The 57,671-nt window shown below is 31.5% G+C and carries 56 protein-coding genes, 2 tRNA genes, 1 other RNA gene and 2 pseudogenes (2 of these 61 cut by a window edge); 26 read left to right on the forward strand and 35 right to left on the reverse strand.

All coding sequences use genetic code 11. The features are described from left to right. The 4 genes in view from mazG to ruvX are tightly spaced (at most 54 nt apart) and all read right to left on the reverse strand, a layout consistent with a single transcriptional unit that may run on beyond the window. On the reverse strand, nt 1-603 hold the 5' portion of the coding sequence (gene mazG, locus Q0663_RS09455; RefSeq protein ID WP_073183936.1) for a nucleoside triphosphate pyrophosphohydrolase. Its footprint begins 177 nt before the window's first position; the window shows 603 of its 780 coding nt (coding positions 1-603); the start codon lies at nt 601-603; the stop codon falls past the left edge of the window. A 3-nt stretch (nt 604-606) separates the two neighbouring features. Continuing rightward, nucleotides 607-1,029, reverse strand: a complete 423-nt coding sequence (locus Q0663_RS09460; protein ID WP_299010029.1) for a DUF5606 domain-containing protein — start codon at nt 1,027-1,029, stop codon at nt 607-609. A gap of 26 nt (nt 1,030-1,055) precedes the next feature. Beyond that, the gene (gene def / locus Q0663_RS09465) at nt 1,056-1,640 is read right to left on the reverse strand and encodes a peptide deformylase (RefSeq protein WP_299010032.1); all 585 of its coding nucleotides are present in this window, start codon (nt 1,638-1,640) and stop codon (nt 1,056-1,058) included. Nucleotides 1,641-1,694: 54 nt separating this feature from the next. Beyond that, nucleotides 1,695-2,105, reverse strand: coding sequence for a Holliday junction resolvase RuvX (gene ruvX, locus Q0663_RS09470; protein WP_299010037.1), 411 nt, complete (start codon nt 2,103-2,105; stop codon nt 1,695-1,697). Between the two features lie 119 nt (nt 2,106-2,224). Between ruvX and Q0663_RS09475 the strand changes: the two genes are divergently transcribed. The 5 genes from Q0663_RS09475 to Q0663_RS09495 are packed head-to-tail and all read left to right on the forward strand — an operon-like array spanning nt 2,225 to nt 6,892. After that, nucleotides 2,225-3,040 (forward strand): 2,3,4,5-tetrahydropyridine-2,6-dicarboxylate N-succinyltransferase, encoded by an 816-nt coding sequence (locus tag Q0663_RS09475; RefSeq protein ID WP_159614998.1) that lies wholly within the window; start codon nt 2,225-2,227, stop codon nt 3,038-3,040. An 11-nt stretch (nt 3,041-3,051) separates the two neighbouring features. Next, nucleotides 3,052-3,939, forward strand: coding sequence for an ATP-grasp fold amidoligase family protein (locus Q0663_RS09480; protein ID WP_299010048.1), 888 nt, complete (start codon nt 3,052-3,054; stop codon nt 3,937-3,939). A 17-nt stretch (nt 3,940-3,956) separates the two neighbouring features. Then, the gene (locus Q0663_RS09485; protein ID WP_299010051.1) at nt 3,957-4,910 is read left to right on the forward strand and encodes a Stealth CR1 domain-containing protein; all 954 of its coding nucleotides are present in this window, start codon (nt 3,957-3,959) and stop codon (nt 4,908-4,910) included. A gap of 4 nt (nt 4,911-4,914) precedes the next feature. Beyond that, entirely contained in the window at nt 4,915-5,460 is a 546-nt protein-coding gene (locus Q0663_RS09490) for an L-threonylcarbamoyladenylate synthase (RefSeq protein WP_299010054.1), read from the forward strand. A gap of 4 nt (nt 5,461-5,464) precedes the next feature. Then, on the forward strand, nt 5,465-6,892 hold the full coding sequence (locus tag Q0663_RS09495) for an HD domain-containing protein (protein WP_299010057.1): 1,428 nt from the start codon (nt 5,465-5,467) through the stop codon (nt 6,890-6,892). 40 nt (nt 6,893-6,932) lie between these two features. On the opposite strand, the gene Q0663_RS09500 is transcribed toward Q0663_RS09495, so the two are convergent. The 4 genes from Q0663_RS09500 to Q0663_RS09515 all read right to left on the reverse strand — a co-directional run bounded on the left by Q0663_RS09500 (nt 6,933) and on the right by Q0663_RS09515 (nt 12,058). Beyond that, entirely contained in the window at nt 6,933-8,759 is a 1,827-nt protein-coding gene (locus Q0663_RS09500; RefSeq protein WP_299010059.1) for an ABC transporter ATP-binding protein, read from the reverse strand. After that, nucleotides 8,759-10,468: a phospho-sugar mutase gene (locus Q0663_RS09505; RefSeq protein ID WP_299010062.1), complete on the reverse strand. Its 1,710-nt coding sequence runs from the start codon at nt 10,466-10,468 to the stop codon at nt 8,759-8,761. Before Q0663_RS09505 ends, Q0663_RS09500 begins: the two co-directional genes overlap by 1 nt. A gap of 33 nt (nt 10,469-10,501) precedes the next feature. Continuing rightward, nucleotides 10,502-11,458 (reverse strand): glycosyltransferase, encoded by a 957-nt coding sequence (locus Q0663_RS09510; RefSeq protein WP_299010065.1) that lies wholly within the window; start codon nt 11,456-11,458, stop codon nt 10,502-10,504. A gap of 78 nt (nt 11,459-11,536) precedes the next feature. Further along, nucleotides 11,537-12,058, reverse strand: coding sequence for a DUF4199 domain-containing protein (locus tag Q0663_RS09515; protein ID WP_299010068.1), 522 nt, complete (start codon nt 12,056-12,058; stop codon nt 11,537-11,539). Between the two features lie 176 nt (nt 12,059-12,234). Between Q0663_RS09515 and ffs the strand changes: the two genes are divergently transcribed. Next, nucleotides 12,235-12,333, forward strand: an RNA gene (ffs, locus tag Q0663_RS09520) — signal recognition particle sRNA small type. 20 nt (nt 12,334-12,353) lie between these two features. Here the strand turns inward: ffs and Q0663_RS09525 are convergent. Continuing rightward, nucleotides 12,354-13,277, reverse strand: coding sequence for a site-specific tyrosine recombinase (locus Q0663_RS09525; protein ID WP_299010071.1), 924 nt, complete (start codon nt 13,275-13,277; stop codon nt 12,354-12,356). A 96-nt stretch (nt 13,278-13,373) separates the two neighbouring features. On the opposite strand from Q0663_RS09525, the gene Q0663_RS09530 reads away from it, so the two are divergent. Beyond that, entirely contained in the window at nt 13,374-13,865 is a 492-nt protein-coding gene (locus tag Q0663_RS09530) for a hypothetical protein (RefSeq protein ID WP_299010074.1), read from the forward strand. Nucleotides 13,866-13,964: 99 nt separating this feature from the next. Continuing rightward, the gene (gene aroQ / locus Q0663_RS09535) at nt 13,965-14,381 is read left to right on the forward strand and encodes a type II 3-dehydroquinate dehydratase (RefSeq protein WP_299010077.1); all 417 of its coding nucleotides are present in this window, start codon (nt 13,965-13,967) and stop codon (nt 14,379-14,381) included. On the opposite strand, the gene Q0663_RS09540 is transcribed toward aroQ, so the two are convergent. Together Q0663_RS09540 and Q0663_RS09545 are read right to left on the reverse strand one after the other, a co-directional pair. Beyond that, complete coding sequence (locus Q0663_RS09540; protein WP_299010080.1) at nt 14,358-15,545, reverse strand: DUF4105 domain-containing protein; 1,188 nt, start codon at nt 15,543-15,545, stop codon at nt 14,358-14,360. The two genes, aroQ and Q0663_RS09540, sit on opposite strands and share 24 nt — an antisense overlap. Nucleotides 15,546-15,614: 69 nt before the next feature. Beyond that, nucleotides 15,615-16,511 (reverse strand): alpha/beta fold hydrolase, encoded by an 897-nt coding sequence (locus Q0663_RS09545; protein ID WP_299010081.1) that lies wholly within the window; start codon nt 16,509-16,511, stop codon nt 15,615-15,617. Between the two features lie 187 nt (nt 16,512-16,698). On the opposite strand from Q0663_RS09545, the gene Q0663_RS09550 reads away from it, so the two are divergent. Next, nucleotides 16,699-17,445, forward strand: coding sequence for a CDP-alcohol phosphatidyltransferase family protein (locus Q0663_RS09550; protein WP_274634197.1), 747 nt, complete (start codon nt 16,699-16,701; stop codon nt 17,443-17,445). A gap of 549 nt (nt 17,446-17,994) precedes the next feature. Here Q0663_RS09550 and lptB read toward each other — a convergent pair. From lptB to tatC, 3 genes and pseudogenes are all read right to left on the reverse strand, one after another. After that, a pseudogene (lptB, locus tag Q0663_RS09555) lies at nt 17,995-18,720 on the reverse strand (LPS export ABC transporter ATP-binding protein); the annotation flags it as partial. 87 nt (nt 18,721-18,807) lie between these two features. Further along, nucleotides 18,808-19,155, reverse strand: a complete 348-nt coding sequence (locus Q0663_RS09560; RefSeq protein WP_299010084.1) for a carboxymuconolactone decarboxylase family protein — start codon at nt 19,153-19,155, stop codon at nt 18,808-18,810. After that, nucleotides 19,130-19,951 carry a twin-arginine translocase subunit TatC gene (gene tatC, locus Q0663_RS09565; RefSeq protein ID WP_299010088.1) on the reverse strand — a complete coding sequence of 274 codons (822 nt, stop codon included), beginning with the start codon at nt 19,949-19,951 and terminating at the stop codon, nt 19,130-19,132. The genes Q0663_RS09560 and tatC overlap by 26 nt, the downstream gene beginning before the upstream one ends. A 338-nt stretch (nt 19,952-20,289) precedes the next feature. Between tatC and Q0663_RS09570 the strand changes: the two genes are divergently transcribed. The 3 genes from Q0663_RS09570 to Q0663_RS09580 are packed head-to-tail and all read left to right on the forward strand — an operon-like array spanning nt 20,290 to nt 23,520. Continuing rightward, the gene (locus tag Q0663_RS09570; protein WP_299010091.1) at nt 20,290-22,485 is read left to right on the forward strand and encodes an ATP-dependent DNA helicase RecQ; all 2,196 of its coding nucleotides are present in this window, start codon (nt 20,290-20,292) and stop codon (nt 22,483-22,485) included. 13 nt (nt 22,486-22,498) lie between these two features. Beyond that, on the forward strand, nt 22,499-22,927 hold the full coding sequence (locus Q0663_RS09575) for a VOC family protein (RefSeq protein WP_299010093.1): 429 nt from the start codon (nt 22,499-22,501) through the stop codon (nt 22,925-22,927). Next, nucleotides 22,927-23,520: a DUF1801 domain-containing protein gene (locus Q0663_RS09580; protein WP_299010096.1), complete on the forward strand. Its 594-nt coding sequence runs from the start codon at nt 22,927-22,929 to the stop codon at nt 23,518-23,520. Before Q0663_RS09575 ends, Q0663_RS09580 begins: the two co-directional genes overlap by 1 nt. Here the strand turns inward: Q0663_RS09580 and Q0663_RS09585 are convergent. From Q0663_RS09585 to Q0663_RS09600, 4 genes are read right to left on the reverse strand one after another with little or no spacing between them, the layout of a single operon-like run. Further along, a complete protein-coding gene (locus Q0663_RS09585; protein WP_047788752.1) occupies nt 23,517-23,888 on the reverse strand; it encodes a DUF4258 domain-containing protein in 372 nt (123 codons plus the stop codon). The two genes, Q0663_RS09580 and Q0663_RS09585, sit on opposite strands and share 4 nt — an antisense overlap. 38 nt (nt 23,889-23,926) lie before the next feature. Next, a complete protein-coding gene (locus tag Q0663_RS09590; RefSeq protein ID WP_047788753.1) occupies nt 23,927-25,123 on the reverse strand; it encodes an alanine dehydrogenase in 1,197 nt (398 codons plus the stop codon). A 6-nt stretch (nt 25,124-25,129) separates the two neighbouring features. Then, complete coding sequence (tsaE, locus tag Q0663_RS09595; RefSeq protein ID WP_299010120.1) at nt 25,130-25,543, reverse strand: tRNA (adenosine(37)-N6)-threonylcarbamoyltransferase complex ATPase subunit type 1 TsaE; 414 nt, start codon at nt 25,541-25,543, stop codon at nt 25,130-25,132. 50 nt (nt 25,544-25,593) lie between these two features. After that, nucleotides 25,594-27,141 carry a bifunctional response regulator/alkaline phosphatase family protein gene (locus Q0663_RS09600; protein ID WP_299010732.1) on the reverse strand — a complete coding sequence of 516 codons (1,548 nt, stop codon included), beginning with the start codon at nt 27,139-27,141 and terminating at the stop codon, nt 25,594-25,596. A 152-nt stretch (nt 27,142-27,293) separates the two neighbouring features. Between Q0663_RS09600 and Q0663_RS09605 the strand changes: the two genes are divergently transcribed. From Q0663_RS09605 to fabG, 8 genes are all read left to right on the forward strand, one after another. Further along, nucleotides 27,294-28,526 (forward strand): HD domain-containing protein, encoded by a 1,233-nt coding sequence (locus tag Q0663_RS09605; RefSeq protein ID WP_299010123.1) that lies wholly within the window; start codon nt 27,294-27,296, stop codon nt 28,524-28,526. Nucleotides 28,527-28,591: 65 nt separating this feature from the next. After that, entirely contained in the window at nt 28,592-29,632 is a 1,041-nt protein-coding gene (gene lpxD, locus Q0663_RS09610) for a UDP-3-O-(3-hydroxymyristoyl)glucosamine N-acyltransferase (RefSeq protein WP_299010126.1), read from the forward strand. Next, nucleotides 29,625-31,016 carry a bifunctional UDP-3-O-[3-hydroxymyristoyl] N-acetylglucosamine deacetylase/3-hydroxyacyl-ACP dehydratase gene (locus tag Q0663_RS09615; RefSeq protein WP_299010129.1) on the forward strand — a complete coding sequence of 464 codons (1,392 nt, stop codon included), beginning with the start codon at nt 29,625-29,627 and terminating at the stop codon, nt 31,014-31,016. The genes lpxD and Q0663_RS09615 overlap by 8 nt, the downstream gene beginning before the upstream one ends. A 1-nt stretch (nt 31,017) precedes the next feature. Then, nucleotides 31,018-31,803 (forward strand): acyl-ACP--UDP-N-acetylglucosamine O-acyltransferase, encoded by a 786-nt coding sequence (gene lpxA, locus Q0663_RS09620; RefSeq protein WP_299010132.1) that lies wholly within the window; start codon nt 31,018-31,020, stop codon nt 31,801-31,803. A 46-nt stretch (nt 31,804-31,849) separates the two neighbouring features. Further along, complete coding sequence (gene efp, locus Q0663_RS09625) at nt 31,850-32,416, forward strand: elongation factor P (protein ID WP_299010135.1); 567 nt, start codon at nt 31,850-31,852, stop codon at nt 32,414-32,416. A gap of 41 nt (nt 32,417-32,457) precedes the next feature. Continuing rightward, entirely contained in the window at nt 32,458-33,384 is a 927-nt protein-coding gene (locus Q0663_RS09630) for a UDP-3-O-(3-hydroxymyristoyl)glucosamine N-acyltransferase (RefSeq protein ID WP_299010137.1), read from the forward strand. 63 nt (nt 33,385-33,447) lie between these two features. After that, a complete protein-coding gene (gene sucD, locus Q0663_RS09635; RefSeq protein WP_028891930.1) occupies nt 33,448-34,320 on the forward strand; it encodes a succinate--CoA ligase subunit alpha in 873 nt (290 codons plus the stop codon). 181 nt (nt 34,321-34,501) lie between these two features. Next, complete coding sequence (gene fabG / locus Q0663_RS09640; RefSeq protein ID WP_299010139.1) at nt 34,502-35,248, forward strand: 3-oxoacyl-[acyl-carrier-protein] reductase; 747 nt, start codon at nt 34,502-34,504, stop codon at nt 35,246-35,248. A 248-nt stretch (nt 35,249-35,496) separates the two neighbouring features. Here the strand turns inward: fabG and Q0663_RS09645 are convergent, their stop codons facing one another. The 6 genes from Q0663_RS09645 to Q0663_RS09670 form a co-directional block, all read right to left on the reverse strand. Further along, nucleotides 35,497-35,922 carry a helix-turn-helix transcriptional regulator gene (locus tag Q0663_RS09645; protein ID WP_299010142.1) on the reverse strand — a complete coding sequence of 142 codons (426 nt, stop codon included), beginning with the start codon at nt 35,920-35,922 and terminating at the stop codon, nt 35,497-35,499. Between the two features lie 642 nt (nt 35,923-36,564). Then, complete coding sequence (purL, locus tag Q0663_RS09650; RefSeq protein ID WP_299010145.1) at nt 36,565-40,233, reverse strand: phosphoribosylformylglycinamidine synthase; 3,669 nt, start codon at nt 40,231-40,233, stop codon at nt 36,565-36,567. A 108-nt stretch (nt 40,234-40,341) separates the two neighbouring features. Beyond that, a complete protein-coding gene (locus tag Q0663_RS09655; protein ID WP_299010148.1) occupies nt 40,342-41,805 on the reverse strand; it encodes a S41 family peptidase in 1,464 nt (487 codons plus the stop codon). A 78-nt stretch (nt 41,806-41,883) separates the two neighbouring features. Beyond that, nucleotides 41,884-42,681: a carboxypeptidase-like regulatory domain-containing protein gene (locus Q0663_RS09660; protein WP_299010151.1), complete on the reverse strand. Its 798-nt coding sequence runs from the start codon at nt 42,679-42,681 to the stop codon at nt 41,884-41,886. Nucleotides 42,682-42,942: 261 nt separating this feature from the next. Continuing rightward, nucleotides 42,943-43,025, reverse strand: a tRNA-Leu gene (locus Q0663_RS09665). 41 nt (nt 43,026-43,066) lie between these two features. After that, nucleotides 43,067-43,139, reverse strand: a tRNA-Lys gene (locus tag Q0663_RS09670). A gap of 131 nt (nt 43,140-43,270) precedes the next feature. On the opposite strand from Q0663_RS09670, the gene Q0663_RS09675 reads away from it, so the two are divergent. Further along, nucleotides 43,271-43,765 carry a shikimate kinase gene (locus Q0663_RS09675; protein WP_299010735.1) on the forward strand — a complete coding sequence of 165 codons (495 nt, stop codon included), beginning with the start codon at nt 43,271-43,273 and terminating at the stop codon, nt 43,763-43,765. Here Q0663_RS09675 and Q0663_RS09680 read toward each other — a convergent pair. After that, entirely contained in the window at nt 43,757-44,260 is a 504-nt protein-coding gene (locus Q0663_RS09680; protein ID WP_299010154.1) for a phosphoribosyltransferase family protein, read from the reverse strand. The genes Q0663_RS09675 and Q0663_RS09680 overlap by 9 nt on opposite strands. A gap of 26 nt (nt 44,261-44,286) precedes the next feature. Further along, complete coding sequence (locus tag Q0663_RS09685; RefSeq protein ID WP_299010157.1) at nt 44,287-44,676, reverse strand: RNA-binding S4 domain-containing protein; 390 nt, start codon at nt 44,674-44,676, stop codon at nt 44,287-44,289. A gap of 79 nt (nt 44,677-44,755) precedes the next feature. On the opposite strand from Q0663_RS09685, the gene Q0663_RS09690 reads away from it, so the two are divergent. After that, nucleotides 44,756-45,661 carry a peptidylprolyl isomerase gene (locus tag Q0663_RS09690; RefSeq protein ID WP_299010160.1) on the forward strand — a complete coding sequence of 302 codons (906 nt, stop codon included), beginning with the start codon at nt 44,756-44,758 and terminating at the stop codon, nt 45,659-45,661. 53 nt (nt 45,662-45,714) lie between these two features. Here Q0663_RS09690 and Q0663_RS09695 read toward each other — a convergent pair whose 3' ends face one another. The 5 genes from Q0663_RS09695 to smpB form a co-directional block, all read right to left on the reverse strand. After that, complete coding sequence (locus tag Q0663_RS09695; protein ID WP_299010162.1) at nt 45,715-46,332, reverse strand: porin family protein; 618 nt, start codon at nt 46,330-46,332, stop codon at nt 45,715-45,717. Nucleotides 46,333-46,439: 107 nt separating this feature from the next. After that, nucleotides 46,440-47,390: a transketolase family protein gene (locus Q0663_RS09700; RefSeq protein WP_299010165.1), complete on the reverse strand. Its 951-nt coding sequence runs from the start codon at nt 47,388-47,390 to the stop codon at nt 46,440-46,442. 54 nt (nt 47,391-47,444) lie between these two features. After that, nucleotides 47,445-48,026 carry a Maf-like protein gene (locus tag Q0663_RS09705; protein WP_299010168.1) on the reverse strand — a complete coding sequence of 194 codons (582 nt, stop codon included), beginning with the start codon at nt 48,024-48,026 and terminating at the stop codon, nt 47,445-47,447. Continuing rightward, on the reverse strand, nt 48,013-48,909 hold the full coding sequence (locus Q0663_RS09710) for a hypothetical protein (protein ID WP_299010171.1): 897 nt from the start codon (nt 48,907-48,909) through the stop codon (nt 48,013-48,015). The genes Q0663_RS09705 and Q0663_RS09710 overlap by 14 nt, the downstream gene beginning before the upstream one ends. Nucleotides 48,910-48,912: 3 nt before the next feature. Next, nucleotides 48,913-49,368, reverse strand: coding sequence for an SsrA-binding protein SmpB (smpB, locus tag Q0663_RS09715; protein WP_299010174.1), 456 nt, complete (start codon nt 49,366-49,368; stop codon nt 48,913-48,915). Nucleotides 49,369-49,489: 121 nt separating this feature from the next. Here smpB and Q0663_RS09720 point away from each other — a divergent pair, with 121 nt between their 5' ends. Continuing rightward, entirely contained in the window at nt 49,490-50,125 is a 636-nt protein-coding gene (locus tag Q0663_RS09720) for an OmpW family outer membrane protein (RefSeq protein WP_299010177.1), read from the forward strand. A gap of 136 nt (nt 50,126-50,261) precedes the next feature. Continuing rightward, nucleotides 50,262-50,990, forward strand: a complete 729-nt coding sequence (locus tag Q0663_RS09725; protein WP_299010180.1) for a DUF6503 family protein — start codon at nt 50,262-50,264, stop codon at nt 50,988-50,990. A 91-nt stretch (nt 50,991-51,081) separates the two neighbouring features. Here Q0663_RS09725 and Q0663_RS09730 read toward each other — a convergent pair. The 3 genes and pseudogenes from Q0663_RS09730 to clpB form a co-directional block, all read right to left on the reverse strand. Next, a pseudogene (locus Q0663_RS09730) lies at nt 51,082-51,315 on the reverse strand (Hsp20/alpha crystallin family protein); the annotation flags it as partial. A gap of 12 nt (nt 51,316-51,327) precedes the next feature. After that, the gene (locus Q0663_RS09735; RefSeq protein WP_299010183.1) at nt 51,328-51,510 is read right to left on the reverse strand and encodes a hypothetical protein; all 183 of its coding nucleotides are present in this window, start codon (nt 51,508-51,510) and stop codon (nt 51,328-51,330) included. 141 nt (nt 51,511-51,651) lie between these two features. Further along, nucleotides 51,652-54,255, reverse strand: a complete 2,604-nt coding sequence (gene clpB, locus Q0663_RS09740; RefSeq protein WP_299010186.1) for an ATP-dependent chaperone ClpB — start codon at nt 54,253-54,255, stop codon at nt 51,652-51,654. Between the two features lie 156 nt (nt 54,256-54,411). On the opposite strand from clpB, the gene ytxJ reads away from it, so the two are divergent. Continuing rightward, nucleotides 54,412-54,804 carry a bacillithiol system redox-active protein YtxJ gene (ytxJ, locus tag Q0663_RS09745; RefSeq protein ID WP_299010189.1) on the forward strand — a complete coding sequence of 131 codons (393 nt, stop codon included), beginning with the start codon at nt 54,412-54,414 and terminating at the stop codon, nt 54,802-54,804. Nucleotides 54,805-54,874: 70 nt separating this feature from the next. Further along, nucleotides 54,875-56,431: a DEAD/DEAH box helicase family protein gene (locus Q0663_RS09750; RefSeq protein WP_299010192.1), complete on the forward strand. Its 1,557-nt coding sequence runs from the start codon at nt 54,875-54,877 to the stop codon at nt 56,429-56,431. 71 nt (nt 56,432-56,502) lie between these two features. On the opposite strand, the gene fahA is transcribed toward Q0663_RS09750, so the two are convergent. Continuing rightward, a protein-coding gene (gene fahA, locus Q0663_RS09755; RefSeq protein WP_299010195.1) for a fumarylacetoacetase crosses the window boundary here: on the reverse strand, nt 56,503-57,671 show its 3' portion. The gene runs 109 nt beyond the window's last position; only the last 1,169 of its 1,278 coding nucleotides appear in the window; its start codon lies beyond the right edge, outside the window; the stop codon is at nt 56,503-56,505.

Consider the following 57,671-nt stretch of genomic DNA (forward strand, 5'->3'; position numbering starts at 1 on the left):
GTTAATCATGGAGAATAGTACATCTCCAAACTCTTTTTCTATTTTCTCTTGATTGTTGTTTTTAATTTCGTCGTTCAATTCAGAAAGCTCTTCTTGAACCTTTTCCCACACTTGATGTGGTTCTTCCCAATCAAATCCAACACCTGCAACCTTATCTTGAATACGATTGGCTTTTACCACTGCAGGTAAACTTTTAGGAACGCCTTCTAAAACGGATTTATTCCCTTCTTTTAGTTTGAGTTTTTCCCAGTTTTTCTTAACATCTTCTTCGTTTTCAACAACCACATCACCATAAATATGTGGATGACGGTCGATAAGTTTGTCTGAGATGGCGTTGGCAACGTCAGCAATGTCAAAAGCTTGTTTTTCGCTACCTATTTTAGCATAAAAGACGATGTGCAAAAGCACATCGCCTAATTCTTTTTTTATTTCTTGTAAATCGTTGTCTAAAATAGCATCTGCTAACTCGTAGGTTTCTTCAATAGTTAAATGACGCAGACTTTGTAAGGTTTGTTTTTTATCCCACGGACACTTCTCACGAAGGTCGTCCATGATGTCTAACAAACGATTAAAGGCGGCTAACTGTTGCTTACGAGTATTCACGATTTAAGCTTCTTTTGTAGTTGTTTCTTCAGCTTCAGTTAACGTACTAAAATCAAATTCAGCTTTTGCTAAAATGTTGTACCACTGAATTACTTTTTTAATGTTTGAAGTGTATACACGTTCTTCATCAAACCCCGGTAAAACTTCTCCGAAGTACTCCGTTAATTTATTAGCACTTTCTTTGTGAGAAATTGCATCTTTACCATCTTCTTTATCAGCAATATTTTTAAATACTTGCGCTAAAGGTACTTCTTCTTCGTACGTATAAATAGCAATGTTTTCTAATAAGCTTACGTTATGAGTTGCAGTAATAGGAAAACGTTTACCGTCAACAATAGATTTTACGATAACTCCTGTTTTAGTTTGTGATAAAATCTCATACAAACCTGGCTTACCTGTTACAGCTATAATTTTGTTAAATTCCATGTCTTAATGTTTTTAGTGTATAACTATTATCTCTTAGCATTAGGAAAACGCATGCGATATCCAGCGTTTACTTTCCCCTTAGAAATATTGTCTAATTTCTTTTTAATTAATCGTTTCTTTAGTGAAGAAAGTTTGTCGGTAAACAAAACTCCTTCAATATGATCGTACTCATGTTGAAAAACGCGTGCAGGTAATCCGCTTAACGTTTCCGTGTGTTTTTCAAAATTTTCATCTAGGTATTCAATAGTAACTTTTTCTTGGCGAAAAACATCTTCATTAACAGTAGGTATACTTAAACACCCTTCGTTAAAAGCCCATTCTTCACCTTCTTCTTTAATGATTTTAGCATTGATAAATACGCGATTAAAGTTTTTGAAAACTTCTTTTTCCTCTTCACTTAAATCGTCATCTTCTGCAAAAGGAGAGGCATCAATAACAAACAAACGGATGTCTTTTCCTATTTGAGGAGCTGCTAAACCAAGTCCGTTAGCATTGTACATAGTTTCTCTCATATCGGCAATTAGTTTTTCTAACTGCGGATAGTCTTTATCGATTTCTTTTCCTACTTTACGTAAAACGGGATCACCGTATGCTACAATGGGTAAAATCATTTACTTTTTAATTTTTAGGAACGCAAAAATACAAAGAATGCTTTGGGTAGAAAATTATTTGTTGTATAAATACGACTGCAAGATGATTGTAGCACTTATTTCGTCTACCAAAGCTTTGTTTTGACGTTGTTTTTTCTTCAAACCGCTATCAATCATTGTTTGAAAAGCCATTTTAGAGGTAAAGCGCTCGTCTACACGTTTTAAGGGGATAGAAGGAATCGCTTTTTCAAGCTTTTCGAGAAAAGGAAGAATAAGAACTTCACTTTCACTATCAGAATTATCCATCTGCTTTGGTTTACCTACTAAAAAAAGTTCTACATTTTCTTTTTGTGTGTAATCTTTTAAAAACGGAATAAGTTTAGAGGTATCCACAGTTGTTAAACCCGAAGCAATAATTTGAAGCTCATCGGTTACCGCAATTCCTGTTCTTTTTTTTCCAAAATCTATGGCTACTATTCTGCCCATTCTATAAGTTTTTGCAAAGGTAGCTAAATTAAACAAGGAATAAATATCTGTTTAAAAAATGTATCTTCGCGGTATATTATGGAAAGCAATTTTATTTTTGCTGAAAATATTTTAGAAAAATGACAGAATTACAATCAATTATAGAAAAAGCGTGGGATAACCGCGAGTTATTACAAGAAGAAACTACGATTAATGCTATTAGAAAAGTAGTAGATTTATTAGATGCAGGAGATTTACGTGTTGCTGAACCAACTGACAATGGATGGCAAGTAAATGAGTGGGTAAAGAAAGCAGTAGTATTATACTTCCCAATTCAAAAAATGGAAACGTTAGAAGCTGGTATTTTTGAATATCATGATAAAATTCCATTAAAAAGAGGTTATGAAGCAAAAGGAATTCGTGTAGTACCTAATGCAGTAGCTCGTCACGGGGCCTATATTTCAGCAGGAACTATTTTAATGCCTAGTTATGTGAATATAGGAGCGTATGTTGATGAAGGAACCATGGTAGATACTTGGGCGACTGTAGGTTCTTGTGCACAAATTGGTAAAAACGTACACTTATCTGGTGGAGTAGGAATTGGAGGGGTTTTAGAGCCTTTACAAGCAGCACCAGTAATTATTGAAGACGGAGCTTTTATCGGTTCTCGTTGTATTGTTGTTGAAGGAGTTAGAGTAGAGAAGGAAGCTGTTTTAGGGGCAAATGTAGTATTAACGATGAGTACAAAAATCATTGATGTAACAGGTGATGAACCAGTTGAAATGAAAGGAGTAGTACCAGCACGTTCTGTAGTAATTCCTGGAAGTTACACCAAGAAGTTTGCTGCAGGTGAATATCAAGTTCCTTGTGCTTTAATTATTGGTAAACGTAAAGAGAGTACAAATAAAAAGACTTCGTTAAATGATGCTCTTAGAGAGTATGATGTGGCTGTATAAATTTTTTAAGAATGAGAAGAAAGATTTTATGGCTTTTAAAAAAAATGACTTTTTTGCCTCAAAAAATATATTTACCATTTGCGTATGAATATTTTACTGGCAAGAAATTAGATTTAAATAACCCAGTTGAATTTAACCAAAAGCTTCAATGGCTAAAGGCTTATTATCATCCGAAAATATTAAATAAGTTAGTTGATAAATATGCTGTAAGAGAGTATGTTACTGAAAAAATTGGAAGTGAATATTTAAATGAGCTTTATGGAGTTTATAATTCTTTTTCTGAAATAGATTTTGATAAACTTCCTAATAAGTTTGTTTTAAAAGCTACGCATTCAAGTGCGAGTAATATTATTTGCGAAGATAAAAGTAGCTTAGATTTAAAAGTAGTAAAAAAAAGAACCAACAGATGGTTAAAATCTAATAAATACTATAGAACAGGTCAAGAATGGGCATATAAAGATGTGAAACCTGGACTTATTATAGAAAAATATTTGCAAGATGAAAAAACTAAAGATTTAATAGATTATAAGTTTTACTGTTTTAATGGAGAACCAAAGTTTTTAGTTGCTCAATCAGGTAAATTAGGAAGGTATTTTTATGATTTAGAATGGAATGAATGTCCATTTAGATGGAGAATTAAATATCCTAATTCAGTGGAAAAACCTTCAAATTTTGAGGAGTTAAAAGTTTTAGCTAAAAAATTAGCGAAAGGTTTTCCCTTTGTAAGAGTTGATTTTTACTCTGTAAATGATAAATCTTATTTCGGAGAAATGACTTTTTACCCAACAGATGCACGCGATGATTTTTATCCAAAAGAATATAACAAAATTATAGGAGATATGATTAAATTACCAGAATTAAATGGAAAAAAAGAAATAACATCTTTTGAGGTAAATTAAAACATTATTAAAATAATATGAGTTTTCCTATTGATGCTGTGATAACTTGGGTTGATGGTAAAGATGAACAACATCAACAAAAAATACTTCCTTATCTAAAAAATAAGGGAGTAATTACAAATAAAGAGTTTAGAACTCGTTTAGATCAAGTAGAAGAAATAAAATATTCGGTTAATTCAATTCTAAAGTATGCTAAATTTATACGCAATATTTATATTGTAACTGATAATCAAGTGCCTAGTTTTATAAAAAATAAAAAAGAAGGGACTTATGAGAATGTTTTTATAGTAGATCATAAAGATATTTTTAAAGAAGATACTCACTACCTTCCTGTTTTTTCTAACCGACCTATTGAAACTAAATTATACAATATACCAGGTTTAGCAGAACATTTTCTTTACTTTAATGATGATATGTTTTTGTTAAAAGAGACAAAGATTACCGATTTTTTTATTGATGGAGAACCTTTAATACGAGGTAAATGGTTAAAGTTTGAAGAAGAAAAACTTCATAAAAAAATATTTCGTTATTCAGAAGAGAGTAAAGCAAAACCTAAACATAAAAGAGCGCAACAAAAAGCAGCAGAAGTAGTAGGGTTTGAAAAACGCTTTTTTAGATTTCAACATATACCATCCCCACTAAGAAAATCGACATTTCAGGAATTTTTTAAAGAAAATAGAGAAGCGGAAATAGAAAATGTAAAATATAAGTTTAGAAGTGTAGCACAATTTACTCCGCAAGGTTTGGCAAATCACATTGAAATCAAAAATAAAACATGTGTTTTAAAAGACGATTATCAACTGATTTATATCCATAAAGATAAATATTTTGCTTGGTCCAAGTATAAACTTAGTGTAATGGTTAATAATCCAAATAAATTGTTTTTAAATTTACAGAGTTTAGATCAATGCCCAAAAGACAAATTAATATTCTTTTTAAATTGGTTAGAAGATAAATACAGGTTAGATTAGTGATATGAACGAAGTTATAAACAGCCTTAAATCAGGTAAAACTATTCTTTATCCTACAGATACAGTATGGGGATTAGGTTGTGATGCTACGAATGAAGAAGCGGTAAAAAAAATCTATCAATTAAAAAATAGAGAAGAATCGAAGAGTCTAATTATTTTGGTAGATTCTATTGAAATGTTGCAAAACCATGTAGGTAATATTCCTGAAAAAGCGTTAGAAATTTTAAAAGAATCTAAAAAACCAACCACTATTATTTATAATAATCCGAAAGGATTAGCACCCAATACCATTGCATCAGACAATACAATTGCTATTCGAATTCCAAAGGATGAGTTTTGTATTCAGCTTATTAAAGAGTTTGGAAAGCCTATTGTGTCTACTTCAGCCAACGTTAGTGGAGAGTCTACACCTAAGTCTTTTTCAGAAATAAGCGAAGCAATTTTAAAGAATGTAGATTATGTAGTAAATTTGCATCAAGAGAAAGTAGCAGAAAAGTCTTCAACAATTTTAAAAATTGAAGGTGATGATGTTATTGTGATTAGAGAATAATTGTATGCAAAAACAATATTTTAAGGAAGCAATTTCCGCAGAAATATTTCAATATATATCCCAAGCAGCTAAAGAATTACAACTAGAAAGCTACGTAATTGGTGGTTTCGTACGTGATTTTATTTTACAACGAGGCACAGCCAAAGATGTAGATGTGGTTGCTGTTGGAAGTGGGATAGAACTAGCCCAAAAAGTAGCCGAATTACTACCAAACAAACCAAAAGTTCAAGTGTTTAAAACTTACGGAACAGCCATGTTGCGCTTTCAAGATATTGAAGTGGAGTTTGTAGGCGCTCGTAAAGAATCATATTCAGAAGAGAGTAGAAATCCTGAGGTTTCTGAAGGAACCTTACAAGACGATCAAAACAGACGAGATTTTACGATTAATGCCTTAGCATTGAGTTTGAATGAAGATGATTTCGGATTGTTGCTGGATCCTTTTGGAGGAATAGCGGATTTGGAAGCTAAAATAATTAGAACACCATTAGACCCTGATATTACATATTCTGACGATCCGTTACGTATGATGCGTGCTATTCGTTTTGCTACCCAATTGAATTTTACAATTGAAGAAAAATCATTAAATGCAATTACAAAAAATGCTTCGAGAATTGATATTATTACTCGTGAGCGTATCGTAGTTGAACTGAATAAGGTTTTAGAGTCTGAAGTACCTTCTATAGGTTTTTTATTATTAGAAAAAACAGGATTGTTAGAAAGAATTTTACCAGAATTAATTGCTTTAAAAGGAGTAGAAGAGGTAGAAGGACAAAAGCATAAAGATAATTTTTATCATACCTTAGAAGTAGTAGATAATATTGCTAAAAATACTGATGATGTTTGGCTTCGTTGGGCTGCGTTGTTACACGACATAGGTAAGGCGCCAACAAAACGTTACCACAAAAAAATAGGTTGGACGTTCCATTCTCATGAATTTGTGGGGTCGAAGATGGTATATAAGTTATTCAAACGTTTAAAAATGCCATTAAACAATAAGATGAAATTTGTTCAAAAAATGGTGATGTTAAGCTCTCGTCCAATTGTTTTAGCAAGTGAGGTAACAGATTCTGCTGTACGTCGTTTAATTTTTGATGCAGGAGATGATGTAGAGTCTTTAATGACATTATGTGAAGCAGATATTACGACTAAAAATCCGAAAAAATTTAAACGCTATCATAAGAATTTTGAAATAGTTCGCAAAAAAATAAAAGAGGTAGAAGAACGTGATAGAGTTCGTAATTTCCAGCCACCAATTACTGGAGAGGAAATTATGAAAACTTTTAATTTACAACCTTGTAGGGAAATTGGTCAGATAAAAGAAGCGATAAAAGAAGCTATTTTGGATGGTAAAATTCCGAATGAACACGATGCTTCCTTTCAATTCATGCTAGAAAAAGGAGAGCAGTTAGGATTAAAAATAAATCAAGAATAAGGATAAAAAAAAAAGAGAAGCATTTGCTTCTCTTTTTTTTTTATCCTATTGACTGCATATCAACAAGTTTCTTATACATTCCACTTTTAGAAATCAATTCTTCATGTGTTCCTTGCTCTACAATTTTTCCTTTTTGCATAACTACAATCAAATCAGCTTTTTGAATGGTAGACAAACGGTGTGCAATTACTACAGAAGTTCTGTTTTGCATCATTTTTTCTAATGCATCTTGTACCAATTTTTCTGATTCAGTGTCTAAAGCTGAAGTTGCTTCATCTAAAATCATTATTGGTGGATTTTTAAGAACCGCACGAGCAATGCTTAAACGTTGCTTTTGTCCGCCTGAAAGTTTATTTCCGCTATCACCAATATTAGTATCATAACCATTCGGTAAGTCTTTAATGAACTCATGTGCGTTGGCAATTTTTGCAGCTTGAATAATTTCCTCTTCACTTTTACCTTCAATACCTAAAGTAATATTACTTTTTACGGTGTCGTTAAACAAAATAGAATCTTGAGTAACTAAGCCTTCTAATTGACGTAGTGAATGTTTTTTGATGTTTTTGATATCTGTTCCATCAATTAGGATTGCTCCTTCATTTACATCATAAAAACGAGTTAATAGGTTTGCTATGGTTGATTTTCCACTTCCTGATTGTCCAACTAAAGCTACCATTTTTCCTTTAGGAATGGATAAAGAAAAATCTTTTAAAACGTAATTGTCTTCGTATTTAAAAGAGATATTATTTATTGTGATTTCGGTATCGAAAGTTTTCTTATCAACTGCATTTTCAACATCTTCAAGAGGGTTTTTAGTTTCTAAAATTTCTAAAATACGTTCTGCAGCTGCATTTCCTCTTTTTACATTGTAACTTGCTTTAGATATAGCTTTAGCAGGAGTTAAAATATTGTAGGCTAATCCCATATAAGCAATAAAATCTTCACCATCTAAAGAACCATCTGTAATAACTAACTGACCTCCATACCAAAGTAGCACCGCAATAACTCCAATTCCTAAAAATTCACTTGCAGGACTTGCTAAGTTCGTTCTGTTTAATAGTGTGTTAGAGTAGTGATAGAATCGATTGGTTGAGTCTTCAAACTTTTGCTGAAATTCTTTTTCAGCAGTAAACCCTTTAATAACTTTCAGTCCGCCTAAAGTTTCTTCTAACAGTGATAAAAAATACCCTTGCTCTTTTTGTACATTATCTGATTTTCGCTTTAAACTTTTACCTATTAAAGAGATGATATACCCAGAAAGAGGGATGAAAATAAAAACAAAAAGCGTTAGTTTAAAGCTAATAGCAACCATAGCTACAATGGTAAAAACAATAGTTAGAGGTTCTCTTACCATCATTTCTAAAATAGATAAGAACGAATGTTGAATTTCTAGTACATCTGTTCCTATTCTAGCCATAGTATCACCTTTTCTTTTTTCAGAAAAGTAAGCAAGAGGTAGTTCAACTGTTTTCTTATATAAATCGTTTCGAATGTCTTTTAAAACTCCATTTCTTAAAAATGTAATAAAATACATAGCTAAGTAATTAAAAATATTTTTAAAAAAGAAAGTAATAATAACTAAACCAACAACAAGCATTAATGCCTTAGCTTTATCATCACCAGCAACTTGGTATATATAAAAAGATATAGTTTCTTTAAAATACTCGATTATTTTTGAAACACCTTCAAAAACTGGTTTTACAGTAACTTTAGGGGAATCAGGTTTAAAAATAACATCTAGCATTGGTATTAATGCTAAAAAAGAAAGAGTAGAAAAAAAAGCATACAAGATATTAAATAGTACATTTAATAAACCATACTTTTTGTAGGGAATGGCATATTTAATAATCTTTTTAAAGTAATTCATTATAAGTTTAATTCTTTAATAATACGTTGGATTTTAGCGTCTAAATCATTTTCTACTTGAACAAATTCATTAATAGTATTTAATTTAGTTTTTACACTAAAATAGAATTTGATTTTTGGCTCGGTACCACTTGGGCGAGCTGCAATTTTAGTTCCGTCTTCTGTGTGATAAATTAATACATTCGATTTAGGAATATCGATTGTTGTTTCTTCACCAGTGATTAAATTTTTTCTTGTTGAAGATTGGTAATCATATAAGAATTCAACTTTAGAACCGTCGATTTCAGTAAAAGGATTGTTACGTAAATCAACCATCATTTGTTTGATTTGTTGCGCTCCATCCATTCCTTTTTTTACTAAAGAAATTAGATGTTCTTTATATAAATGATGACGTGTATATAAGTTTAATAATTCTTTATAGAAAGAACTGTTATTAGCTTTTGCATCTGCAGCGATTTCACAAGCTAGTAGGGCAGAGGTAACCGCATCTTTATCGCGGACAAAATCACCTACCATATAACCAAAACTTTCTTCACCACCACCAATAAAATCAAGTTCAGGATGGTCTTTAATCATTTTAGCAATCCATTTAAAACCAGTCAATCCAACTTTAGTTTCAACTCCATATGAATCGGCTATTTCATTCACTAAATTGGTAGAAACAATTGTAGAGCCTACAAATTGTTTTCCATTTAATTTTCCTTGTTTTTTCCAATCGTTGATTAAGAAATCGGTCATCATACTCATGGTTTGATTTCCGTTTAACAAAGTCATGTTCCCTTCTATATCTCTAACAGCAATTCCAATTCTGTCTGAATCAGGATCGGTTCCCAATACGATATCAGCGTCAATTTTATTGGCTAAATCTACTGCCATTTTAAGAGCAGCTGGTTCTTCAGGATTTGGAGATTCTACCGTAAAGAAATCACCATCAGGAATAGCTTGTTCTTCAACAATATGAACTTGAGTATAGCCAGCACGTTTTAAAACTTCAGGAATTAACTTGATAGAGGTTCCGTGTAACGAAGTAAAAACAATTTTTAAGTCTTTACGACCTTTGATATCAAAAGTTCCGTTAGCTAAAGAAGCTTTCCAAAAGGCTTCGTCAATTTTGCTTCCGATAGAAGTTATCAATTCTTCTTTTGCATTGAAATTAATTTCAGAAAAGTCTAAAGAGTTTACTTCGTCGATAATTTCAGTATCTTGTGGAGGCACAATTTGCCCACCATCATTCCAATATACTTTATATCCGTTATATTCTGGTGGATTGTGTGAAGCAGTTAATACGATTCCAGCATCACATCCTAAGTAATTTACCGCAAAAGATAACTCTGGAGTAGGGCGCATATCTTCAAACAAAAACACTTGAATGTTGTTTGCTGATAAAACATTCGCAACCACTTTAGCCAACCACTCACTGTCGTGACGACAATCGTAACCGATAGCTACTTTTAATGCTTTATTAGGGTAAGTTTTGTGTAAGTAATTACTTAGTCCTTGAGTTGCTTTACCTAAGGTATATTTGTTAATTCGGTTGGTACCTGCGCCTACAATTCCGCGCATTCCTCCAGTTCCAAATTCTAAATTTTTATAAAAACGATCAGCTAAATCCTCAGCATTAGCGTTTATTAATTGCTGAATTTCTTGTTGTGTTTCCGAATCGAAAGCGTCAGAAAGCCACTGTTTAGCGTTGTTTAAAATCTCTTTCATGTGTCAAATTAAAAAACGTACAAAGGTACGAGTTTAAAAATTCAGTTGGTCTTTAATTTTGTAATGTTTTTGTTGTGGATTACTCTTAATTATTAGCTCACCTAAGAAGCCTGCTAAAAACATAAGAGTTCCTAAAATCATTGAAGTTAAGGCTATGTAAAACCAAGGGTTATTTGTAACTAGTATTGCTTTTACTCCCACAGTTAGGTGGTAAATTTTCATCACTCCAATAAAAAAAGCAGACAAGAATCCGAAAATAAACATTAAGGTTCCCCATAAACCAAAAAAGTGCATAGGGCGTTTTCCAAACTTAGATAAAAAGGAAATAGTAATTAAGTCTAGAAAACCGTTTACAAAACGATCCATACCAAACTTGGTAACTCCATATTTACGAGCTTGATGTTGTACTACTTTTTCATCAATACGATTAAAGCCTTCATTTTTAGCTAAAACAGGAATGTAACGGTGCATTTCTCCGCTTACTTTTACCGCTTTTACCACTTCATTTTTATAAGCTTTTAATCCACAATTAAAATCGTGTAATTTTAATCCTGATGTTTTACGAGCCGCCCAATTGAATAACTTTGATGGAATATTTTTCGTTACAACATTATCGTAGCGCTTTTTCTTCCACCCAGAAATTAAATCGAAGTTATCTTCTGTAATGAGTTTATATAATTCAGGAATTTCATCTGGACTGTCTTGTAAGTCTGCATCCATGGTGATAACCACTCGTCCTTTTGCTAAGCCAAAACCAGCATCTAACGCTTGTGATTTTCCGTAGTTTTTTTGAAAACGAATTCCTTTAACTGATTTGTTTTTAGCTGATAACTCTTCAATAACACTCCAAGAAGTATCTGTGCTACCATCATCTATAAAAATGAGTTCGTATAAAAACTGATTGGATTGCATGACATTTGCAATCCAATCGTGTAATTCGTGTAAAGACTCTTCTTCATTAAGAAGAGGTATTACTACCGATATATCCATATAATTAGTTCAAAATTTATCAGGTAAAGTTACGAAGTATTACTTTTATGTAAAACTTTAACCTGTTTAAACTATGTTTTAATATTGTTCTTCTTCTGTTTTTTTCATGATAGCGCCTCCAATTGCAGAAATGATAAATCCGAAGAAAGCTGAAACAACTAAAGACACCGGAATAGTTATTATAGGGCTACTAAATTTTTCAGCCATAGCTTCTGAAGCTTCAATTTGTTCATCGTTCATACCTGCATCTAACCATGCTTGTTTTTGTACTTCCATCATTTGAGCTTGAAAATCTGGCTCAATAACATTTGTAAATAATAATGTGTAAACGGTAGTAATTACAGCACTAATAACAGCAATACCAACTCCTACTTTTAAAGCTTGCCCAAAGGTTAAAAACCCGCCATTATAGGTTTTAAACTTTTTGATTCCTAGAATGATGATAGCAACCATTGCTACAAAGCTAATGATTCCACTTAACCAGCCAAATTTGATTAAGGTACCTGTTGCATAAAATGCTAAGTGAATAAAAACTCCAATAATACCTAGATATAATCCGTAGTTTAAAATTGTGCTTTTGCTGTTTGCTTGATTTTCCATTGTGTAATTTTAGTTAGTGATACAAATATATTCTTTTTTAATGTTACGTTTATTTAATACTGCTAAAAGCAAAAAATAAGAGCAACAACCTATTAGTATTCAAAAACTTAGAAATGTTACAGATTTTTTATGCAAATTTTGTTGTTTTTTACGGAAAAATCGTTGTAAATTTGCACAGGCAAGTCCTACACAACCAGCTCCCTTTGAATCCCCCAGGGCGGGAACGCAGCAAGGGTATTAGGTCGTAGCGGTGTGATGTAGGTAGCTTGCCTTTTTTTGTACCCAAAAGTTTCGTTTATTTTTCCTCTTCATTTAAATTAAAACCACTTCTAGGGTGATGTAATTCAACCACTTCTTTAAGATAGCTATTGTCTAAATGGACATAAATTTCGGTTGTCGTAATGCTTTCATGCCCCAATAATTGTTGAATAACACGTAAATCTGCTCCGTTTTTTAGTAAATAAGTAGCAAAAGAGTGTCGTAATGTGTGTGGACCAATACTTTTTTTAAGATTGATTTTTTGAGCTAATTCTTTTAAAATAATAAAAATCATTTGACGGGTTAGCTTATTACCTCTTCTATTTAGAAAAACAGTGTCTTCATCTTCCTTTTTAGGAGTGATTTGAGATCTGATTTCATTAATATAGAAGTTCAATCGATGAATAGTGGTAATATGAATAGGTACAAAACGGTATTTATTTCCTTTTCCAAGAACTTGAATATAGCCTTCATCAAAAAACAAATCAGAGAGTTGTAAATTGATTAATTCGCTTACACGGAGTCCGCAACTGTAAATAGTTTCTATAATGGTTTTATTGCGTTCTCCTTGAGGATGACTTAAATCGATAGCAGCAATTAACTTATCTATATCTTCTTTTTCTAACGTATCAGGAAGTTTCCTTGTAATGTTCGGGCTTTCAATTAAATCGGTTGGGTTGTCTTTTCGATAGTCTTCAAAAACTAAATAATCAAAAAAACTACGAAGACCAGAAATTAACCGAGCTTGACTACGAGCATTGATACTTTTACTAGTTTCATAGATGAATTGCTGAATAGTTTCTGTAGTTATATGAATTGGAGAAGGAGCGTTTTCTAGATTTTCTACAAACAAAGAAAGTTTATTTATATCTCTTTTATAACTATCTATAGAGTTTTTTGAAAGGCCTCTTTCAATTTTTAAAAAGTTAGTATAGTCGTATGTAGTTTGTTTCCAGTTCATTAATAAAAAAAGATGTTTTTTTAAAAAAAAAATATTTTAAGAATAAAAATACAGTTATTTTTGCTGCTCAAACTTAAAATTATAAATTTAAAAATTATGAAAAAATTATTATTAGTAATTGCTATGGTAGCTGCAGGTTTTACAGCTAATGCACAAGAGGCTAACGGGCAAACAGCAAAAGGAAAGTGGGTTATTGAAGCTAATACAGGCTCAGCAACTACAGGAAATACATCTTTCTCTTTAGCAACATCAAACGGAAATACAGAATGGAGTATAGGTTTAGATGGTGGTTATTTTGTAGCTGATGATTTAGCTGTTAAAGCAGGTCTTGGTTATAGAGATAATGGTTTTGCTGATGCATTTGCATATAAGATTGGTGCAGAGTATTATATCGGAAGTCAGTTTCCTGTAAGTGTAGATTTTACAGGTGATACTAACTCTGATTTAAAATGGTTAGGATTACAAGCTGGTTATGCTTGGTTCTTAGGAGAAAACGTAAGTTTAAAACCAGCCGTTAGATATAATGTTGGTTTAGATGATCAAGATGGTGTATTCCAAGGGGTTGTAGGATTTGCTTTATATTTCTAAGAAGTACCTTAAAATAAACTATAAAAAGGAAGCAAAATTGCTTCCTTTTTTTATACAAGAAAGTTAAAAAGAGTATTTTTACTTTAGAAAATATTAAGGATGAAAAAAATAATTATAATAAACGGACCTAACTTAAATTTATTAGGAAAACGAGAGCCAACTATTTACGGTTCAAATTCTTTTGAAGACTTTTTTAAAGATTTGAAAAACAAATATACCACTGTAGAATTAGAGTATTTTCAGTCGAATATAGAAGGTGAGTTAATAAATAAATTACACGAAGTTGGTTTTGATTATGATGGAGTCATACTTAATGCTGCCGCTTACACACATACCTCTGTAGGTATTGGAGATGCTGTTAAGGCAATTGAAACTCCAGTGGTTGAAGTGCATATTTCTAACATACATGCAAGAGAGGATTTTCGACATGTAAGTTATATCGCCCCGAATGCAAAAGGAGTTCTTTTCGGATTTGGTTTACAAGGGTATGAATTAGCGCTTCAAAGTTTTTTGTAGATACCAATAACGAACTCCTAATAGTATAAATAAAGGAATCATAGGGTAGGTGTATAGTTGTATTTTAGTAAACCATATTATAGGAATAAGGAGTAAAAAAACTAATAAAACTAAACAGTATTTACGAATCCACATAGGTGGTTCTTTTTTTAACAAGAAAAAAGCTACTATTATATTTGGAGCAAATGCCCATAAAAAATTAAAATTATTTGGTGCTGTTGAATGATTGGTGAAAAACCATAAGAATACAATTAATAACCCTAAAATTCCTGTTGTAAAAAACAACGTAAAGTCAAGCCATTTACTTCTTTTTGAGTTTTTTATGTCTTTATAGGTGATAAAAAGTCCTAATAAAAGGAAAAGTATTATTGCTAAAAACGGACTAAAAACGTCACTTTTTGATTTTTTTTCTTCAAAATCTAGTAAAATGTTTATTTTTTGAACTAAATCTTCTTCTTTATTTCCTTTGATGATTTTTGAAGCCTTTAAAGCTTCAAAAACATAATCAGGGAGGTATAAATATTCTGAAGCAGTGGCTGTTTTGTCTAGTTTACTTCCTAATGCTATATTGATTCCTAAGCTTCCCCACGTATTCGGGTTGATTTCTTTATTCATTAATTGTCTCAGAGATAAATCTTCTGAAACAAAATCATCTTTAAAAAGTAAACTGTCACCTATTACTTTTTGGATGATATCACGAGGTCTGGTAGCGCAATTGTCAAAAAATGGATCGTAGAAGTAGCTTGCGTTTTCAGGAAGCGCATTGTTTTCTAAAAATTTAAAAAACTCATTTTTTTGTAGCTGTGTTAAGTTTAAAACTTGTTCTTTAATCCAACGACCATCTTGTTGTGCGCTTTTTAAGGATAAATAAAATGGATAGCGTGCCAATTTATATTTCATAAATCCTTTTGTAAAATTGATATAAAAGTTAGGGTCTTCAAAATCGAAAATACCGTAGTTATAGATTAAATCAATTTGTAAAACAGGATCTTTTACACGAACCGCTGTGTGCCCAAATTTTTCATATAAAGCTTCTCCTGGTCCTGAAGTAATTACACTTATTTGTGAAAATTTAGATAAAGTTAAAGTATTGGTGTTTTGAGAAATTCCTACGGTAATACTTAATAAAGTAAGTAAAATGAAAGCAAATTTTTTTATCATCATAAAAAGCTAAACTACATGAGTGTTTTACAAATATCATAAAACCGATTCATATAGTTATGAATTTTTAGGTTAATGTTTAATTCCAATAGTTTCCTCTATAAATTGAGCAATGCGTTTTTCTAACCAGTCATTTTCAGTATTGGTAAAAGATGATATAAAACCAACATGTCCTCCATAATTAGGTGTTAACAAGTAAAAGTTCTTCATGTTTTTAGCTTCTTTTGAAGGAAAGCACTCTTTTGATAAAAAACTATCGTTTAAAGCATTTATAAGTAATGTTGGGACTTTTATTTCAGGAATAAAAGGTTTTGAGCTTGCTTTTTGCCAATAGTCTTCAGAACTTTCGAAACCAAAGACAGGAACTGTGTATTGTTTTTCTAAGTGACGAAACTTACTTGCTTTAAATAACAATTCTTTGTTGAGTTTAAAATCAGGAAATTTTTCAGCTTTTTTTAGAAGTTTTAATTTCATTGTTTTTAAAAACTCATTCAGGTATATTTTGTTTTTTAGCTTGTTTAATTCAGCTTGTGAAGAGGTTAAATCGACGGGGACAGAAACAGCTACACCTCCTTTTACTTCTGAAGGAATGTCGCTAAATTCACCCAAATATTTCAACGTTAGGTTTCCTCCTAAACTAAATCCGACAAGAATAATTTCATCATAACTGTAATTTTTATTAAGATATTTGATGATAAAATCAACATCATCAGTTTTACCACTGTGGTATGTTCCTAAAAGTAAATTGTCTTCACCGCTGCAGCCTCTCAGGTTCATGCAGACAGTATCAAACCCTTTTTTATTAAGGTAATTAGAAGTGGTAATCATATAGTTTGATTGTGAACTCCCTTCTAATCCATGAATTAACAATACTAAGCTTTTTGAACCTACCAATGAAAAATCTAAATCTATAAAATCAGCATCCCAAGTTGTTACTCTTGTTCGGTCATACACAATTGTGTTTTTCATGAACAAAGGACGATATATTGTGTTAAAATGTCCGTTCTTAAAAGGTAGGCTGGGTGAAAATATGTCTGAAATAATTGGCATAATACTGCGTTATAGCATTTATAACAAATATGACAAAAAATAGCTAAAATATAAAACTCATCAAATGATTTCTTATTTTAGCTGTAAATTATGAAACACTATGAATATCAAAAAATACATTCCAAATTTATTGACTTTAGGAAACTTGTTATGTGGTACCATTGCTACTGTTTTTGCTATTAAAGGAGACTTTTTTGCAACGGCAATTTTAGTAATGACAGGAATTCTTTTTGATTTTTTTGATGGGTTTGCAGCACGTATGTTAAATGTACAAGGTGAACTAGGAAAACAATTAGATAGTTTAGCAGATATGGTAACGAGTGGTGTAGTACCTGGAATTGTGATGATGCAAATGTTGGTAAATGCTTTTGATGTTGATGCTGTTGGTTACTTTGGCGTTGATACATACGGAGCTACCGGTAGTAACTTGCCATATTTAGGGTTGATATTAACACTAGGAGCTGGGTATCGTTTAGCTAAGTTTAATATCGACGAACGTCAATCGGATAGTTTTATTGGTGTACCAACACCAGCAATGAGTTTATTTGTAATTTCATTGCCATTAATAGCTCAGTTTGATAAAGAATCTTTTTTTATAGGTTTGATAGAAAATCAATATTTTTTATTGACTATAACTGCATTATTTACATATTTGATGAATGCTGAAATTCCGTTATTTTCTTTAAAGTTTAAAAACTTTTATTTTAAAGATAATGTGATAAAATATGTGTTTTTAGTTTTATCTGTAGTGTTAATTATCACCTTAAAGATAGTTGCAGTACCTATGATTATTCTTTCATATATAGTGTTGTCTCTTGTAAATAATTCGGATAAAAAACTTTCGTCAAAATAATATAGAAAAACTACCAAATAAAGGAGTGAAGTCATAAAAAAAACCACGTTGTTCACAACGTGGTTTTTTGTATTAATTACTTTTTTCAGGATCATAAATATCCATTATAAAATGGTAGTTATCTAAGGATAATTTATCTTCTGCAAAAGGTTTACTTATATGTTTGTTTTTTGAATAGTCTCCGCCTTTGAAGATGTCCCAATTTTCATTGTTTCTATTCGTTAATATAACTTTATCAGTGTCTATTTCAAAATTACACCAATCGTTATAGTTAGCTATTTTACTGTAACTGTGATCAGAAACTTTAATGTTTCCTTTCACATCTATATTTTTAATATCAATACAGATATTGCAAAAATCAACAAAGTTTGTCTGATCAGAAGGGATAACAAGGAAAGAACTAGTATTTCCCTTTTTTCTGTATAGTTTGAATCCTTCTTTTAAATTGTGATTATGATAAACTTCTGAAAAAGATGCTAGAATTTCATCTTCTTTAGCACTTTCAATTATAAAATGATTCTGAGTAATGGGTTGATTGTTCTCAAAATTCTTCTTTTTTAACTCAAAATCTTTTCCAAGATATACTTTACGAACTGTTTCATCTTCTGCCAACTCTTCAGGGGTACCTTCTTTTAAAATACCACCATTGTACATTAAATAGGTTCTATCAGTAATAGCTAAGGTAGCTTGTACATCGTGATCGGTAATTAAAATACCGATGTTTTTATTCTTTAATTGAGCAACGATTCCTTGAATATCCTCTACGGCAATAGGATCTACACCTGCAAAAGGCTCATCTAATAAAATAAATTTAGGATCAGAAGCTAAACAACGAGCTATTTCTGTTCTACGACGTTCTCCACCAGATAATAAGTCACCACGGTTTTTACGAACATGACCTAAACTAAATTCATCAATTAATTCTTCTAAGCGTTGTTTTCTTTCAGCTTTGGTTCTGTTTGTAAATTCTAAAACAGACATAATATTATCTTCAACAGATAATTTTCTAAAAACAGAAGCTTCTTGCGCTAAATAACCAATTCCTTTTTGAGCACGTTTGTACATGGCATCGGTAGTTATTTCTTCATCGTCTAAAAATATATGACCGTCATTTGGCTTAATCATACCAACAATCATATAAAAAGAAGTTGTTTTTCCTGCTCCGTTAGGACCTAGTAATCCGATAATTTCACCTTGCTCTACCTCTAAAGAAATACCTTTTACAACTTTTCTGTTACCGTAAACTTTTTGTATGTTATCTGCTCTTAATTTCATTTCTTATAGTTGAAAGTGGAATTATTTAAAAGTGTAAAAGTAACAAAACAGTTTCTTAAAATCCTCTTAAACAATTGCACGATAAAGTTAAGCTTCGTTTTCTAAAGCTTCCCAAAACTCTACAGCTCTTCGTAAATGAGGAATAACAATGGTTCCGCCTACCAAAGTGGCAATACTCATAGTTTCCATCATTTCTTCTTTGGTAACGCCATTTTTATACGCAGTTTCTAAATGATAAGCAATACAATCATCGCAACGTAATACAGCAGAAGCAACCAAACCTAATAATTCTTTGGTTTTTACTGACAAATGACCTTCTGCATAAGCATTAGTGTCTAAATTAAAAATACGTTTGATTACTTTATTATCTGACGCTAGAATTTTATCGTTCATTTTTGAACGATATTCATTAAACTCTTGGACTTTTTGTGACATTCTTTTGTTGTTTTTTTATTACAAACTTTGATATATGAATACTAATTTCATATAAAATCATGATAGGAACCGATACAATTATTTGACTAGCTACATCAGGAGGTGTTATAATTGCTGATAAAATCAACACAACAACTAATGCATGTTTACGGTATTTTCGTAAAAACTCAGGAGTAATCAATCCTATTTTAGAGAGGAAATAAATTACTACAGGCAACTCAAAAAATACAGCAACACCTATTAGAGTATTGGTTATTAAACTTATATAAGCATCTACTTTAAAGTTATTTTGGATAGCATCTGATATTTCAAAATTGTAAAAGAAATAAACAGACATTGGTAAAATAACGTAATAGCTAAATAAAACTCCTAAGAAAAATAAGAAAGAGGAAGTTAAAATAAATCCTTTAGATTTCTTTCTTTCATTTTGATGAAGACCAGGAGCTATAAAACGCCATATTTCCCATAAAACATACGGAAAAGCAACCACAAAACCTAAAATTAGCGAAGACCAAATTCCCGTCATTAATTGCTGAGTAGGGTTTAAAGCTTGTAGTGTTTGGTTAAAACTTATGTTGCAAAAACTACTATCAATTCCTATGGCAGTAAATGTTTTACAGAAGAATTCATAGGTAGCAAAATCAGGTTTTAAATGTGCTAATAATATTTCATTGAATACAAAATTGATATTCGCAAAAATGACGATAGCTACTACAAAAATTGCAGTAAAACTTCTAACTAAATGCCATCTTAACTCTTCAAGATGATCTAAAAAAGACATTTCTTTTTCTGCCATATTAGAAAACTTCGTGTTTAATTAATATTAATATGTGTACTGTTTTTGTATAGCTATAGTTATCTTTAAACTTAACAATAAAGTTACAATACTCGTAAAATAGCTATTTAATAATTTTGCTAAATTAGCAATAGTATTACTTTTTAAAAGTATAGTTTCTTTTGCGATTGAGAGAGTAGCACTTGCGTCTTTCAAGTTAAAAAAGTTTTAAGAAATTTTAAATTGTAAAAATAGGAATATTTAGGAAGAAAATCTTTTTAATAAAAAGAAAGTTTCGGCTGTTTATTGTTAGGATTTTTTGTAAATTAGTTCTCGTTTTTAATTTTTGATATTAGAAGATGAATAAAGAGCAGACGGATTTATATGGATCATTAAAAAAGATCTTCGGGTTTAATAAGTTCAAAGGGCTACAGGAAGCTGTAGTGAATAGTGTGTTAGAAAATCATAACACATTTGTAATCATGCCAACAGGGGGAGGTAAATCGCTGTGTTACCAATTACCAGCACTAATGAAAGAAGGTACAGCTATTGTAATTTCACCTTTAATTGCCTTGATGAAGAATCAGGTAGATGCTATTAGAGGAATTTCTGAAAATCATGGAATAGCTCATGTATTAAACTCATCCTTGAACAAATCGGAGATTGCCCAAGTAAAATCTGATATCGAATCGGGAATTACCAAGTTATTGTACGTAGCTCCTGAATCTTTAATTAAAGAAGAGTACGCGGAGTTTTTAAGAAGACAAAAAATATCATTTGTAGCTATTGATGAAGCGCACTGTATATCTGAATGGGGACATGACTTTAGACCTGAGTATAGAAATCTGAGAAATATTATTAAACAGATTGATAATGTACCAATTATTGGTTTAACTGCAACTGCAACAGAGAAAGTACAAGAAGACATTCTTAAAACTCTTGGAATGTCAGATGCAAATGTGTTTAAAGCATCTTTCAACAGATCAAATTTATTCTACGAAGTTAGACCTAAGACTAAAGATGTAGAAAAAGACATTATTCGCTTTATAAAACAACGACTAGGAAAGTCAGGTATTATTTACTGTTTGAGTCGTAAAAAAGTGGAAGAAATAGCGCAAATTTTACAAGTTAACGGAATTAATGCTGTTCCTTACCATGCAGGTTTAGACGCAAAAACACGTGTAAAGCATCAAGACATGTTCTTAATGGAAGATTGTGATGTTGTAGTAGCTACGATTGCTTTTGGTATGGGAATTGATAAACCAGATGTTCGTTTTGTAATACACCACGACATTCCTAAAAGTTTAGAGAGTTATTATCAAGAAACTGGTAGAGCAGGACGTGATGGAGGAGAAGGTTATTGTTTAACTTTTTATTCGTACAAGGATATCGAAAAGCTTGAGAAGTTTATGGCGAACAAGCCTGTTGCTGAACAAGAAGTTGGACATGCTCTATTACAAGAAGTTGTAGGGTACGCTGAAACATCAATGAACAGGCGTAAGTATTTACTGCATTATTTTGGAGAAGAATTTGATGAAGTAAATGGAGAAGGCGCTGATATGGATGATAATATGCGAAATCCTAAGAAGAAACACGAAGCCAAAGATGAAGTAGTTACCTTATTAACTGTTATTAGAGATACAAGTGAAATGTATAAGCCAAAAGAAATTGTAAATACAATTATTGGTAAAGAAAATGCATTGTTGAAGTCTCACAAAACAAATATTCAACCTTTTTTTGGTATTGGTAAAGATAAAGATAATCATTACTGGATGGCTTTAATTCGTCAAGTATTAGTGGCAGATTTAATTAAGAAAGAAATAGAACAGTATGGAGTTTTAAAATTAACAAAAGAAGGTAAAGAGTTTATAAAAAATCCGTCATCATTTATGATGACAGAAAATCATGTTTATAAAACAGCAGATGATGGTACCATTATTACCAATGAAAAATCAGCAGGAGGAGTAGATGATAAATTGGTAGTAATGCTAAAAGATTTAAGAAAGAAAGTAGGGAAACGTTTAGGAGTTCCTCCTTTTGCGGTTTTTCAAGACCCATCTTTAGATGATATGGCATTAAAATACCCTGTAACATTAGATGAGTTGGCAAAAGTTCATGGTGTTGGTGAGGGTAAAGCCAAAAAATATGGTAAAGATTTCGTTGCGCTTATTTCAAAATATGTGGAAGACAACGATATTATGCGTCCTGATGATTTAATAGTAAAAAGTACTGGAGTTAATTCTGGATTAAAGTTATACATCATTCAAAATACTGATAGAAAATTGCCTTTAGAAGATATTGCTAAGTCTAAAGGTTTAGAAATGTCTGAATTAATAAAGGAGATGGAAGCTATTGTGTTTTCGGGAACTAAACTTAATATTGATTATGCAGTAGATGATTTACTTGATGAGGATCAGCAGGAAGAAATTTATGATTATTTTATGGAAGCTGAGACAGATAAAATTCAAGAAGCCTTGGATGAGTTTGATGGAGATTATGACGATGATGAATTACGATTAATGCGTATTAAATTTACCAGTGAAATAGCCAACTAAAAAATTTAACAATATGCAAGCAAGTACTTACTTACATTTTAACGGAAACTGCAAAGAAGCAATGACTTTTTATGCGGATGTTTTAGGTGGTGAAACGACAATGTTGATGCAATTTAAAGATGCTCCAGAAGAAGTTTGTAAAAACATTCCTGAAGAAGCAATGGAACTAACAATGCATTGTACTGTAGAAGCAGGAGGTTTCTCTATTATGGGGTCTGATTTTTTAAATGAAAAAGAAGCATTTACAAAAGGAAATAACTTTGCAGTAAGTATAAATACTGAAGACGAAGATGAAGCAGTTGCTGTTTTTAATGGACTTTCTTCTGATGGGGCTTTTGTTATGATGCCTTTTGAAAACGCTTTTTGGGGAGGTAAGTTTGGAATGTTAAAAGATAAGTATGGTGTAAATTGGATGGTGTCTTTAGAAGAACAAATAGCGTAATGAACCCTAAAGTAACACAATATATATTAGATAAAAATAATTGGACGCAAGAGCTAAATCTCTTGCGTTCTGTTTTTATGGATCTTCCTGTTGAAGAAACTATTAAATGGGGAGCACCTGTTTATGTCCATAAAGGAAAAAATATTGTAGGATTATCTGCTTTTAAAAACTACTGTGGATTATGGTTTTTTCAGGGGAGTTTTTTAGTTGATAAAGAAAAAGTATTGGTAAATGCTCAAGAAGGAAAAACACAAGCAATGCGTCAATGGCGATTTAATCAATTAGATGAAATTAATATAGATTTGATTAAAGAGTACGTATTAGAAGCTATTAAAAACTCTGAAGAAGGAAAAGAATTAAAACCTAAAAAGAATACGAAATCTTTAATTATTCCTAAGGAGTTACAGTTAGAATTGGATAAAAATAATAGATTAAAAGAAACTTTTAACGAATTTTCTTTGAGTAAGCAAAGAGAGTTTATCAATTATATTTCTGAAGCAAAAAGAGTAGCGACCAAAGAAAAACGGCTTGAAAAAATAATTCCGATGATACTAAACGGTATAGGATTGTATGATAAGTATAAAAATTGTTAGTTAATTGTAATCTTATCAATTGTAGCAGTTGAGTCACAACGTATAACATATAAGTCAATGTGACTTAAGCTATCTTTTCCAGTTATAAAATACTCTGCACAAGGTTTTAAACGAGGTTTACTTTTTCCAAAATCTACATCACCATTATTCAAAATAGTAGAAATGGTAGTAGTATCAATCTTTGAAGTAGCTAATATTTGTTGAGCGTTATCAGAAAACAAACGCTTTTTAATTCTAATAGTCTTTAAAGTACGAGCATCCATTCCATAATCGAAAGAAACATCTTTACCTTTCCAAATAAAAAGAACGACTAAACTACCTAAGGCAATCCCTATTAAATAATAACCAACACGTTTTAACCACTGCATAATTTAAAAATTGAAGTGCAAAAGTAAGTAAAATTGAACTATAAAATCAATAAATTAATATCTCTATAAGGAAGGTCAAACCAGTCAGCTACAGTTTTATTAGTTAAGATTCCATGGTAAAAGTACATGCCATTACGTAAACTTTTATCAAAACGAGCCGCATTTTCAAAACCTCCTTCTTCAGCTATTTCAAGTAGATAAGGAGTAAAGATATTGCTAATAGATACAGAAGCTGTTCTAGAATATCTAGAAGGAATGTTAGGGACACAATAATGTATCACTCCATGGTTAGAAAAAGTAGGTTTACTATGTGTGGTAACTTGAGAAGTTTCAAAACAGCCACCTCTATCAATGCTAACATCAACAATAACAGCACCATCTTTCATTTGTTCAATCATTTCTTCAGTAACAACCACAGGAGAGCGGTCTTTTCCTCTAATAGCTCCTATAGCAACATCACAGCGCATTAAAGCTTTTTGTAGGGTCTTGGGCTGAATTGTTGACGTATAAATAGGTGCTTGTACACATGATTGTAAATTACGAAGTTTTGTTATTGAGTTGTCAAAAACTTTAACTCTTGCACCCAGTCCAATTGCTGTTTTAGCTGCAAATTCTCCAACAGTTCCTGCACCTAAAATAACTACATCAGTTGGAGGAACTCCTCCTATATTTCCTAGTAATAAACCATTTCCTCCATTAGAAGCAGTCATAAGCTCAGCTGCAATGTGCATAGAAGCAATACCCGCAATTTCACTTAATGATTTTACTATAGGAAATACACCATGTTCATCTTTAATATAATCAAAAGCAATTGCTGTTACTCTTTTTTTAGCAAGAGCTTCAAAATATTTTTTGTTTTGAGTTTTTAATTGTAGAGCAGATATTAAAACCGTTTGAGGGTTTAACATCTGAATTTCTTCTAGAGACGGTGGTTCTACTTTTAGTACAATATTACAAGCAAAAGCTTCTTTGATGTCGTAGGATATTTTTGCACCAGCATCAGAATATTCTTGGTCACTATAATTAGCTCCTTCACCAGCACCAGTTTCAATTACAATTCTATGTCCGTGAGCTACTAATGCAGCAACAGCATCAGGAGATAAACTAATTCTTTTTTCTTCAAAATGAGTTTCTTTTGGTAACCCTATAAATAAATCTCCTTTTTGCTTTTTAATTTCAAGCATTTCGGTTTGTGGCATTAACTGCTCTTTGGTAAAAGGTGAAATAGAACCCATCTAAATTTAGTTAGTTTTTAATTGAATGTTTCGTTGCTCGTTTTCTAGCAAGCTAATTGATATTGAAACAGTATCTAAAGGTAGTAAATTTTTAACATTTTCAGGCCATTCAACTAAACACCAGTTATTGCTGTATAAATAGTCTTCAATCCCCATATCATAAGCTTCTTCTTCGTCTTTAATACGGTAAAAATCAAAATGATATACTGTTTCGTTTGAGTTGGTTTTGTACTCGTTAACCAAAGAAAAAGTAGGAGAATGGGCAATGTCTTCTACACCCAAAACTTTACATATTTCTTTAATTAATGTCGTTTTACCAACTCCCATTTCTCCATAAAAAAGTAATACTTTATGTTGGGAAGTAGCAATGATTTCTTTAGCTACAGCTGTCAACTCGCTAAGTGAATAATTTCTGTTCATAAGTAGCAAAAATAATGAAGTAATGTTTGTTAATAAAATTTACTTTTTCACTATTTTGGATTATAAACAGCACAAGGAATAATCATTTCTTCGAGTGAAACTCCTCCATGTTGATAAGTATTTTTATAATACTTTACAAAGTGATTATAATTGTTTGGATAAGCAAAAAACAAATCTTCTTTTGTAAATATAAAAGGGCTATTAATAGCTATTGAGGGTAAGAAAATATCTTTTGGGTTTTTAACCGCATATACATCTTTATCTTCATAGCTCAAACTTCTACCAGTTTTATATCGTAAGTTAGAACTGATGTTTTTATCACCAATAACTTTGGTAGGATGTTTACAATTTATAGTACCATGATCGGTTGTAATTATTAACTTTTGTCCTAATTTTTGTGCTTTTTGAATAATCTCATAAAGAGGCGAGTTTTTAAACCAGCTCACTGTTAAAGAACGATACGCTTTATCATCACCAGCAAGTTCTTTAATAACTTCCATTTCAGTTTTGGCATGCGAAAGCATATCAACAAAGTTATAAACTACAGTAGTAAGATCATTTTGTCGTGTTCCATTGTAGCTGTCAGCTAAGTCCTTCCCACTTTTTAAAGAAACTATTTTGTAATATTCATGTGTAATATTTAGACCTAAACGTTTTATTTGTTCATCTAAAAAATTAGCCTCAAATAAATTTTTTCCCCCTTCATCAATATCGTTTTTCCAATAGTCTGGATGTCTTTTTTCCATTTCAGAAGGCATTAATCCAGAAAATATAGCATTACGTGCATATTGAGTAGCTGTAGGTAATATACTATAATAAGAATGTTCTTCTTCTTTCTTGAAATAATTATTAATAAAAGGTTCTAAAACTCTGTATTGGTCATAACGGAGGTTATCAATCACTACCCATAAAACTCCCTGGCTTTTGGATAAATTAGGAACTATATAATCTTTAAATAAAGTGTGCGAAAATGTGGGTTTATCATCTCCTGTTAACCAATGTTGGTAATGCTTTTTAATGAACTTAAAAAATTGTGAGTTTGCTTCAGATTTCTGAGATTCTAAAATCTCTAACATCCCCGTGTCGTTGATGTTTTCTAGCTCAAGTTCCCAATGAACTAATTTTTTATAAAGTTCGGCCCATTCCTCATAAGAATTAACCATAGCTAAATCCATCGAAATTTTTCTAAACTCTTGTTGGTAATTTGAAGTGGTTTTTTCTGAAACTAAACGAGAATGATCCAAGTTCTTTTTTAAACTTAATAATATTTGATTCGGATTTACAGGTTTAATTAAATAATCAGCAATTTTAGACCCGATGGCTTCTTCCATAAGGTACTCTTCCTCACTTTTGGTAATCATTACTATAGGAAGATTAGGCTTTTTTTGCTTTATCTCAGATAGTGCTTCTAATCCTGTAATACCAGGCATGTTTTCATCTAAAAAAACAATATCAAAATTATTTTCACTAACCAAGTCAATAGCATCTGTACCATTAGTGCAGGTTGTAACTTTATAATCTTTTTTTTCTAAAAATAATATATGTGGTTTTAATAAATCTATTTCATCATCTACCCAAAGAATATGTATGTTTCTCATCATAATTTTCAACTTGTTTTCTACTTAAATAACGGTTAAAAGTAGTTTTGTTGTGTTTTTAAAAGCTAAAAATACGTTAATTAAACGCTGGTTAATTTGGTTTTGTAGATAAATTATGATTTTTTTGTTTAAAATTCAAGGATTTATACATTTTGAAGAAATCAAAAACCAACAAACTAAAGATAATTAACGATCCTATTTATGGGTTTATCTCCATACCAAATTCTCTAATTTTTGATATTATCGAGCACAAATATTTTCAAAGGCTACGTAGAGTTACACAAATGGGCTTGTCAAACTTGGTTTATCCTGGAGCTAACCACACACGTTTTCATCACGCAATAGGCTGCATGCATTTAATGCAAAAAGCAGTGCATGTATTGCGAATGAAGAACGTTGAAATTTCAGAAGAAGAAGCAAATGCTTTATATATAGCTATTTTGTTACATGATATAGGTCATGGAGCATACTCACATGCCTTAGAGCATAGCATTGTGAATGGAATAACTCACGAAGAAATTTCATTAAAATTTATGAAAGTCTTGAATGATGAGTTTGATGGGAAATTAAGTTTAGCTATTCAAGTATTTGAAGGAAAGCATCCACGTAAGTTTTTATACCAATTAATATCAAGTCAATTAGATATTGATCGACTAGACTATTTAAAAAGAGATAGTTTTTTTACAGGAGTTGCAGAAGGAAATATTTCATCAGATCGTTTAATAGCAATGATGAATGTAGTAGATAATGAATTGGTTATTGAACAAAAAGGAATTTATTCGGTAGAGAAATTTGTAATTGCACGACGCCTAATGTATTGGCAAGTTTATTTACACAAAACAGGTTTAGTAGCTGAAAATTTATTGGTAAGTATACTAAAGAGAGCAAAGGAGTTAGCAACAAAAGGAATAGAGCTCCCTTCTAGTAGAGCTCTTAAGTATTTTTTATATAACCCGATAAATAAAGAGAATTTTTCAAACAAAACATTAGAAATATTTTCTGAATTAGATGATTATGATGTCCTGTCAGCTATAAAAGAATGGAAGAATCATGAAGACTTTATATTATCTACGTTAGCAACAAAAATTATTGATAGAAGCTTGTTAAAGATTGAGATTCAGGAAAAACCATTTACTGAGGAGTACATTGAAAAGAGACGCAAAAAACTAAGAAAGCTTGTAGATTTAAGTGAAAAAGAGCTTGAATATTTTGTTTTTTCAAATGAAATAAAACACCAAGCATATAACACAAAGAAACCAATAAAAATCTATACAAAAAAAGGTAAGTTAAAAGACATAGCAAAAGCTTCTGATCAGTTAAACCTTAAAGCGTTAACAAAACCTGTGGTAAAATATTACTTGTGTTATCCTAAGAAAATAAAGTAGGTGAATACTTAGAAACAAATTCTAATCAAGAGGTATTTGAACAAAAATAATTACTTTTGCAAATAATGAAATTCACAGCAAAACAAATAGCCGATATTTTAGAAGGAGAGATTGAAGGAAATCCAGAAGCTGAAGTATCTAAACTTTCCAAGATAGAAGAAGGTACCTTGGGGTCATTAACCTTTTTATCAAACCCAAAATATAACTCATATATATATACAACTCAGGCATCAGTAGCTATTGTAAATAAAAGTTTTGTCCCTGAAAAGGAAATAGGAACTACTTTGATCAAGGTTGAAAATGCATACAAATCATTTTCAAAACTTTTAGAGTTTTATAATGAGGTAAAGAATAACAAGCAAGGGAGAGAAAATCCTCACTTTGTTGCTGAATCAGCTACTATTGGAGATAATGAGTATATAGGAGCTTATGCCTATGTTGGAGAAAATGTAGTTTTAGGCAATAATGTTAAAATTTATCCTAATTCTTATATAGGAGATAATGTTACTATTGGTGATAATACAGTTGTTTTTGCAGGAGTAAAGATATATTCTGAAACCGTTATAGGTAAGAACTGCAAGATACATTCAGGAACGGTAATTGGCGCTGATGGTTTTGGATTTGCTCCAGATGAAAATGGAGAATATAAAGCCATTCCACAAATAGGAAATGTTATTATAGAAGATAATGTGGACGTGGGATCTAATTCAACTATAGACAGAGCTACTCTTGGATCTACAATAATCCGAAAAGGAGTAAAACTGGATAACCAAATCCAAATAGCCCACAATGTTGAGATAGGTAAAAATACCGTGATAGCATCTCAAACAGGGATTGCAGGATCTACTAAAATAGGTGAGAACTGCATGATTGGAGGTCAAGTAGGTATTGTTGGCCATATAACCATTGGAAACAATGTGAAAATCCAAGCGCAATCAGGAATAGGAAAAAGTTTAAAAGATGAAGAAGTGGTACAAGGATCTCCAGCATTTGGATATTCGGATTATAGTAAGTCATACGTACACTTTAAAAACTTACCAAAGTTAGCAACTACTGTTCATAAAATAGAAAAAGAGTTGAATGCTCAAAAAATAAAAAATGAGTAAGAAACAAAAAACAATACAAAACGAAGTTACATTATCAGGTGTTGGATTACACACTGGTAATGAGGTTACAATGGTTTTTAAACCAGCTCCAGAAAATCATGGATTTGCTTTTAAGAGAGTAGATTTAGAAGGGGAGCCAGTAATAGAGGCAAAAGCAGATTATGTTACAAATACACAAAGAGGAACAAACCTTGAAAAAAACGGAGTTCAAATACAAACATCTGAACACGTTTTAGCTGCTGCAGTTGGTCTAGACATCGATAACTTATTGATAGAAATAAATGCTTCTGAGCCTCCAATTATGGATGGATCTTCTAAGTTTTTTATAGAAGCTCTAGAAGAAGCTGGAATTGTTGAGCAAGAAGCTGAAATTGAAGAGTATGTAGTAAAAGAAGTTATCTCATACAAAGATGACGTAACAGGAAGTGAAATTATTTTAATGCCATCAGATGAATACCAAGTAACTACTATGGTAGATTTTGGAACTAAAATATTAGGAACTCAAAATGCTACATTAAGTAAAATTTCAGATTTCAAAGAAGAAATCTCAGCAGCAAGAACGTTTAGTTTCTTACATGAAATTGAAATGTTGTTAGAAAATGACTTGATTAAAGGAGGAGATTTAAATAATGCTATTGTTTATGTAGACAAAGAGTTGTCTGATAGTACGATGGAAAAGTTAAAAAAAGCCTTTAATAAAGATAATATTACTGTAAAACCTAATGGAGTATTAGACAACTTAACATTACATTGGGCAAATGAAGCTGCACGCCATAAATTGTTAGACGTCATAGGTGATTTAGCTTTAACTGGTACTCGAATTAAAGGTAAAGTAATAGCTAATAAACCTGGACATTCTGTAAACACTACTTTTGCTAAGAAATTAGCTAAAATCATTAAAAAGGAAAAAAGAAACAATGTTCCTTCTTATGATTTAAACCAACCACCATTAATGGATATCCATAAAATAATGGATATTTTACCTCACAGACCACCATTTTTATTGATTGATAGAATTATTGAATTATCAGACAAGCATGTGGTAGGGATGAAAAATGTTACAATGAATGAAAACTTCTTTGTTGGACATTTCCCCGGAGCGCCAGTTATGCCTGGGGTTCTTCAAGTAGAAGCTATGGCACAATGTGGTGGAGTTTTAGTATTAAATACAGTTCCAGATCCTGAAAACTATTTAACATATTTCATGAAAATGGATAATGTTAAATTCAAACAGAAAGTATTACCAGGAGATACATTAATATTTAAGAGTGAATTAATTACACCTATAAGAAGAGGTATTGCTCATATGCAAGCTTATGCATACGCTAATGGAAAGCTAGTGTGTGAAGCTGAGCTTATGGCACAAATTTCAAAAGTAAAATAATATGAATCAACCACTCGCGTACGTACACCCTCAAGCAAAAATAGCTAGAAATGTAGTTATAGAGCCTTTTACTACCATTCATGCAAATGTAGAAATCGGATCAGGAACATGGATAGGCTCCAATGTAACTATTATGGAAGGTGCGCGTATCGGTAAAAATTGTCGAATTTTTCCAGGAGCAGTTATCTCTGCAATTCCTCAAGATTTAAAATTTGACGATGAAGAAACCACTGTAGAAATAGGAGATAACGTTACTATTAGAGAATGTGTTACCATTAACAGAGGTACTTCTGATAGAATGAAAACAGTTATAGGTGACAATTGTTTAATTATGGCATATTGCCATATAGCTCACGATTGTAAAGTGGGAGATAATTGTATTTTTTCAAACAATTCAACGTTAGCGGGTCATGTTACAATTGGTGATAATGTAGTTTTAGCGGGTATGGTAGCTGTACACCAATTTGCCTCTGTAGGAAACCATGCTTTTGTTACTGGAGGGTCTTTGGTTCGTAAAGATGTACCTCCGTTTGTTAAGGCTGCAAGAGAGCCTTTGTCGTATGTGGGTATCAATTCTGTTGGATTACGTAGAAGAGGTTTCACTACTGAAAAAATTAGAGAAGTTCAAGATGTATATCGAATTTTATTCCAGAAAAATTACAACAACTCACAAGCGATAGATATTATTGAAGCTGAGATGGAAGCTACTTCAGAGCGTGATGAAATTATTCAGTTTATCAAAGATTCGCATCGCGGAATAATGAAAGGATATTTTAAAGCAAATTAATTAGTAAAATTGCACTTGATTGAGCAATTAAAAAGATCAAAAATAAATGGCAACAACATCAGATATTAAAAAAGGATTGTGTATAAAGTTTAATCACGATATTTATAAAATTATTGAGTTTTTACATGTGAAACCTGGAAAAGGACCAGCTTTTGTACGTACAAAATTAAAAAGTGTAACTACAGGAAAAATTTTGGATAATACGTTTTCTGCGGGACATAAAATAGAAGATGTTCGTGTTGAAACTCATAAATTTCAGTACTTATATCCAGAAGGAGATACTTATCACTTTATGAATACTGAAGATTATAATCAAATAACACTTCAAAAATCAACATTAGATGCGCCAGATTTAATGAAAGAGGGAGAAGTGGTTACAATCTTAATTAATACTGAAGATGGAATGCCATTATCAGTAGAAATGCCTTCACATGTTATCTTAGAAATAACACATACAGAGCCAGGTGTTAAAGGTAACACAGCAACAAACGCTACAAAGCCTGCAACTGTTGAAACGGGTGCTAGAATTAATGTTCCTTTATTTATTAATGAAGGAGATAAAGTAAAAATAGACACAGAAAAAGGCGTATATACAGAGCGTATCAAAGAATAAATATACTATTCCCGCTCTTTAGCGGGAATTTATTTTTAAAGATGAAATTCAAAAAGCCTCAAACTTTAGAGCAAATAGCTACTTTATTAAATGTAGAATTTATAGGAGAAAATGATTTCCCTATTACAGGAATTAATGAAATTCATGTAGTTGAAAAAGGGGATATTGTTTTTGTAGACCACCCTAAATACTACGATAAAGCGTTAAATTCTGCCGCAACTACTATTTTAATAAATAAAAAAGTAGATTGTCCTGAAGGTAAATCATTGCTAGTTTCTGATGATCCTTTTAGAGATTTTAATAAAATAACAAAACATTTTAATCCTTTTATAGCTTCAAAAAGTAGTATTGCTGAATCTGCTATTATAGGAAAAGGAACAATTATACAACCAAATGTTTTTATTGGTGATAATGTTACTATTGGTGAAAACTGTGTAATACACCCTAATGTTACTATTTATAGTAATTCAGTTATAGGAAACAATGTAACTATTCACGCTAATACAGTTTTAGGATCCGATGCATTTTACTATAAAAACCGAAAGGAAGGGTTTGATAAATTAATTTCTGGAGGTAGGGTAGTACTTGAAGATAATGTAGACTTAGGAGCTTCTTGTACTATTGATAAAGGAGTTACAGGTGATACTACAATTAGAAGAGGAACAAAAATAGATAATCAAGTTCATGTAGGTCACGATACAGTAATAGGTAAAAAATGTTTAATAGCTTCTCAAACAGGAATTGCAGGTTGCGTTATTATTGAAGATGAAGTAACACTTTGGGGACAAGTAGGAACTAATAGTGGAATAACAATTGGTAAAGGAGCTGTTATTCTTGGTCAAACAGGAGTAACAAAATCAGTTCCAGGAGGTAAATCATATTTTGGAACACCAATTTCTGAGTCAAGAGAAAAACTTAGAGAGTTAGCAGAAATAAAACAATTTTTAAAAGCACAAAAAAAGAAGTAAAAGTTTTACAAATCGATTACAAAAAGTTACTTTTGTGAAGCTTAAAAATAAAAAAATAAACCAATGAGTGTTTTAGTAAATAAAGATTCAAAAATTATAGTTCAAGGTTTTACAGGAAGCGAAGGAACTTTCCACGCTAGCCAAATGATCGATTACGGAACAAACGTAGTTGGAGGTGTAACACCAGGTAAAGGAGGTCAAGAGCATTTAGGTAAACCAGTTTTTAATACAGTTGATGAAGCTGTACAAAAAGCAGGAGCTGATACTTCAATTATTTTTGTACCACCAGCATTTGCTGCTGATGCTATTATGGAAGCTGCTGAAGCAGGAATTAAAGTAATCATTTGTATTACTGAAGGAATTCCTACTGCTGATATGGTAAAAGTAAAAGCTTATATTGATCAATTAGATTGTACTTTAGTAGGACCTAACTGTCCAGGAGTAATTACTCCAGAAGAAGCTAAAGTTGGAATTATGCCAGGATTTATCTTCAAAAAAGGTAAAGTAGGTATCGTTTCTAAATCAGGAACTTTAACATATGAAGCTGCTGATCAAGTTGTAAAACAAGGATACGGAATTACTACTGCTATTGGTATTGGTGGAGATCCAATTATTGGAACTACTACAAAAGAAGCTGTTGAATTATTAATGAATGACGATGAAACTGAAGCAATCGTAATGATTGGTGAAATTGGTGGAAATTTAGAAGCAGAAGCTGCTCGTTGGATTAAAGCTGATGGAAATAGAAAACCAGTTGTTGGTTTTATCGCAGGACAAACTGCTCCAGCTGGTAGAACAATGGGACATGCAGGTGCTATTGTTGGTGGTGCTGATGATACAGCGCAAGCAAAAATGAAGATTTTAGCAGAAAATGGAGTACACGTTGTAGAGTCTCCTGCTAAAATTGGAGAGATGGTAGCTAAGGTTTTAGCATAATAAACACATACATATAAAAATAAATTCCCGTTTTTAACGGGAATTTATTTTTATATTTGAATCCAGTAAACTACCCAGATGTAAGCATCTTGGGTATTCAAAAAAAAAATGTAAGAATTTAGTGGCAAGCTTTTGGGAATAAACTCCTTGGCTATTGCCCTGCGATTAAAACAACTAATAAATGAAACTTTTAGAAAATAAAACTGCAATTATTACTGGTGCTACTAGAGGAATTGGTAGAGGAATTGCTTTAGAGTTTGCAAATCAAGGATGTAATGTTGCGTTTACTTATAGCTCATCTGTTGAAGCAGCAACTGCTTTAGAAAATGAATTAAAAGATTTAGGAGTAAAGGCTAAAGGATATCAATCAAATGCAGCTGAATTTGATGCAGCTCAAGAGTTGGCAAAAAATGTTTTAGAAGAATTTGGAGCTATTGATGTATTAGTAAACAACGCAGGTATTACAAAAGATAATTTATTAATGCGTATTTCTGAAGAAGATTTTGATAAAGTAATCGAAGTAAATTTAAAATCAGTTTTCAATTTAACGAAAGCAGTAATTCGCCCGATGATGAAACAACGTGCAGGATCAATTATTAATATGAGTTCTGTAGTTGGATTAAAAGGAAATGCAGGTCAAGCTAATTATGCAGCTTCAAAAGCAGGAATTTTAGGATTCTCAAAATCAGTAGCTTTAGAGTTAGGTTCTCGTAATATTCGTAGTAATGTTGTTGCTCCAGGTTTTATTGAAACTGAAATGACTGCAAAATTAGATGAAAAAGTAGTCGAAGGTTGGAGAAACGAAATTCCTTTAAAAAGAGGAGGAACTCCAGAAGATATTGCAAATGCCTGTGTGTTTTTAGCATCAGATATGAGTTCATATATTACTGGTCAAACATTATCAGTTGACGGAGGAATGTTGACATAAAATTTGACTTACTTATAAAATTTAAAAAAGCCTGTATTATTTTTAATATAGGCTTTTTTTATTTAAGAGGGATTGCATTTGGGGGACAAATTAACAAACTCAACTTAAGGGTAATAAGTTTTAGGGGAGAGTTTAGTTACTAATGATTTATAAAATTGAAACAGCATGTAGCGAAAATAAGCACCAAGGGATGTTTGAATTTTACAACTAATTATATTCTCTATGGTTTTTCTGGGGAATAATTTATATTATCTTTTTTTATAGTCTTCAAAGGTTCCATCGTCGTATAGAACCAAAATATTTTTAATTTCTCTAAAAGCGGCTGATTCTTTTGGTTTAATAGTACTCTCTGAGATTTGCGTATCTGATTTTTTTTCGGGTTCTTGGTCAAATACTACACTTTCAGTAAACAGAGAAGGAGCTTCATTTTTCTCTATATTTATCTCTTTCTCTTGATTTTTTACATTTGGAGGAAAACTGCCTTTACCATACACTAACCAATTTAGATCAACTTCATCAAAAGCAGTTTCAACTTTTATAATAAAATCTAAGCTCGGTTTATTTCTTCCTGATAATAGGTGAGAAATGCTAGATCTTGGAACATCAATTTTATCTGCAAAACTTGACGCCGATAAATTGTAATAATCTAATATCTGTTTTAGTCTTTCTATCATTTGTTTACTTGTGTAAATATTAGGAATCGTTTACAGTTGTAAATATATATTATTTTACAAACGTAGACAAAAAAATTAATATTTCTTCAGAGCAATTCAAAAAAAGGTAATTAAATACTTTAATAGATAGGATCTAAACTACTGTAAAACAAGTTTTTAAGTTTTTAACATAGAAAAAACCTATTCTTTTACTAAATACCTTTAGTTACATTTGTAATTAAGTTAATTGTTTGTTTTTTAGAGTTTATAAATGTAAAAATCTCTTTTTTTTAATAAATATAATGTGCTTAAATAACCATTTATCCTTATTTAACTGACTTAAACATCAATTAAGCAACTTTAAGGCAAATAATAAAGATTCTGCGGTAGTTTAGTCTAAGCGAACGTGAATCAGGCTGTAAACTTTATAACACTTCTATAACTACTTTAAATTATTTATGGGATTAATCATATCCTTTCAAAGTACTTATATAAATATATTATACATGTAGAATAGAAGTTAAATAAGAAGAATATTACAAATGTTACCATAATTAAACAGTTAACAAATGTGAATTAGATATCTTGTTGTTTACTTTTGTAAAAAAAAGAAAGCACCCTGTTTACAGAGTGCTTTTTGTAGTTGAGAATGTAGTATTCTACTTATTTTTTATTCTCTATCCATTTTCTTGCATTAACAAAAGCTTCTAACCAAGGAGAAACTTCATCTTGTCTGTCTTGTGGATAGTTAGCCCAGTTCCATTGGAAAGTAGAACGCTCAATATGTGGCATTGTTACTAAATGACGCCCTGTTTTATCACACAGCATTGCAGTGTTATAATCTGAACCGTTCGGATTGTTAGGATATCCTTCATACCCATACTTAGCAACAATATTATAATTATCTTCAGTTTCAGGTAAATTGAACTTTCCTTCTCCGTGAGAAATCCAAACTCCTAATTCAGTTCCTGCTAAACTAGATAACATTACTGAATTATTTTCTTGAACTTTTACAGATGTAAATGAACTTTCGTGCTTTTTAGAATCGTTGTGTAACATCTTACCATGTTCGCTATGTTCTGGATTGATTAATTCTAATTCCATAAATAACTGGCATCCGTTACAAATACCAACAGAAAGAGTATCTTCTCTTTTAAAGAAGTTTTTCAAGGCAGTGTTTGCTTTTTCATTATATAAAAATGCTCCAGCCCATCCTTTAGCAGAACCTAAAACATCCGAATTAGAAAAACCTCCAACCGCTCCAATAAACTGAATATCTTCTAAAGTTTCACGACCAGAAATTAAATCTGTCATGTGAACATCCTTCACATCAAAGCCAGCTAAATACATAGCATTTGCCATTTCACGTTCCGAGTTAGACCCCTTTTCACGAATGATAGCAGCTTTAGGTCTGTTAGTTACAGTACCTAGAGTGTCAGCAAGCTTTCCTGTAAAATGCGTTGGGAATGTATATTGTAAAGGTTGATTTTTATAATTATCAAAACGATCTTTAGCTAAACCATTTGCTGTTTGCTTTTGATCTAATAAGTACGATGTTTTGTACCAAGTATCTCTTAATTCAGCAATGGATAAAGCAAAAATATCAGATCCGTTTTTAATATTTAAACGATCAGACTCTGTTACCGAACCAATTTTAAAGAACTCAATGTTATTATCAGCTAAAGTTTGTTCTACAGAAGCGTCGGTTGCTTGGAAAACAATTCCTGAGTTTTCGGCAAATAACAACTTGATGCTATCAGCTTCTTTTAAAGCAGATAAATCTAAGTTAGCACCTACATTTACATCTGCAAAGCACAATTCTAACAAGGTAGTAATCAATCCTCCAGAAGCAACATCGTGACCCGCAACGATTTTTCCTTCTTTAATTAAATTCTGTAAAACATTAAATGCCGATTTAAAGAATTCATTATTAGTAATCGTAGGAGCAGAGTTCCCTAATTTGTTTACTATTTGTGCAAACGAACTTCCTCCTAACTTAAAATCATCTTGCGATAAGTTGATATAATAGATATCTCCTTTGTTTGGTTGTAAAACAGGTTCTACTACTTTAGTAATATCATTACAGTTAGCCGCAGCTGAAATAACAACAGTTCCTGGAGAAATTACTTCTTCATTCGGATATTTTTGTTTCATTGATAAAGAATCTTTTCCTGTTGGAACGTTGATTCCCAAATCGATTGAAAAATCCGAAATAGCCTTCACAGCTTTGTATAAGCGAGCATCTTCACCTTCATTTTTACAAGGCCACATCCAGTTTGCTGATAATGAAACCGATTGTAAACCATCTTTTAAAGGAGCCCATACAATATTCGTTAATGCTTCAGCAATTGAGTTTTTGCTTCCTGCTTCTGGATCAATTAATCCTGAAATAGGAGAGTGCCCAATTGTAGTAGCAATACCTTCTTTACCTTTATAATCTAATGCCATTACCCCAACATTGTTTAGAGGAATTTGTAAAGAACCAACACATTGTTGCTTCGCTACTTTTCCTCCAACACAACGGTCAACCTTATTCGTTAACCAATCTTTACAAGCAACAGCTTCTAATTGTAAAACTTGTTCTAAATATTGAGTAAAGTTTTCTTTAGAATACTCAACATCAGCATAATTGCGATTAACTGTATTGTCAGTCATAATTGTTTTAGGAGAACTACCAAACATATCTTCTAAAGCTAAATCCATTGGTTTATTTCCGTTGGTTTTAGATTCAAAAGTAAAACGGTGATCCCCCGTAACATCACCAACAGTGTACATTGGTGAACGCTCACGTTCGGCTATCTTATTAAGGGTGTCGATATGCTTTTCAGCAATAACTAACCCCATACGTTCTTGAGATTCGTTACCGATAATCTCTTTATCAGATAGGGTAGGGTCTCCAACAGGTAGTTTATCTAAGTCGATTTTTCCTCCAGTATTCTCTACTAATTCTGATAAACAGTTTAAGTGTCCACCAGCTCCGTGATCGTGAATAGAAACGATAAAGTTTTCATCACTTTCTACCATACCGCGAACAGCGTTGGCAGCACGTTTTTGCATTTCAGGATTTGAACGTTGAATTGCGTTTAATTCAATTCCTGTTGAAAATTCTCCAGTATCGGCAGAAGAAACTGCAGCTCCTCCCATACCAATACGGTAGTTTTCACCACCTAGAATTACTATTTTATCTCCTTCTTGTGGAGTATCTTTTAAAGCTTGTTCTTTTTTACCATATCCGATACCACCAGCTTGCATGATTACTTTATCGAAACCAAGTTTGCGAGCATCTTCTTCGTGTTCAAAAGTTAGAACAGAACCACAGATTAATGGCTGACCAAATTTATTACCGAAATCAGAAGCTCCGTTAGAAGCTTTGATTAAGATATCCATAGGAGTTTGGTATAACCACTTACGTTCGTCCATTCCTTTTTCCCAAGGACGATTTTCCTCTAAACGAGAATACGAAGTCATATATACAGCTGTTCCTGCTAATGGCAACGATCCTTTTCCTCCAGCTAATCTATCACGAATTTCACCTCCTGAACCCGTTGCAGCTCCGTTGAAAGGCTCAACAGTAGTAGGGAAGTTGTGTGTTTCAGCTTTTAATGAAATAACAGACTCAAACTCTTTTGTTTCGTAAAAATCTGGTTTATCTGCGCTTTTAGGAGCAAATTGCTCTACTTTTGGACCTTTAACAAAAGCAACATTGTCTTTATAAGCAGATACAATATCGTTAGGATTTTGTTTAGATGTTTCTTTAATTAACTTGAATAAAGAAGTAGGCATTTCTTCACCGTCAATAACGAAAGTTCCGTTGAAAATTTTATGGCGACAGTGCTCTGAGTTTACTTGAGAGAATCCAAATACTTCAGAATCGGTTAATTTTCTACCAATCTTAGTAGCTACTTCTTCTAAATAAGCAATTTCTTCTTCACTTAAGGCTAAGCCTTCTTGCTCGTTATAAGCCGCAATATCATCAATTTCTAAAATTGGTTCAGGTTGAATATCAATAGTAAAAGTTTCTTGGTTTAATCCGTCAAACTTTTGAGAAATCATTGGGTCGAAGTCAGAAAAATCATTAGCTACTGCATCAAATTCTTCAATTCTGATAATTCCAGAAATCCCCATATTTTGAGTAATCTCAACAGCGTTGGTACTCCAAGGAGTAATCATTGCTGCTCTAGGTCCAACAAAAAAGGCGTCAAGAGACGCCGCGTTTATTTTTGGTTGGTTGCCAAATAACCAAGTTAACTTCGAAATTGTTTCAGATGTTAATTCTTCTGTTGTTTGAACAGCAAAAACCTTGCTGTTTACGTTTCCAAAGAAATGAATCATTATTAGTTGTGTTTGTGTGTGTTTTTGAAAGGTGTAAATTTAATTCTTTTGGATGAAATAGAAGCATAAAAAAAGCAGCAAAATTTTGCTGCTTTTAATAAGGTTGTTTTACTTGTTAAAGTAATGACTATCAATATACATTTCTTGTTCAAATTTGTTTGTTGACACATTAATATCAATACGTTCAAAACTTTTTACTTCGTATGTAGATTTTGACGATACACCTCTTATATCATCCAAGGCTTTTTTAAGTACGATTTCATTCTCATCACCAAAAGGTAAGATGTTATCCCAATGTTTCCATTCTTCGATTAAAATATTAGGTTCAAATCCATCACCATAATCATTTTGACCAAGCTTATTATAGATTTGAAAAACAATCGGCTGCATAGCCATTTTGTGAGATGAATTAGCAGAATTTACATTAGTATAGTCGCTAGCAGGAGAGTCATATAATGTTATAGACCCCTCGTTTTTACCTACTGTTTTGGTTCCTACTACTTTAACTTCTATAAAAGGGCGTAATCCGTTTATAATCATTTCACTAGCAGATGCTGTACTACCAGAAGTTAAAACATATAATCGTTCAATACCAGATAGTCTATTAATGGTTTCTTCATGGGTCTTTTTTCCATCAGCCCCATAAACATTTAACGTATTGTCAAAATAGTAAGGATCATTGTATTGAGAGTGTTTACTATTAAACTTTAATTCAGCAAATTTATCAGTACCAGCTTCTGCACGTATCATGCTTGCTAAATAGGCAGATGTTTCTACAGAACCACCACCATTAATTCTTAAATCTAATACTAATTCTTGAACACCAGCAGACTTCAACTCGCCGAAAGCAGCGTTTAATTCATCATTATAAGATGATCTGAACCCATTATATAGTATATAACCAACTTTTGTGCCATCAACATCAATAATATTAGTTGAATGTACTGGATTGTCAGATACTACAGCTTGTGAAATTGTTTTCTTTTCTTTAAAAGTTTGACCGTCTTTTTCTGCAAACGAAAACTCTGAAGTTTCTTGGTAATATCCATCAAGTACAGTTTCATAATTACTTACGGTCATTACAGTTCCATTTATAGCATTAATTATGTCTCCTCTTTTAAATCCTGCTAAATCTGCAGGAGAATTTTCAGAAACATGCTGAATATACATTACTACATAATCGGTTGTACCAACTCTAACCAAACTAGGTCTAAAACCAAAAGTTTTAGAAGTACCTTGAAATTGTTGTTGCTGAGCCACGTAATCTTCAATAAACCAAGAGAAATCATCATTTGCGTGCTTTAGGCTTTCAAATAACGAGCTAGGAGTACTATAGGAGTTAAGATAAGTATAGTAGTCATTTTTATTATCGTCTTTACTGTCTGCTAAATTAGGAACGTCTTCTTGCCAGTTGTACCATGAATTCATAGCTTTCCAAACGAAATTATTGACTTGGTTGTCTAAAGTGACTTCTTCTGTTTGTGGAGTCTCTTTTTCAGGAACTACTTCATTGTCTTTGCTACAGCTTAAAAATACAATAAACAGTAAAGATAATAATGTGATTTTTTTCATTTTATATGTAATTATTTATTAGTTATTAAACAATATAACAGATAAATTATGAAAAACCCTACCTTTTCAATAAAAAAATCATTTTTGTTCAGGTATCCTATTTCTTTCTATTTTTCCTTTTTTAACTGCTTTGTAATTTTCGTAACAGTTTAAGACGGCTTCAATAAGTTGTAAGTCGCTAGCTTTTTTAATGAAATATTCAGAATAGTTGCAGTCAGAGAGTAGTTTGTTTAGCTCAGTTCTGTCCATTTCTAGATACTCCATCATAACTTCACGATCAAATTTACCAGCTAACATTTTACGTAAATCATCTTCTTGTTTAAGTTTTTTTAACTTTTTTAGTTGTCTAGGTTTACTTCCAAAATGATTATATACTAAGTCGACTGGATTTAACAATTTAGCAATAGGAGAAGAGATTTTTTGAGGTTTTCCTACCTCGTAGGTTTGCGGTAAACCATTAATATGAATTCTTGTAAAACGATCTTTAGGGACTTGTTTTATATCTACTTCTAAAACACCAATGAGTTCTGTAGATTTAATTACTACTTCTTTAACTTCTTCGGGCTTTTCTTCTAAAGAAATGACTACTTCATTTCCTTTTAAAAGATCATTTGTTATTTTTAGCTTTATAGAAGAGTATCCTAAATAAGATACAAGCACAGTATCATTTGCTTTCGCTACAAGATTAAAAGAACCTTGTTCGTTGGTAATTGTACCTATAACACTATTAAGGTTTAATATATGGGCAGCGCTTAGAGGTTTCTTAGATTCAGAATCTACAATTTGTCCTTTTAAGTTGTTGCTTTGAGTATTTTGGGCTATTGTTATAAATGATGAAACAAGTAGTAACAATAAAATGGTGTATTTTTTTTGCATAATGCAATAATAAGAATAAATAGATTTTGTTTAGTTAATTATCTGTGAAATTGATACGATGTGAAGATTTTTAAATTAACTAAAAATAAAACTATTAAATTGTAAAGATGAAAAAGATGATAAAAAACTTCTTTAAAGGTATTTTAAAATTGCTATTATTTATGTTGTTATATTAGGGGTTGTTTGTGTTGTAATGCTTTGGTTGATATTTAGCGGGTAAAAGTTTGATTAAACTTTAAATAGTTTTTTAAAGGTGTTTTGTGCACGTAACAGGAGTCGAACCTGCACTTCCGTTGGAAACAAGCCCCTCAAGCCTGCGCGTCTACCAATTCCGCCATACGTGCATAAATAAAAAAAGTTAAGCTCTTTAAAGCTTAACTTTTAGTGACCGGGCTGGGGCTCGAACCCAGGACCCTCTCCTTAAAAGGGAGATGCTCTACCAACTGAGCTACCCGGTCATTGCTTCTTTGTGAAAGCGGTTGCAAATATACAACTGTTCTTTAAATGAAAAAAGCTTTTTTGTAATATTTTTTATAGATATTTGTAACTACTTAATTACTAGTTTATGAAAATTGTGTTATTGGGATACATGGCCAGTGGTAAATCGACAATTGGACGAATTTTAGCCGAAAAAAAGCAGATTTCTTTTATAGATTTAGATGCTTATATCGAAGAAAAGGAGAAAATGTCAGTTTCGGATGTCTTTAAAGAGAAAGGAGAGATCTATTTTCGTAAGCAAGAACATGTTTATTTAAAAGAACTTTTAGATAAAAATGAAGATTTTGTATTATCCTTAGGAGGAGGCACACCATGTTATGCAGGAAATATGAATGTATTATTAAGTTATAATGATGTAACTTCTATATATTTAAAAACATCTATACAAACAATCAAGGAAAGATTGGTAAATGAAAAAAGCCAACGCCCTTTAGTAGCTCGTTTAAATGAAGAGGAGTTGGCAGAGTTTATAGCTAAACATTTGTTTGAGCGTAGTTATTACTATAATCAAGCTACTCATAAACTAGTAGTTGATAATAAAGATGTAGATGAGACTGTGGATGGGCTCCAAGCTTTATTAAGTTAAATAAGCTATAGTTTCATTTTTTTTAAATTCAACAACTACATGTTCTTTAATAGAGGTAGACAAAGAAATACCTTTAAAATCTGCTTTGACCGGATATTTTTTGTGATTCCTGTTAACTAACACGGCAGTTTTAAATCTTTTTAAAGGAACTTCTAAAAAGTGCTTAACACCGTATATTAAGGTAGTACCTGAGTTTAAAACATCATCAACTAATACTAATGCTTTGTTTTTGTACTCGTCACTAGTTATTGAAGTAGTAATAGGAGTAGTAGGTTTTTTCTTATCGATAGAAACTTTACAAAGAGTAATTTTTAACGGTGAGATTTTATTTACGGCCTCTGCTATTTTTTCAGCAAGAAAAAAACCGTTATCTGCAATACCAGCAATAATGATTTCTTTTTCTTCACTGTTGCTTTCGTAGATTTGAAAAGCTATTCTACGGATTTTCTGTTCAATTTGTGCATTGTTTAAGATAATATTACTAGTGTCGGTCATTATACTTATAGTTTTTTACTACGAAATTACAAATTAACATCATTTTCGGCAGAATCGTCATAATAATCTTCAATATCACGTCGATCTTTTTTGGTAGGACGCCCAGTTCCTTTTTTACGGTAATAGTCTTTAGAGTATTTTAATAACTCAGTTTTTTCAAACTCTTCTTTCGGGGTTAAATCTTTTCGATATAAATCAACCAGTTTAGCACCCACACGGTTAGGAGGGATGTCTAGTATCTTTATCTTATAATTAATTTGATTTTTACGGATGGTAATTTCTTCATTCCCAAAAACTTCTTTGGAAGGTTTTAAATTGGTTCCATCAAGCTTCACGTGCCCTTTTTTGCAAGCATCTGTGGCAATACTACGGGTTTTAAATAATCGAATGCACCACAAATATTTGTCAATTCTCATATAAAAAGTTAATTTTTATCGTTTCATTTTTTACAAAGGTATAAAAATGGTAAATTGCGCGTTAAAATTTCAGAATTAAATGATAAAATTTAAACATTTTTTATATGCAGTAGCTGTAAGTTCTCTTTTGTATGCATGCGGAACTGATAGTAATCCAAGAATAGAAAATTTTGACCATGAAGCGCAAGCTGCTAAGGATAAAGATACTATTGCAAAGTTTTTAAAAAACTATTATTTTGATGATACTGTAGACTCTATAAAGCCTATGGTTTCAGGTAAAACTCCTTTATTAGAAGATGATAGACTTATTAAAAAAACGCACACAGAAAATGATATTGAGTATGATTTATATCATTTAATTGTTAAAGAAGGAGAGTCGCCAAAAGGTAATCCTACTCAATTAGATTCTGTTTTAACGAAATATCAAGTTTGGTATTCAACAAAGGCAGATCAATTAGAATTAAGTCAGACAGGAACAGAACCTATTTGGTGGAATTTAACACAATCTGGAAGTCGTCAGGATGCACCATCTCCTATTAGAGGTTGGACTTATGGAATACCTAATTTAAAAGCAGGGATTAATGTGCCTACTCCAGGAGAACCTATTACTTATGAAAACTTTGGAAAAGGAATTTTAATCATTCCTTCAGGTTTGGCTTATAGAAACACTCCTAACGGTGGTATTCCTTCTAACTCACAATTGATTTTTTATATTGATTTATTAGACTTCGTAGTAGATACTGATCATGATAACGATGGTATTCCTTCTATTTATGAAGATTTGGATGAGGATGGAAACCCTAGGAATGATGATACTGACAAGAATAATGTTCCTAACTATTTAGATATAGACGATGATGGCGATGGTGTTTTAACTAAAAATGAAGATAAAAATGGTGATGGAGATCCAAGAAATGATTTTAATGATCCGAATAAGCCAAGTGTACCTGATTATTTAAACAGAGATATTAGAGTAAAATATTAAAACAAAAAAACCGAAGTTAAAAACTTCGGTTTTTTTATATGTGATTGTTTGTTTTAGAATCTATAAGATAATCCTACAATAATTTGATTTACACGAGTGTCAAAATTTACGTTTCCAACATTAGAATCTACAAATTCGGCTTCAGTATCTGATAAAGCTCTTTCCCAACGTACATCCAATCCTAGTTTACCTAGTTCAATACCTGCTCCAAATTGTACTCCAACTGAGAAACCGTCAGAATCTACTTGTTTAAGTTCTTCAATATTAAAATCAGAATCTAAAATATATTGAAAAGAAGGCCCTCCAAAAACATGCGCTACTTTTAAGAATTTCATTCCGACTAAAACGGGAATATCAATTTTTTGGAAATCATAGGTAGTTGTTTGTGGAGATGAAAGATCGTTATATTGATAAGATACTTCATTGCTTAATTGAGTATACACTAATTCTGGTCTTAAATATAAATTTGTAACAGGTAAGTTTATACGTAACCAAGCACCAGCATGGAATCCTGTTTTACTTTTTGCATTATCAAAAACTACATCGTTTTTTACATCAGTAAAAGAATTTGAGTTATAGTTGATACCACCTTTGATACCTCCTTGGATTTGACTTTGTACTAACTGTGCTCCTCCTATGAGAAAGCATAAGATAAAAATTGCTCGTTTCATTTGTTTTTAATTTATACTATTTTGGGTTAAATATTCATTTTTTTGCATAAAAAAATACATCACCTTAAACCTAAAAAGTGATGTATTTATTGTTTAAAAGTATATTTTTATTTTCTTGAAATAACTTTTTCTACAGCTTTAATAATGGCTTTATCATTCAATCCGTATTTATCCATTAATTCTGCTGGAGTTGCAGATTCTCCGAAGCTGTCATTTACAGCTACAAATTCTTGAGGAGTAGGGTTGTTAGTGGCTAAACAACGCGCAACACTTTCTCCTAAACCACCATATTTATTATGTTCTTCAGCAGTAACTACACATCCAGTTTTAGCTACTGATTTTAAAATAGATTCCTCATCCAAAGGCTTAATAGTGTGAATATTGATTACCTCTGCTGAAATTCCTTTTTCTTCTAATTGCTCAGCAGCTTGTAACGCTTCCCAAACTAAATGCCCTGTTGCAACAATAGTTACATCTGTACCTTCTGTAAGTTGAATAGCTTTACCAATTTCAAAAGGTTGTCCAGTCATAAAAACAGGAACGCTTGGTCTACCAAAACGTAAATATACTGGCCCTTCATGTTCTGCAATAGCTAACGTAGCTGCTTTGGTTTGGCTATAATCACAAGTATTGATAACAGTCATACCAGGTAACATTTTCATTAACCCAATATCTTCTAAAATTTGGTGTGTAGCTCCATCTTCACCTAAAGTTAATCCTGCGTGAGAAGCACAAATTTTTACATTTTTATCAGAATACGCGATTGATTGACGAATTTGATCGTATACACGACCTGTAGAAAAGTTAGCAAATGTACCTGTAAAAGGAATTTTTCCGCCAATAGTTAATCCTGCTGCAATTCCCATCATGTTTGCTTCAGCAATTCCAACTTGAAAGAAACGTTCTGGGTGATTTTTAGCAAACTCATTCATTTTTAAAGAGCCAGTTAAATCAGCACAAAGGGCAACAACATTAGGATTTGTTTTTCCTAATTCGGTTAAACCATCACCAAACCCAGATCGGGTATCTTTTTTTTCAGTATAAGTATATTTTTTCATCAGTTTGTGTTGTGTAAATACGTGTCAAAAATAATCTTTTATATAGATGTAAAGCTACAATTTTGATAATTCTTTGTAAAGTTTATGAACTGGAAACCCCATAACATTAAAATAACTTCCTTCCATCTTTGTAATACCTATTTTACCTATCCATTCTTGAATTCCGTATGCGCCAGCTTTGTCAAAGGGTTTGTAGTTAGTTATATAGTAATCAATTTCTTCATCAGGTAATTCTTTAAATGTAACAATTGTGACGTCATTAATTGTTTTTTTAAAATTCTTACTTGTAAGACATATTGAAGTAATCACCTCATGAGTTGTATTAGATAGTTCTTTTAACATGTTAAAAGCTTCGTTATAATCTTTAGGCTTTCCTAAGGCTTTATTATTTAACCAAACAATAGTATCTGAAGTAATTAAAAGGTCATTTTCTTTTAATTCAGATGCAAAAGGAGAAGCTTTTAAAGCGGCTAAGTAATCTGTTATTTGAGCGTGATGTAATTCCTTTGGATATATTTCTTCAATTTCTTTGGTTTTTATAGAAAAAGGAATGTCTAAGCTTTTTATTAATTCTTGTCTTCTAGGTGAATTAGAAGCTAAAATTACATTGTATTTTGATAATTTAGTTGATAACATATTTTAAATAATAAGCTATTAGTGGAATGCTTAAAAGCGCTAGAAAAAAATTAAAGTAACTAATTTTAATGAGCTGCTGATAGTCTTTTACTTCTGAAGCTTTCATTAAATAGTATATAAAATATAAATAAGGAATAATGCCTAATAGCATTAGGGTTGCAAAAATGAATGTACTATCATAAAAAGCCAAGGAAATAGAAAAGAGAAAAAAACAACAGATAATAGAGAGGAGTAAAGATATGTTCCTAGCTCTTTTCCTTCCTAATAAAATTGGAAGAGTATTTTGCTTGTTTTGATTATCTTCATTTATATTTATTAGATCAAAAATTATTTCAATAACAATATTACTAAAAAAAGAAATTATTATATAAGCTATTGTAATTAGTTGAAGATTATAGAATAAGGTCCATTGGTCATGAGTTAAATCGATAGGGCAATCAAACCATAATAAAGTTAACAAAGCAAAAGGTTTAAGAAAAGCAGTAACAATATTGCTGATAAACGTCTTTTTTATATTGCTTTTTATGTAAAAATGAACAATTATAGGACAAATGATAAATAAGATTCCATCAAAAGGTCTTTCTATTTTAAAAGAAAAAAGAATTCCTGCAAGAACTCCAATAAGAGTAAGTAAAAAAGAAAGTTTCTTTATTTTTTTGAGGTTTAGTCTTGTTTTTTTATGTTGTTTTCGGATAATAAAACTCGTAATATACCCAGATGCTAGTAAAAGAGCACTAGCTATAGATAAAAGTCCTAAATCAAAGAAAGAAAGCGTTTTTTTAAAGCCGTAACCATATAAAAAACAGAACTTAAATAAAAATAAAATAAAAACGAAGTATACGATTTTCTTCCACTGAATAATATTTAAGAAACCATTATTCATTAATTAAAAAGCCTTTTTAATTCTGGCTAAATCACGTTTGTTATCTCGGTCTTTAATAGTATTTCTTTTATCGTGAGTTTTCTTCCCTTTAGCAAGTGCTATTTCTAACTTAGCCCAGCCATTTTCATTTATAAACAAACGTAAAGGAACAATAGTGTTACCTTTCGATTCTACTTCTTTTTCAAGTTTTTTTAATTCACGTTTATTTAATAACAAACGGCGTTCACTTTTTGGTTTATGGTTATAATGATGTCCAAAGGTATATTCTTCAATATACATATTTACTACAAAAAGCTCTCCTTTATCATTGAACTCACAAAAACTTTCAGTAATTCTAGCTTTACTTTGTCGTATCGATTTTATCTCAGTACCAGTAAGTTGAATACCAGCAGTGTACTTGTCAAGTATCTCGTATTCAAAACGAGCTTTTTTATTCTGTATGTTAATCTTTTTTTGCATAAATAGAACACAAATATAACTATAATTTTAAGTTGTTAAATAAAATTATTAAGCTATGATTTAAGTCATGTTTTAAGGGAGATTACGGTGGTAATTTTGTTTAAAATTTAAACTTATAATCATGAGAAAAATTATATTAAGTGCTGTATTTGGAATCTTATTTTTTAGTAATGCAGCTGCACAAGAAACTACAAAAACAGATGACTTTAAAAGATGGCAAGCTCGTTTTAGATGGGTTAGTGTAATGCCAAATGAATCAGCTACCATAGGAACTATTGGAGGAGATGTTGAAATTAGCAAAAGTTTTATTCCAGAATTAGACTTCACATACTACTTTACTGAAAATATTGCAGCGGAGTTAATTTTAGGAACCACTAATCACGATGTAAAAGCAGTAGGAACAGCATTAGGAGATGTTAATTTAGGTGATGTTTGGTTATTGCCTCCAACATTAACATTGCAGTACCACTTTAATGTAAGTGATTTTAAACCTTACGTTGGTGCAGGTGTGAATTATACTATTTTTTACAACGCTGATCCAGGTGCTGTAGTAAATGTAGATTATAAAAATGGATTCGGATATGCATTACAATTAGGTTTTGACTATGATTTAGATGATACTTGGTTTTTAAACGTAGATGCTAAGTATATCGGGTTAAGTACAGATGTAACTGTAAATGCAGGTATAGCAACAGTACCAGCAGAAGTAGATATTAACCCTTTACTTATTGGTTTTGGTGTAGGTATGAGGTTTTAACCAATAAATTATAATCCCCTTCATAGAGCTACATTTATTTATGTAGCTCTATTTTTTTGTGTAAAACTTAACAATTTAAATTAATGAATACGTGTAAATTTGTTAGCTAATAAACGACGAACACAAACAAAATTATATGCGACATTTATACATTTTTCTACTGTTATTAATGGTTTCGTGTAAACCAAAATTCACTGCTCAAGAAGTAATTGATAAGTCAATAGAGCATTCTAAGTTGAATGAAATAGAGAATGCTACTATATCTTTTAATTTTAGAAAAAATCACTACGAAGCGACTAGAGATAAAGGAACTTTTAAACTAGTTAGAATTATAAAAAATGATTCCGTAACAATAAAGGATATATTGTCAAATGATGGTTTTGAACGATTTATGAATAAAAGCTTAGTAGAATTATCTGAAAAAGATAAAAATCGTTATGGAAATTCCGTAAACTCTGTTCACTATTTTTCAGTATTACCTTTAGGGTTAAATGATAAAGCTGTTCAAAAAAAGTTACTTGAAGATGTTACTATTAAAGGAAAAGAATATTATAAGGTTAGAGTTACTTTTACTGAAGAGGGTGGAGGAGAAGACTTTGACGATGTTTTCATTTACTGGTTTGCTAAAGATAACTTTCAATTAGGTTATTTAGCGTACAAATACCATACAAATGGAGGAGGAGTACGTTTTAGAGATATTAAAGAAGAAAAAATAGTGAAAGGAATTCGTTTTGTAGACTATAATAATTACAAGCCTACAGATAAAGATATTGACTTTTACACTATTGATAAATTATACGAAGAAGGTAAGTTGAAAAAATTATCTGAAATCGTTTTAGAAGATATACAAGTAGATACTTTTTAGTTTTTTTAGTAACTAAAAGCTATAGAAAACCGAGTGACTTTTTAAGAACACTCGGTTTTTTTAATTTAAAAAAAGATATTACAAAATTAACTTATTCAACTGTAATCAGTTTCGCGGGCTTAGGTTTTGCCGCTTCTAATTTTGGAATATTAATTTTTAACTCACCATTTTTATAGGTAGCTTTAATCTTTTCACTATCAACAATACCTTTAGGTAGTGTAAAACTTCTTTTAAACGACATATAGCTGTATTCTTTTCGTGTATAGTTGTCGTTCGTGTCTTCTTTATTCTCTTTTCTTTCTGATGAAATAGTTAGAGTATCATTTTCAAGATTTACTTAAAAATCCTCCTTATTCATACCAGGAGCAGCTACATCAACTGTAAACTCATTTTTATTTTCTTTAATGTTTACAGCTGGTAATGTAGTGTTTGTGTCCGAGAAATTTGAAGTAGACCAGGCTCTAAAAAAATCATTAAAGACATTTGGTAATGCTGGAAAATCAGTGCTCTTTAATAACATAACTTTACATTTTTTAGTTAAACATTAATTTTAATAGTTATAGTTCAAAAAAAATACTAATTAAAAAAAGTGACATATTTTTCGTTTAAAACAATGAAAAAATGTCACTTTTTATATTGATTTGCAGATATTTACATTGGGTTATTTTTCTACTAAATCAGATTGGTTTCTGAATACTAATTTATCATCAAAAGCGTCTAATAAAATAATACTATCAGTAGTTATTCTTCCTGATAAAATTTCTTTAGATAATTGATTTAAAACCTCTTTTTGGATTACACGTTTTACAGGACGCGCACCAAATTCTGGTTGATATCCTTTTACGGCTAAGTAAGCAATAGCTTCATCTGTAGCATCAAAAGTTATGTTTTGTTGCGCAATCATCTTTTTAACATTATTCAATTGTAATTTTACAATTTCTTTAATATTGTCTTCAGATAAAGGAGTGAACATAATGATATCATCAATCCTATTCAGGAATTCAGGTCGTACAGATTGTTTTAATAAACCTAAAACTTCTGTTTTTGCTAAATCTATAGTTGTGTAGATGTCTCCTTTCATATTATCAAACTTCTCTTGAATGATATGGCTTCCCATATTAGAAGTCATAATAATGATAGTGTTTTTAAAATCAGCAACACGCCCTTTATTATCAGTCAATCTACCTTCGTCTAATACTTGTAATAAGATATTAAAGGTGTCTGGATGCGCTTTTTCAATCTCATCTAACAACACAACTGAATATGGTTTTCTTCTAACAGCTTCTGTTAATTGTCCACCTTCATCATAACCAACATATCCAGGAGGCGCACCAACTAATCTACTTACCGAATGACGCTCTTGATATTCACTCATATCAATACGAGTCATAGCATTTTCATCATCAAATAAATATTCAGCAAGGGCTTTTGCTAACTCTGTTTTACCAACTCCCGTTGTACCTAGGAACAAGAAAGAACCAATAGGTTTGTTAGGGTTTTGTAAACCAGATCTTGAACGACGTACTGCATCAGAAACAGCTTCTATTGCTTCTTCTTGGCCTACTACACGTTTGTGTAATTCATCTTCTAATAGCAATAGCTTCTCACGTTCTGACTGTAACATTTTAGTAACAGGAACACCGGTCCATTTAGCTACAACTTCAGCAATATCATCATAGGTTACTTCCTCTTTAATTAAAGAGTTTTCTTGTTGATTAGCTAAAACTTCTTGTTGTTTATCAAGTTCTTCTTGTGCATTTTTAATCTTACCATAACGTAATTCAGCCACTTTACCGTAATCACCATTACGTTCAGCTTTTTCAGCTTCAAGTTTATAGTTTTCAATATCAGTTTTTAAGTTCTGAATGGTATCTACAACACTTTTCTCTGATTGCCACTTTGCATTAATCTCATTACGTTCTTCTTTTAAATTAGCTAAATCGGCATTTAAAGATTTTAATTTAATCTCATCATTTTCACGTTTAATTGCCTCTATTTCGATTTCTAACTGCATTATTTTACGATCTAGTACATCTAACTCCTCTGGTTTAGAATTAATTTCCATACGTAATTTAGAAGCAGCTTCATCCATTAAGTCAATCGCTTTATCAGGTAAAAAACGATTGGTAATATAACGTTGAGATAACTCTACAGCACCAATAATAGCTTCATCTTTAACACGAACTTTGTGATGTGCTTCATATTTATCTTTAATACCGCGTAAAATTGAAATGGCACTTTCTGTATCTGGTTCATCAACCATAACTTTTTGAAAACGACGTTCTAAAGCCTTATCTTTTTCAAAATACTTTTGGTATTCGTCCAAAGTCGTAGCACCTATAGCTCTCAATTCACCACGGGCTAAAGCTGGTTTTAAGATATTAGCGGCATCCATAGCACCTTGACCACCTCCAGCACCTACTAAGGTGTGAATTTCGTCAATGAACAATACAATGTCTCCTTCAGATTTTGTAACCTCTTTTACAACCGATTTTAAACGTTCTTCAAATTCACCTTTATATTTGGCTCCGGCAATTAAAGCTCCCATGTCTAAAGAGAAAATTTGTTTTTCCTTTAAGTTTTCAGGAACATCACCTCGAATAATTCGGTGTGCTAAACCTTCCGCAATTGCTGTTTTACCAGTACCCGGTTCACCAACTAGAATAGGGTTGTTTTTAGTTCTACGAGATAAAATTTGTAATAAACGTCTAATCTCTTCATCACGACCAATTACGGGGTCTAATTTTCCGTCTTGTGCTAACTGGTTTAAGTTTTTAGCATATTTGTTTAAAGAGTTATAGGTTTCTTCGGCACTTTGTGATGTTACACGATTTCCTTTACGTAACTCTTCAATTGCTGATTTTAAATTTTTTTCTGTAACACCTTGATCTTTTAAAACTTGTGCTATTTGACTTTTAGATTTAAAAATAGCCAAGATTAAGTGTTCAATAGAAACGTATTCATCGTTCATTTTTTTTGCGATGATAGATGCTTCATTTAATGTTTTATTGGCTTCACGAGAAAGCATTAACTCGGCTCCAGTAACTTTAGAAAAACTTTCCAATTGTTTATCTAAAACTTGTTGTATAACATCAACATTTATATTGAGTTTCTTTAAAATGAAAGGAAGTACATTTTCATCGACTAAAAATAAAGCTTTGAAAATGTGTTCATTTTCTATAAGGTTGTTACCATAGCTTTGCGCTAATTGTTGCGCTTGCTGTATGGTTTCTTGTGATTTTATTGTATAATTGTTAAAATTCATATCGTTATTATTTTTTTCTCTATAAAAGTCAAAATCAGTACCAATTGATTATTTCAATGAATAAGAGACATTTTGTCTTTAAAAATAAGTTTTTTATGACTTTTTGACTGGTAGAGTCATGATTAAGAACAATAATGTTATTAAAATAAGAATTTAATGGGAGTATTAAACACTATTTTTGGAAGAAAAGACAAAAATAAAGATGGAGAAGAGTCTTTTATTAACTGGATTCCATTAACATCGGTAGAGCAAATAAAGGAAATAAAAGAATTATCGAATAAACAACCAGTTGCTATTTTTAAACATTCAACAAGGTGTGGAATTAGTAGTATGGTAATTAAACGTTTTGTAAACAGTTTTGATGAGGAATTAAAAGATTTTAAAGTGTATTATCTTGACTTGCTTAGCTATAGAGATGTTTCTAATGAAATAGGGTATACATTTCAGGTTTTACATCAATCACCTCAGTTGTTGGTAGTTAAAAATGGAGAAGTAATTTCGCATGCTTCTCATTACGATATTGCTCGTATTGATTTGAAAAAAATCTAAAAAAGATGCCATTTTTAATGGGATTTCCTTAAATACCTCGTATTTTTGCATATTTCAAAATTATAGAGATTTGAGTAACGAAACAGCAACTTCACAACCAAAGAAAGGAAAAAATTTATACGATTATCAAAAAGAAGCATTACACAAAATTTTTAAAAGTTTTGAAGATGCTCCAGAGAATTACCACTTATTATATCAACTTCCAACAGGGGGAGGTAAAACAGTTATTTTTTCTGAAATTACACGTCAATATTTAAAACATCATCAAAAGAAAGTGTTGATAATGACGCACCGAATTGAGTTATGTAAGCAAACGGCAAAAGTACTTACTGAGTTTGGTGTTGAGAATAAAATTATTGATAGTAAAGCAAGTTTAGATGATCAAGGTCAATACGATTGTTTTGTAGCAATGGTCGAAACGTTAAACAATCGTTTAAATGATGATATGTTAGATATTTCTGATGTAGGTTTGGTTATAATTGATGAGGCACACTACAACTCTTTTACTAAATTATTCAAGTTTTTTGAAAAGGCTTTCATTTTAGGGGTTACAGCAACACCTTTAAGCTCTAATATCAAACTTCCTATGAAAGATAATTATGATGAGTTGATTGTAGGTGAGAGTATAGGGTCTTTAATTGAAAATGAATACTTAGCAAGAGCAAATGTTTTTTCTTATAATGTTGGCTTAACCTCTTTAGAGGTAGGTGCAAATGGAGATTATACTGTAAAATCATCGGAAGATTTATACACCAATACCGACATGCTTTCTAAGTTATTACAAGCTTATGAAGAACGTGCTAAAGGAACTAAAACATTAATTTTTAATAATGGTATTAATACTTCTTTACACGTATTTGATACTTTTAAAAGAGCGGGATATCCTATTGCGCATTTAGATAATACAAACACGAAGAAAGAACGTGACTTAATATTAAAATGGTTTCATAAAACACCGAATGCAATCATTACTTCAGTGAGTATTTTAACAACAGGGTTTGACGAGCCGTCAGTTAAGTCAATTATTTTAAATAGAGCTACAAAATCGTTAACGTTGTATTATCAGATGATTGGACGTGGTTCGCGTGTCTTGCCAAAAAAGTCTGATTTTAATGTAATTGATTTAGGTAATAACTTTCATCGCTTTGGTCCTTGGGGAGCCGATTTAGATTGGCAAAAAATGTTTAGAGCACCTAATTTTTACTTAGATAATTTATTGTCTGATGAAGAGATAGAAAGTGATTTTAGATATGAATTACCTGCAGATGTAAAAGCTGAGTTTGCAAATTCTGAAGATTTATATTTTGATGTTAAAAAAGTATATAGAGATACGATACAAGGAGGAGAGTCTTCAAAAAGAGTTTTAGAAAAATCAATCGAGCATCACGCTAAAATGTGTGTTGAAAATAGTGAAGACGTTTTTGATGCTTTAATATTAGCAAAAATGTTGGGGGGAGATATTGATGATAGAATTTTTAGATACTCAAAATGTATATCAAAGAGTACTCATAATTTTATTGACTGGTTACAAGATGACTATCGTAAAAAACTAAATAGTTATTTACGCAGTAATTTTGATGAAGTGTATGAGCAAGTTCATGGACATCCACCACCAGAAGAAGAATAAGAAGTTAAAACAAAATAAAAATCCAGTTCTTTCGAACTGGATTTTTTTATAATTATACTTTGGTTAAAGTATTATTTAGCTGGTAATACCTTACCAGAACATTCACCAAATCCAATACGTATTTTTTCATTTTTACAGTAACCGCGCATAATAACTGTATCGTTATCATTTATAAATTTTCGCTCGCTTCCATCATTCATTTTTATTGGATTTTGACCTCTCCAAGTTAATTCTAACATAGATCCAAAGCTATCTTGAGTAGGTCCAGAGATAGTACCACTTCCCATCATATCACCAGCATTTATGGGACATCCGTTAACAGTGTGGTGAGTTAATTGTTGTACCATTGTCCAGTACATGTACTTAAAGTTAGAATTACACACTACAGTTTCTTCTTTCCCTTCTGGTTGAATGGCCATTTGTAAGTTAATGTCATAACTATCTTTTCCTTCTTTCTTTAAATAAGGTAAAGGTTCGTAAACTTGCTTTGGGTTATCTACTCTAAAAGGCTCTAAGGCATCTAAAGTAACAATCCAAGGAGAAATAGTTGAAGCAAAACTCTTTCCTAAAAAAGGTCCTAAAGGAACATATTCCCATGCTTGAATATCACGAGCAGACCAGTCATTAAATAATACCAATCCGAAGATATATTCTTCTGCTTCTTCAATAGGAATTCTTTCTCCTAAATCATTTGCTACAGTTGTAATAAAAGCCATTTCTAATTCAAAATCCAATAATTTTGAAGGTCCGAAATTTGGTTTAGTTTCTCCTTCATTAGGACGTTGTTGCCCTATAGGACGACGAATAGGAGTTCCTGATGGTACAATTGAAGAACTTCTTCCGTGGTAACCAATAGGAATTTGTAACCAGTTAGGTAATAAAGCGTTTTCAGGATCTCTAAATAAACTTCCTACGTTAGTAGCATGTTCTTTACTAGCATAAAAATCAGTATAATCTCCTACAGACACAGGAAGTTGCATTTCAACTTCATCCATTCTAAAGATGATCTTGTCTTTGTGTTCAGCGTTATCTCGTAGCTTACTGTTTTTCACATCAAAAATATCAGCAATTCTGTTACGAACTAAACGCCAAGTTTTACGTCCATCAGCAATAAAATCGTTTAAGGTATCTTGTAAGAAAATATCATCTGTTAACGGAATTCCATCAAAATATCCTAATTGATGTAAGGCACCTAAATCAATCGCATAATCACCGATTCTTGTACCAATCGTTATAATAT

Origin of the sequence: uncultured Tenacibaculum sp. (genome assembly GCF_947504135.1) — a bacterium.
In the GTDB taxonomy this organism is placed as follows: domain Bacteria; phylum Bacteroidota; class Bacteroidia; order Flavobacteriales; family Flavobacteriaceae; genus Polaribacter.

Bases quoted from the DNA above. Each gene is read 5' to 3' on its own strand.
- Q0663_RS09570 (WP_299010091.1), top strand. From the start codon at position 20,290: ATGAATAAAGAGCAGACGGATTTATATGGATCATTAAAAAAGATCTTC.
- Q0663_RS09735 (WP_299010183.1), bottom strand. From the start codon at position 51,510: ATGTTATTAAAGAGCACTGATTTTCCAGCATTACCAAATGTCTTTAAT.
- Q0663_RS09505 (WP_299010062.1), bottom strand. From the start codon at position 10,468: ATGAAAGAGATTTTAAACAACGCTAAACAGTGGCTTTCTGACGCTTTC.
- fabG (WP_299010139.1), top strand. From the start codon at position 34,502: ATGAAACTTTTAGAAAATAAAACTGCAATTATTACTGGTGCTACTAGA.
- Q0663_RS09485 (WP_299010051.1), top strand. From the start codon at position 3,957: ATGAGTTTTCCTATTGATGCTGTGATAACTTGGGTTGATGGTAAAGAT.
- sucD (WP_028891930.1), top strand. From the start codon at position 33,448: ATGAGTGTTTTAGTAAATAAAGATTCAAAAATTATAGTTCAAGGTTTT.
- Q0663_RS09495 (WP_299010057.1), top strand. From the start codon at position 5,465: ATGCAAAAACAATATTTTAAGGAAGCAATTTCCGCAGAAATATTTCAA.
- purL (WP_299010145.1), bottom strand. From the start codon at position 40,233: ATGATTCATTTCTTTGGAAACGTAAACAGCAAGGTTTTTGCTGTTCAA.
- Q0663_RS09675 (WP_299010735.1), top strand. From the start codon at position 43,271: ATGGCCAGTGGTAAATCGACAATTGGACGAATTTTAGCCGAAAAAAAG.
- Q0663_RS09695 (WP_299010162.1), bottom strand. From the start codon at position 46,332: ATGAAACGAGCAATTTTTATCTTATGCTTTCTCATAGGAGGAGCACAG.
- smpB (WP_299010174.1), bottom strand. From the start codon at position 49,368: ATGCAAAAAAAGATTAACATACAGAATAAAAAAGCTCGTTTTGAATAC.
- Q0663_RS09530 (WP_299010074.1), top strand. From the start codon at position 13,374: ATGAAAAAATTATTATTAGTAATTGCTATGGTAGCTGCAGGTTTTACA.
- Q0663_RS09710 (WP_299010171.1), bottom strand. From the start codon at position 48,909: ATGAATAATGGTTTCTTAAATATTATTCAGTGGAAGAAAATCGTATAC.
- Q0663_RS09655 (WP_299010148.1), bottom strand. From the start codon at position 41,805: ATGAAAAAAATCACATTATTATCTTTACTGTTTATTGTATTTTTAAGC.
- Q0663_RS09645 (WP_299010142.1), bottom strand. From the start codon at position 35,922: ATGATAGAAAGACTAAAACAGATATTAGATTATTACAATTTATCGGCG.
- Q0663_RS09690 (WP_299010160.1), top strand. From the start codon at position 44,756: ATGATAAAATTTAAACATTTTTTATATGCAGTAGCTGTAAGTTCTCTT.
- clpB (WP_299010186.1), bottom strand. From the start codon at position 54,255: ATGAATTTTAACAATTATACAATAAAATCACAAGAAACCATACAGCAA.
- ytxJ (WP_299010189.1), top strand. From the start codon at position 54,412: ATGGGAGTATTAAACACTATTTTTGGAAGAAAAGACAAAAATAAAGAT.
- ruvX (WP_299010037.1), bottom strand. From the start codon at position 2,105: ATGGGCAGAATAGTAGCCATAGATTTTGGAAAAAAAAGAACAGGAATT.
- Q0663_RS09700 (WP_299010165.1), bottom strand. From the start codon at position 47,390: ATGAAAAAATATACTTATACTGAAAAAAAAGATACCCGATCTGGGTTT.
- Q0663_RS09630 (WP_299010137.1), top strand. From the start codon at position 32,458: ATGAAATTCAAAAAGCCTCAAACTTTAGAGCAAATAGCTACTTTATTA.
- Q0663_RS09600 (WP_299010732.1), bottom strand. From the start codon at position 27,141: ATGAGAAACATACATATTCTTTGGGTAGATGATGAAATAGATTTATTA.
- Q0663_RS09525 (WP_299010071.1), bottom strand. From the start codon at position 13,277: ATGAACTGGAAACAAACTACATACGACTATACTAACTTTTTAAAAATT.
- lpxD (WP_299010126.1), top strand. From the start codon at position 28,592: ATGAAATTCACAGCAAAACAAATAGCCGATATTTTAGAAGGAGAGATT.
- Q0663_RS09580 (WP_299010096.1), top strand. From the start codon at position 22,927: ATGAACCCTAAAGTAACACAATATATATTAGATAAAAATAATTGGACG.
- Q0663_RS09575 (WP_299010093.1), top strand. From the start codon at position 22,499: ATGCAAGCAAGTACTTACTTACATTTTAACGGAAACTGCAAAGAAGCA.
- Q0663_RS09615 (WP_299010129.1), top strand. From the start codon at position 29,625: ATGAGTAAGAAACAAAAAACAATACAAAACGAAGTTACATTATCAGGT.
- Q0663_RS09540 (WP_299010080.1), bottom strand. From the start codon at position 15,545: ATGATGATAAAAAAATTTGCTTTCATTTTACTTACTTTATTAAGTATT.
- Q0663_RS09705 (WP_299010168.1), bottom strand. From the start codon at position 48,026: ATGTTATCAACTAAATTATCAAAATACAATGTAATTTTAGCTTCTAAT.
- efp (WP_299010135.1), top strand. From the start codon at position 31,850: ATGGCAACAACATCAGATATTAAAAAAGGATTGTGTATAAAGTTTAAT.
- Q0663_RS09545 (WP_299010081.1), bottom strand. From the start codon at position 16,511: ATGAAAAACACAATTGTGTATGACCGAACAAGAGTAACAACTTGGGAT.
- Q0663_RS09500 (WP_299010059.1), bottom strand. From the start codon at position 8,759: ATGAATTACTTTAAAAAGATTATTAAATATGCCATTCCCTACAAAAAG.
- Q0663_RS09590 (WP_047788753.1), bottom strand. From the start codon at position 25,123: ATGGGTTCTATTTCACCTTTTACCAAAGAGCAGTTAATGCCACAAACC.
- Q0663_RS09475 (WP_159614998.1), top strand. From the start codon at position 2,225: ATGACAGAATTACAATCAATTATAGAAAAAGCGTGGGATAACCGCGAG.
- Q0663_RS09685 (WP_299010157.1), bottom strand. From the start codon at position 44,676: ATGAGAATTGACAAATATTTGTGGTGCATTCGATTATTTAAAACCCGT.
- Q0663_RS09480 (WP_299010048.1), top strand. From the start codon at position 3,052: ATGAGAAGAAAGATTTTATGGCTTTTAAAAAAAATGACTTTTTTGCCT.
- tsaE (WP_299010120.1), bottom strand. From the start codon at position 25,543: ATGAACAGAAATTATTCACTTAGCGAGTTGACAGCTGTAGCTAAAGAA.
- Q0663_RS09725 (WP_299010180.1), top strand. From the start codon at position 50,262: ATGCGACATTTATACATTTTTCTACTGTTATTAATGGTTTCGTGTAAA.
- Q0663_RS09585 (WP_047788752.1), bottom strand. From the start codon at position 23,888: ATGCAGTGGTTAAAACGTGTTGGTTATTATTTAATAGGGATTGCCTTA.
- Q0663_RS09515 (WP_299010068.1), bottom strand. From the start codon at position 12,058: ATGGAAAATCAAGCAAACAGCAAAAGCACAATTTTAAACTACGGATTA.
- Q0663_RS09490 (WP_299010054.1), top strand. From the start codon at position 4,915: ATGAACGAAGTTATAAACAGCCTTAAATCAGGTAAAACTATTCTTTAT.
- Q0663_RS09660 (WP_299010151.1), bottom strand. From the start codon at position 42,681: ATGCAAAAAAAATACACCATTTTATTGTTACTACTTGTTTCATCATTT.
- tatC (WP_299010088.1), bottom strand. From the start codon at position 19,951: ATGGCAGAAAAAGAAATGTCTTTTTTAGATCATCTTGAAGAGTTAAGA.
- Q0663_RS09560 (WP_299010084.1), bottom strand. From the start codon at position 19,155: ATGTCACAAAAAGTCCAAGAGTTTAATGAATATCGTTCAAAAATGAAC.
- Q0663_RS09720 (WP_299010177.1), top strand. From the start codon at position 49,490: ATGAGAAAAATTATATTAAGTGCTGTATTTGGAATCTTATTTTTTAGT.
- def (WP_299010032.1), bottom strand. From the start codon at position 1,640: ATGATTTTACCCATTGTAGCATACGGTGATCCCGTTTTACGTAAAGTA.
- lpxA (WP_299010132.1), top strand. From the start codon at position 31,018: ATGAATCAACCACTCGCGTACGTACACCCTCAAGCAAAAATAGCTAGA.
- Q0663_RS09460 (WP_299010029.1), bottom strand. From the start codon at position 1,029: ATGGAATTTAACAAAATTATAGCTGTAACAGGTAAGCCAGGTTTGTAT.
- Q0663_RS09680 (WP_299010154.1), bottom strand. From the start codon at position 44,260: ATGACCGACACTAGTAATATTATCTTAAACAATGCACAAATTGAACAG.
- Q0663_RS09510 (WP_299010065.1), bottom strand. From the start codon at position 11,458: ATGGATATATCGGTAGTAATACCTCTTCTTAATGAAGAAGAGTCTTTA.
- aroQ (WP_299010077.1), top strand. From the start codon at position 13,965: ATGAAAAAAATAATTATAATAAACGGACCTAACTTAAATTTATTAGGA.